The organism is Dehalogenimonas alkenigignens, assembly GCF_001466665.1.
In the GTDB taxonomy this organism is placed as follows: domain Bacteria; phylum Chloroflexota; class Dehalococcoidia; order Dehalococcoidales; family Dehalococcoidaceae; genus Dehalogenimonas; species Dehalogenimonas alkenigignens.
Map to the genome: position 1 here is coordinate 57,672 of NZ_KQ758903.1, position 54,453 is coordinate 112,124.

Below are 54,453 nucleotides of genomic sequence, written 5' to 3' on the forward strand. Positions count from 1 at the left end.
ACCAGGCTCCGGCCACTTCAATCGGCTTGATTTTGAATCCGTCGCCGGCGCTGTCAGGGCAATTCAATCCTTTTTCGGTCAAGGCTATCCGGTATGCCATCAACCAGGTCCTCGACCGGAACTATATCGCCCAGCAGATATATCAGGGTTCGGCGCTGCCGATGTATTCCCACCTCTCCTCCGGAGATTACGATTACCGGGTCATCAGTTCGATGGTCTATGAGATGAACCTGGGTTACCAGCCGGAACAGGCGAAGACCACCGTCACCGCAGAGATGCAGAAGGCCGGGTGCACCCTGGTCAGTAACAAGTGGCAGTACCAGGGCAAGCCTGTCGAGTTGAAATTCATCGTCCGCACCGAAGACGAGCGGCGGGTTGTCGGCGACACCATCGCCGCTGAACTCGACAAACTCGGTTTCACCACCCGCATCATCTATCAGCAGTTCGCTCAAGCGATCAACATGGTCTACGCCCAGGATCCGGCATTGCTGCAGTGGCACCTCTACACCGAAGGTTGGAGCAAGGGCGGCGCCGATAAATACGATTCCGGTTTGATCAACCAGATGTACGCTCCCTGGCTGGGCAACATGCCCGGCTGGCAGGAGCAGGGCTTCTGGCAATACCAGAACGCCACCCTCGACGACCTGGGCAAAAAGGTCTATATGGGAACCTTCGCCTCCACTTCCCAGCGCGACGACCTTTACCGACAGATGACCAAGCTGGCGATGGAGGAAGCGGTCAGGCTGTGGGTGGTGACCGCCGTCAACAACTTCGCGGCTAAAAGCACCATGGACGGCGTCACTCAGGACATCGCCGCCGGGCCGAGATCCCTGCTGACGCTGAGAGACGCTTATGTACCCAACCAATCCACGCTGACTATCGGCAACCAGTGGGTGTGGACGGAACGCTCCACCTGGAATCCGGTGGGCGGTTTCGGCGATGTCTACTCATCAGATATCTGGCGCAACATGGTCGACCCGCCGCTGTACAGCCACCCGTTCACCGGACTCCCGGCGGCCTACCGGGCGTCATACACTGTGGAGACCGCCGGTCCGTCAAGCACGCTGGCGGTGCCGGCCGACGCCTTCCGCTGGGACGCCGACAAGGGCAAATTCGCGACCGTGGCCGGCGCCACCCGGGCAACGTCCAAGGTCACCTTTGACTACTCAAAATATTTCCAGTCCAAGTGGCACAACGGCCAGCAGATAGAGATGGCTGACCTGATCTATGCCATCTATCAGTCCTTCGACATGGTCTATAACAAAAACAAGTCGGCCATTGAATTCGCCGCGGCCACGACGACCAAACCGGTACTCGATACTTTCAAAGGGTTTAAGATACTGGATGCCAACCGCATCGAGGTCTACGTAGACTACTGGCATTTCGTACCGGATTACATCGCCTCCTACGCGGTGCCGGCTTCGCTAACCACCCCCTGGGAAATCCTGGCAGCCATGGATAACATCGTCTTCGATAAGCGGCAGGGCGCCTACTCGGACACCGCGGCGGCGCGGTTCAATGTGGACTGGCTGTCCACGGTCAATAAAAGCCACGCGCTCCGCATCAGGACCGTGCTGTCCGGTTTCAAGGATGCCGGGACAGTACCCAACCTGATCTTCGACACCCCACAAACCAGGGTCAGCTTTTCAAGCGCCCCGGCCAGGTATCAGGCTTCAATGGATTTTTACGACAGCTATTCCCACCTGGCGATATCCAACGGGCCTTTCAAACTGGTCAGGTTCGACTCAGCGGCGCAGTATGCCGAGCTGGATGCCTTCCGCGATCCCGGTTATCCTTTCAAACCCGGGGACAAGTACCTCGGGGCGGCGCAACTGGTGGATATCAAGAACGTCACCTCCGGCAAACTGGAGCCGGGCAAAGCGGCGGAAATCACCGTTGAATTGACCGGGACCGGAACGCTGGCGGTGGATTATTCATTAGTGGATCCGGCGACGAGCAAAGTACTTAAGAGCGGCCAGGCGCAGGGCAGCGGCACCAGGTTCACCGTAGCGCTCAGCGCCGCCGATACCCAGAACCTGAAGCAGGGCATCTATTACCTCTATTTGCTGGGATCCAGCGACGCCGTGTCCCAGGTGACAGAACGCCGGGTGGATGTCGACATGGCAGGCGGCGGCGTCATCACCGTACCGGGTGATAACGGCGGCAACAGCGGCGGAGGAGGCGGCGGCGGCATTTCGCCGATGCTGATCGTCATCCCGATCGCCCTGCTGGTCGGCGGCGGGCTGGTGTTCATGATACTCAAAGGCGCCAAGACTAAGAAATAAGGCGGGTGGTGGACCGATAGCCGATGGTATTGAAGCTGCTGGGCCGCGGCCTGACACTGTTCGGCGTCCTGGTTATCGTGCTGCTCATGGTGGTGGTGTCGCTCGGAGCCACCGGCTTCTCCGACCGCATGCTGGAGTCCACCGTCTCCGAGGAGATCCGCGCTTACCGCACCACGCTGTCGCAGACAATCCGTGACCCGGAGGTCCTCGAGGCTACCGTGGCCCAGCGCCGCGCCGAACTTGAGGCCTTTTATCACCTGGACCAGCCGTGGTACACCCGCCTGCCGGACACCATCAAACGGGTGGTCACCTTCGACCTGGGCGAAGCCCGGACGCTAAGGACGACCGAAGGGTCACCGCGCGTCGCCGACCTTTTAGCCGAGCGCCTGGGCAACACCATCCTGCTCATCACCACCGCTTCGGTCATCACTTCCATTCTGGGACTATTAATCGGGCCGCGCCTGGCCGCCCGCGCCGGCACGAGACTCGACCGCGCCGCCTGCCTGGCGCTGGCGGTGTCATATGCCCTGCCCGCCTGGTGGGTCGGCATCTTCTTCGTCCTCTTCTTCGCCTTCGAATGGGGCATCTTCCCCTACGGCGGGCTGCTGTCGGCGCCGCCGCCGGACGGCGCCCTGGCCCGGTTGGGCGATATGGCCTGGCACGCCGCGCTGCCGGTGGCCGCTCTGGTGGTGGTCTCCTTCGGCTCCTGGGCTTATGCCGTGCGGACGATGGTCCTTAATACCGCCCAGGAACCTTTCGTCACCGTAGGCAAGGCCAAGGGCTTGCCCCAGAACCTCATCGAGCGCCGCTATATCCTCCGAGCGGCGGCGCCGCCGATAGTCACCTCCCTCATCCTCGGCCTGGCGGGTTCGCTGGGCGGCGCCATCCTGACCGAGACAGTGTTCAACTGGCCGGGCATGGGCCGCCTATACTATGACGCCATCATCGCCGCCGACGAGACGGTCATCGTCGCGTTGACCTTCGTCTTCACGCTGATCTACCTGGCCGCCCGATTCGTCCTGGAAGTCCTTTACCTCTGGCTGGACCCGCGCATCCGGTATACCTAAATGAAACCCAAAGACATATTACGGACGCTGCTCTCGAGCTGGGTGGGGCGTATCGGCGCCGCCTTCCTGGCGCTGATGCTTCTAGTTTCCGTGTTCGTCTTGGCCACCTACCCGCTGGACTTCGGCAAGAAGGTCTGGAACAATCCGGTTTATTGGGCGGACTACCCCCAGAGCGCGCCGCCGGCCTGGACCAATACCTTTTCCTCCGGCGCCAGGGTGTCCCATACCATCTTCACCGCCGATGAACCGTACGACGTCGTCACCGACAGCACCGGCCGATACTTGATCTACCGCTTCAATCTCGGTTATGACTACGATGAATTCCCGGCTTTCACCTCATTTTCCCTGTCCGGGGTGACCTTCAGCGACCGCCCGCCGATATTGTCGCTGTCCATCCTCCGCCCCGACGGCAAAGAGGTGCTGCTGCTCCGCCACATCGTACCCGGAGCGGCGGCCGGCGAGACCGCGCCTTACAGCCGCTACTCCGAAACGCCCTTCCGCGTCTACTTGACCGGCGACCAGGCGGTGGCCTACAACGTTCGGGACTTTGCCGCCGGCGAACTGGGCCTGTCGCTGTCCCTGGCGGAGGTCCAGGCCAAACCGGAGGCGATCGTCTTCGGCCAGCCGGACGGCGCCGGCGGTTTCATGCCGCTGCCGGGTGAATACCGCATCAACGTCACCGCCCTGACTTACGCCGACGCTGATACCATCGCCGAGGTGAAATACGTCCTGGGCGGCACCGTCTACGGTCTGATGGGTACCGATTCTTTAGGCCGCGATCTGGCGAGGGGCTTGCTCTTCGGCTTTCCAGTGGCTCTTCTAATCGGTGTGGTCACCAGTGTTTTCATCACCGTCATCGGCACGGCGACGGGCATCGTCTCCGGCTACGTCGGGGGCAAGACCGACACCTTCATCCAGCGGCTGTGCGACGTTTTAGCCAACGTTCCGCTCCTGCCGATCCTCATCTTCCTGGCCTTCATCATCGGCCAGAAGCTCTGGCTGGTCATCCTTATCATGGTCGTCTTCGGCTGGCCGGGCCTGACTATCATCACCCGCAGCATGGTGATGCAGCACGCCGCCTCGCAACTCGTCGAGGCTACTCGGGCGCTGGGCGCCAGCCCATCGCGCATCATGTTCCGCCACGTCCTGTTCCAGATCGGACCGTTCGTCCTGTCGCAGATGATCTTCTCGACACCCGGAGCGATACTGGCCGAAGCGGGACTTTCCTTTCTTGGTCTGGGCGACCCGTCGATACCCACCTGGGGCCAAATTCTCGAGAGCGGCTTTTCGACCGGCGCCGTCTACGTCGGCTACTGGTGGTGGGTGCTGCCGCCAGGTCTTCTGGTGGTCTTTGCCGCCATGACCTTCGTGCTATTGGCCCTGGGTTTAGAGCCTGTAGTCAATCCCAGATTGAGGCAACATGGCACTGCTTGAAGTTAAAGATCTCAGGATCAGCTACGAGACCGGCGGCGGGCGCCTGGCGGCCGTCGGCGGTGTCTCCTTCGAGGTCAGCGAGGGCGAGACGCTGGCAGTTGTCGGCGAATCCGGCGCCGGCAAATCCTCGCTGTCGCTGGGGCTGATGCGCCTCTTGCCCCGTAACGCCTTATCGCCCGAAGGCCGTGTATTCCTCGACGGTGTCGAGTGCCTCAGTCTGTCAGAGGAGGAGTTCAGGAAACAGGTGCGCTGGAAGAAGCTGTCGATGGTCTTCCAGGGGGCGATGGACTCGCTACACCCGGTCAGGCGCGTGGGCGACCAGATTGCCGAACCGCTGCTCCTGGACGGGCGAACCGATAAAACGGCGGCCTTTGGGCGGGTCGCCGAGCTTTTAAGCCTCGCCCGGCTGCCAACGGATATCTCCCGCCGCTACCCCCACGAGCTGTCCGGCGGCATGAAGCAGCGGGTGATGATCGCCATGGCCCTGGCCTGTTCACCTAAGCTGGTCATCCTCGATGAGCCGACCTCGGCCCTGGACGTCATCATCCAGGCGCAGATAATGAATCTGCTGAAACAGTTGAAGCGCGACTTGAAGCTCGGCAGCCTGTTTGTTACCCACGACCTGGCGCTGGCCTCGGACCTGGCTGACCGCATCGCCGTGATGTACGCCGGGGAGTTCGTCGAGATCGGGACGGCGGAGCAGGTGCTCGGGTCGCCCAGGCATCCCTACACCAAAAAGCTGCTGGGCAGCATCCCCAGCCTCTACGACGACCGACGCCCGGAGTTCATCCCGGGCACACCGCCCAAAATGACTTCGCCGCCCGCCGGCTGCTACTTCTCGCCGCGGTGCCCGGAGGCCTGCGAGCTCTGCTCAACCCATCCCGAACTAATCGTCTGTGGCACCGGACAGCACGCCCGCTGCCACCTGGTGATAGAATCATGACCTCGATGCTGGAACTTAGAAACGTGACCATGGACTTCAAGACTAAAAAGTCGATGTTCAAGACATCGACGGTGCGCGCGGTCGATGAAGCATCGATCTCGGTGGCGCCCGGCGAGACGCTGGGCATCGTCGGCGAGTCCGGCTCCGGCAAGACAACGCTGGCCCGCATCGCCCTGCGGCTGCTGCGGCCGACAGCCGGCGCCGTCATGTTCGACGGCAGCGACATTACCAATCAGCCGGAAAAGCAACTCAAAGATCTGCGCCGCCGAGTCCAGGGCGTTTTCCAGGATCCCTTCGCCTCGCTCGACCCGTTCATGACCATCGGCCAGATTCTGGAGGAGCCCATGGTCATCCATAAAATCGGCGACAGCGCCGGGCGGAAGGACGCCGCGGCGAGGGTCCTCGATGAGGTAAAATTGCGGCCGGCCAAAGACTACCTCGGCGGCTTCACCCACCTGCTTTCAGGCGGCCAGCGGCAGCGGGTAGCCATCGCCCGGGCGCTCCTTCTGAAGCCGGAGTATATCGTCGCCGACGAGCCGGTATCGATGATCGACGCGTCGTCCCGGGCGGAAATCCTGTCGCTCTTCTCCGAACTTCAGCGGAGCCACAACCTGGGCTTTTTGTATATCACCCATGATATCGCCACCGCGGGCTACTTCTGCCACCGCATCGCGGTGATGTATCTCGGGCGAATCGTCGAGACCGGACCGGCGCGCGAACTCATCCGCCGTCCGCAGCACCCCTACACTCAAGCCCTGATCGCCGCAATACCGACACCAGACCCCCAGAACCGCTTCCGGGAGCGGGCGGTCATACCGCTGGAAACGGCATCGTCGAGGGTCAATGCAGGCTGCGCCTTCTTCCCGCGCTGCCCGAAGGCGGAAAAAGGGCGCTGCGATGCTATCAAGCCGGTGGCGGTGGAGGTGGCGGCGGGGCACCGGGTGGAGTGCCTGCGGCAATAATCTTCCGCGGTGGCGGACGATTTTGCCGGTCCAACCGCCACCTGAAGACCCGGCCATCATCGGGGTGGCGATACTCCCCGTCCAAGACCATGCCTATTTTCTTCAACACCGCCTGAGAGGCAAGGCCGTCAGGCAGCGTCTCGGCGCGGACGGCGGTTACATCCGGCTGATGGAAAGCCCAATCGGCGAGCGCCCCGGCTGCCTCGGTGGCGTAGCCCTGGCCCCGATAGGCTTCAATCAGGGAATATCCCAGTTCGACCTCTCCATATTGGTTCGGACGGCCTTTGAAGCCGCCGTCGCCGATAAGCATCCGGTCAGCCCGGTGGATGATGAAGTAAGCGCCGAAACCCCCGAGCTCAGGATCCGATTTCAGCCAGTCAATGACGTAAGCGATGACATCGGCACCGCAAACCGGCCACTGCGGCGGCACCTGGGCGCCCAGCAAAGAAGCGAGTTTGGCCGGCGATTCAGAGAAGGCTTCCAGGGCGGCGATATCTTCCAGGATAAGGTCCAGCCGGGAAGTGGCTATTCTGAAAGTCATGTCTTGAGTTCGGTGCCGATGGAAAAGGCTTTGCCCAGAAACTGCCCCAGCGCCTGGTACTGCGCCTGGCCGGTGGTGTAGACGATGGGGTTGATTTTATTGACATCGGCGCGGCCGTTGGTCAGACACTCCTCCGAAATATGGCACTCGGTGATTCGGCCGATGACCAGCAGGTGGGAGCCGAGGTTGACCGTGGTATGCAGTTCGCATTCCAGGTTAAGAGGGCACTGCTCTATCAGCGGCGCGCCAGGCTGTTTACCGTAGAAGACTTTAAACCGGCAGGCGGCGGCCTTGTCGGTCTTGGCGCCGGAGACGATGCCGCAGTAGTCGGTCTCCCTGACCAGGGAAGCATCCGGGATATTCACCGAAAAGGCCTTGTTCTCCATGATGCCCTTCAGGCTGTGGCGGGTGTGGCGGATGGCGATGGAAACCATCGGCGGGTCGCCGCAGGCGATGCCGCCCCAGGCCACGGTGATGAAATTGGCTTTGCCGGCCGTCAGGCTGCCGACCAGGAAGGCCGGCATGGGATAGAGCAGTGCCTGGGGGCCGAGTTTCAGTTTGGTCATAATGGTACTTTTTACCTCAGGGTTATTCTACCAGCTTGCGGCCGGCTTCGAAAGCCTTTGGCAGGGCGCCTTCGATATTATTGACGGCGCCGGCGCCGTCTACGCCGGAGAAGAACAGCTCGCCGGCGTATTCGATGTCCAGCACGATAAATAACGCCTTGACCGTTGCCCGGGCCGGCTCGAAAAGGGTCTGCCCTTTGCGGCCGCCGGCGGCGATGAACAGGCCTTTACGAGTCTTTTTCGGCTCAATGGGCGGCCGGCCGAGCAGGTATTTGCGCGCCCACAGGCACTGGCAGCGGTCGATGGCGGCTTTGAGCTGGGCGGTGACCGACATGAAGTGCAGCGGCGAGGCGATGATCACCCGGTCGGCGTCAGAGAGGGCTTCGTAGATCAGCCGCATGTCGTCATTCAGCTTGCAGTCGCCGGTGCGGGAACAATAATCGCAGTGGAGGCAGCCGGAGATCTGTAAGGAAGCGACGTCGATGAAGCGGGTAAGCGCGCCGGCGGACTCAGCGCCGCGCAAGGCTTCGTGCAGGAGCTGGCTGGTGTTGCCGCCGAGGCGGGGGCTGCCTGACAGGCCGAGGACGTTCACGAAAGCGAAGGCTCCAGCTCCTTCAGAATCTGCAGCTCACGGTCTTCCATGATTTCGGCATCGTAATCCTTTTCGTGGTCGAAACCCAGGAGGTGCATAATACCGTGGATCAGCAGACGCCCGAGCTCCTTCTTTAGCGGGTGGCCGAACTCAGCCGCCTGCAGCTGCGCCTGGGGCAGGGATATGACTACCTCGCCCAGGTTAATGCCGCCGTTCATCTGGACCGGAAAGTCCGGGTGAGTGGTGGCGTCGGCGGCGGCTTCCCTGACGAAAAAGGAGAACGACAGCACGTCGGTGGGATGGTCTTTATGGCGATAGATACGGTTAAGTTCCCGGATGCGTTCCTGCCCGGTTATATAGATGCCCATTTCAGAGGACGATTCAGCGCATTGGGCGACGAGAATCTGCCGGGCGACGCCGCGGAGCCACGGTACCGACAGGTCCTTTTTGAACTCTTTATCTATGGTTATGTCAATTCTCATAGTCAGGTTTCATTATAGCGTAACAGAAAGCAAGTGTCAGCCGCCGGTGGTTCAGGTCTCAATCCCGCTTTCGTTTGCTATGACCCGCCCTCCATCAACCTCGCGATGGTCCAGACAGGTGTTTGTCCCTTCACCCCTTTTCCACCTATAATGTCCGCCAATGAGTTCTCCCAAAATCATCGCTATGGTGGGCATGGCCGGGGCCGGCAAGACCGAGGCCAGCCGCGTCATGGAGCAGCACGGCTACAGCCGCATCCGCTTCGGCGATGTCACCGACGAAGAGGTGAAACGCCGCGGTCTGCCGCTATCCGAAGCCAACGAGCGCTCCGTCCGCGAGGCGCTGCGCCAGGAGTTGGGCATGGCGGCCTACGCCAAACTCAACCTGGCGCGTATCGACGCCGCCCTGGAAAAGGGACTTGCGGTCATTGACGGCATGTACTCCTGGGAGGAGTATCTGTTCCTCAAGGAGCGCTACGGCGACAAGCTGGCGGTGGCGGCGGTATGGGCTTCGCCGGGGACGAGAGCTAAAAGGCTTTCGACGCGCGCGGTGCGCCCGCTGACCCGTGAGGAAACCTTCTCTCGCGACAAAGCCGAGATCGAGAAGGTGTCCAAAGCCGGTCCCATCGCCGTGGCCGACTACATGATCCTGAACGAGGGCGGCATCGGGGAGCTGAAGGCGCAGGTTGAACAACTCATTCATCAACTGGAAAACATGGACTGTTAACTGTTTATTATCCTAGACTGAAAGCTGACCGCTGATGGCTGATAGCTCTCAACACTTCAAACGACCCGAAACCGACGACTACTTCCTGAAGATCGCCGCCGTGGTCGCGGAGAGATCTACCTGCCGCCGCCACCATGTCGGGGCGGTGGCGGTGAAGTCCAAGCACATACTGACGACAGGCTACAACGGCGCCCCGGCCGGCACCCGCGACTGCCTGGAGCTGGGCTGCCTGCGCGACCAGAACAATATCCCCTCCGGCACCCGCCACGAGATCTGCCGCGCCGTCCACGCCGAACAGAACGTCATCATCCAGGCGGCGCAGCATGGCGTCAATCTGGAAGGCGCCACCGTCTACTGCACCCACACCCCCTGCATCCTGTGCGCCAAGATGCTGGCCAACGCCCGGGTGAAGCGGTTTGTGAGCTTCGGCAAGTACGCCGACGACGCTTTCATTGACCTGTTCAAAGAGGTCGGCATCGAGGTGGAGATCCGGCCGCGGCCGCCGGGGGCGATCGAGTTTCTGGACTAGATCGGGAATCATCTTATCACTCTGACCCACTGCGCCCCCGGCTAGAACTTGATCCGCCATATTACAGCCCAAAACAAAACTACGGCGATTGATCCAAAATACACCAGAATCTGATTCGTTTCATAAAAACCGATGTAGGCCAATACCGCCAGCGTCAAAACTACGCTCAGTATGAAACCCATTATCTTTAATTTAGTGTTATTCTTCTCGTTTCGCTCTTTCATTTCGCGACGGCGTCCATAGCCAATATTATTACCCAGGCGCGACCACTTCAAGAGGTCATCGGAGGTTTATTTTAGAGGTATCCCCACCGCCGCCCGCGGCTCGTACCTGTTCGCCGCCTCTACAACGAGGGCCAGTGACATCACGTAATCATCGTGGCCTTTGGCGGGATCTACGTAGAAGTTGACGGCGCGGTTGGGCCGGTAGTCCGCCGCGGCGTTCTCGAGTTCGGTCCGGCACACCAGGCACTCCGGCGAGTTATCGGGTTTGTAGAGGTGGAGTCTCCCGGTGCCCGCCGCCGCCAGCAGGTTGAAGCCCAGGTCGCTTTTAGAGGCTTGCGTGAAAACGAAAGGAACGATCCGGTGGCCCAGCGACTGCTTCAGGGAGGCGCACAGCGGCCCGCCCAGGCCGGTGGCGTCGGCGGCAAGGCGGCGCAGGCCCCAGCCCCTGGTTATGTCAACAATCTTCGGCAGCAGCAGGCTGAACGGCAGGCCGCTCCAGGCGTAGTGCTGAACGACGCGGATGCCGCGCGCCGTACCAACGGGATTGCCATCGGTCGGGGGAGTTATTAAATCCCCCTCTATCCCCCTTTTTCTAAGGGGGAGGCTTGCCTCGGAGACTTCGGCGATGGTCAGGACGGTCGAGTCGCCGGCGGATTTACCCTCCCCGCCGAAGTCCAGGCCGCCGACATAAGCCGCCCCCGGCCGCGGCGAGCGCTGTCGCGGGTGATCGCCCAGCATCATGATAAGCTGCTCGTCGGTGAAGAAGCCGCCGCCGCCCGCAGCCGGCAGCAGGGCGTACTGCGAGCGGAACGCCGGGTGGTTTTCGCCCAGCCGGAGCCTCTCTCCTTCGACGTAGGCGCGGTAGGCCGGGTTATGTTCGGCGACGGCCTGCCAGTCGTAGCGGAAATGCCGCTTCACCCCGTCAGCCGCCTCCAGTTCCAGATTGCGGCGGCCGACTGTCGAAAGCAGGTCGGTATCGCGCCAGGGCGTGCCGTAGAGCACCGTCGTGGCGTTCATGGCGGCGGCCATCGGCCGGAAGTCCCGGTCGAACTTCTCTATGGCGACGTCCTGGGCTTCGTCAACCTCGAGCAGCAGGTGGGCGGTGTTGCCGACGACGCTGGCCGAAGGCTCGGCCGACAGAAAGACGACCCGCGCCTGGTGAAGCCTGACGATGTGGCCGGACTCAATGGCGTAGTCACCGGCATAGCCCATGGCGTCCAGAAGACCCCGGAGGCGCCTCATGGAGATCATGGCCTGCGGCTCAAAAGTGGGGGCGCATTTGATGATGTTCAGCGGCTCGGCGACGAATTCGTTCAAAAGCCGGGCCTCCAGACAGGCCGAAAGCTCATTCTTGCCGCCCTGACGGGCGATCTCGACGGTAAAGGTCAGACCCCTGCCGCCCCTGACCGAGGCCAGCACCGCCCGCCCGATTTCGAGCTGGTAGGGCCGAAGATCGTCGATGAGGCCGGTGACGGGATTCACTCCTGGAAGGCCTCCACCACCGAAGCGACATCGCCGGCGACGGCCGCAGCGCCCGAAAGCTTGCCGAGAAGGCGACGGGCTTTCTCGATGACGGCGTTATGGCCGGAATACTTGCGGCGGACCATAACCAGCGACAGGGTGCGCATCAGTTCCGACACCAGTTTGGGATCCGGGTCCTCCTTTTCCGCCAGACGCTCGATGATGGAACGCAGGAAAGCGATCTCCTGCTCCAGGCCTTCCATCAACGCCGCTTCGTCAATGACCACCTGGCGGTCAAGGGGCGCCTTTTTGGCGTAGAAGCCGTGGACGAGGGCGTTCTGGTTGCCCGGCTGGCCGCCGACGCGGCGGGGCGGGGCGGCGGAGCCGGATGACCCGGCGACGGATGGCGGGTTCACCGCCGCGTCAAGGGGACCTTGTGGTACAGGTGTGCTGTTTTCTTTATTCATGGCGGGCATTATAGCACAGGCGTTCCTCATGGCCGTCAAGCGACTTTTGTCGTTTTTGGTGCCATCTGGAAAAAATATATTTTGGGAAGCCAGATTGCCGAGGGGGACAAGAAAGATTGCCGCGTCGCTGCGCTCCTCGCAATGACAGGTGGGGATAAACGAAGGAGGCTCTTCTTTCGAAGAGCCTCCTTCCCTATTCAGTTAGCCGCCGCTAGTGGCAGGTTTTACAGCTAGCGTATTCCGGCAGGGTCTTGTGGGTCTTGATCAGCGTGCCGGTAGGCATCGGCGGAATGGCCGGGGCCGGCGGCGGGGCGACAGTGACCGGAGGCGGCGCCACAGTCACCGGAGGAGGAGTTACGGTTACCGGCGGGGGAGCGACGGTGACCGGCGGAGGCTCAACTACCACCGGAGGGGGAAGGGTGACGGCAGGCGGAGGAGGCACTGCCGTCACCGGAGGAGCAACTGTTGCCGCCGGAGGAGCGACCACCGCGGGCTGCTGCGGTTGGGCGGTCGCCGGGGCGGGGGGCGGGGTGGTTATAACGGCGATGAGGGACCCCTGGCCTTCACCCGAGGGATCGCCGATCAAAACCGGCGACTGCGGCAGGGCGTCGGCGTTTATCAAAAGGGTCATCGGATCAACCGCCCTTTCGGGCGCCAGGCTGCCGGCAGCGGCGCCGGTGGCCAGACCGATCCAGATCACCGACCCGGCCAGAGCCAGGTTCATCAAAGTGTGATTCTTCATTCATCTCTCCTTGTCTTCAGATGCGGCGCATCTCTGCGCCTCACCTGTCCAGTGTACACCCTGAAGATTAACCTGAGATGAAATGAAAATTAATTTTTGTTCATAATCCGGCGGTTACGAACGCAACCCGGCAGACGGATAGAGCGGGAGACGCCGGGGTGGGAGGTCAGTCCATGGCCGAGGCGTCGATGAAGGTCTGGCCGAGGAACTGGCCGTTGACCCAGAACTGGAAATCAAAACGGCCTTCGCCGGGGAGGGGCAGCGGGGGGAACTGCAGGTTGAGTTCGATGGTGCCGAGCTTGTTCGGCGAGTTGAATTCGCCCTTGGCTTCGGCCAGGGTCTCGCCGGTGGAGGCGTAGACATACTTGCACTGGAACTGGTACTGGCCTTCGGCCTCGGTCAGCTTGGCGTAGACCGAAACCGGGCGCTTGGCGGGGAACTGCTTGACGTGGATTTTATCGAAGATGCCAAGCAGCGAAATCTTGCCGGTGGTCGGATCCTTGGCGGAGACGTCGCAGACCAGGGCAGCGATAAGGACAGGTTTGGCGTGGCTGAGGGGCTTGGCTTCGTCCATGGCGGCATTGTAGGCGCGTCCGGCGGCGGTGTCAATGAACTATGACGGCTCGTCATGAGTCCAGAAATACTTCACACCCGATACCACGCCGCCGATACAAAGGACGGAGCCGAGCAGCGCGGCAAGGGAGATCCCGGTCATAAACCCTGCCGCGATAAGGACCACGCCGGCGGCGATGACAATAATCCTGGGCCACATCTGGGTGGGGATAACTTTAGGTTCTGTACCCATCAAATGCCGCCGTTGTCCCAGAAGAACCTGACCCCCAGAAACACGCCCAGGGCGACGGACAGCCCGCCGAGGATGGCGAAAATGAAGATATCCGCGGCATGGGCAAGGGAAATGAGCAGCAGGCCGATGGCGATGGGGCTAACCTGACGAAGCAAACCGGGCGGCAGGCCGCGGCGTTCAGCGGCGGCGGTGTAGCGGAAGATGATGCCGATGATGAGCGCCAGCACGGCGAGAAATCCAACGAGATAGAGTATTTCCATCGCGGTTCAATTGTAACACACCGGTCAAAAATAATCGTTGACTTGGGGGTAAAAGCGCCTATAATCTGGACAAAGGAAGGCGATGCCCGACTACTTCTTCCCGGACTACGTCAAGCAGGCCACCCATCGCCGCGTTGACGGCCGGTGCGAATGCACTACCTGCGGCAGCCATGCCGGCAAACGCTGCGATACGCTTTACTGGTCATACCACGACGCTTACTACGTGCCGATCAACCCCAAAGAGCCGCCGGAAATGCACAACTGCAAATTATTGTGCAAAAGGTGCTGGCGGCAGGCGGAAGCCGCCCGGTAGCCGGACGCGACCGAAGAGCCGTCCGGGAGGATGGCACCAATCAGCGAAATGACAGAATTTGTTTGCTATTGCCACCAACATACCAAAGCGGACATCGAAGCCGACCTGATTAAACATCACGGCAGGTCTTCAATCATGGAGAAGATCATGTACCACCGAAAGCAAGGTCTTTGCGAATGCGATACCAAGCATCCGGAGAAGCGGTGATGCCTGCCCGATGTCCGCCGTGTCGTGGACGAGGCCAGGAAATCTATTAAAAAGCCGCGTTCTTGAGGCGATTAGGCTTAACCCACCGCCTTCTTCACCAGAGCGCTGATCCTCGCCTCCTCGGCGGGGGTGAGTTCCTTCAGGGCGAAGGAGGTCAGATGGAGGAATTCTTGGAGCTAATCACAAAAAGTGCGACCGCCACGACTAGTCCGACAAGTGGGTAAAATGGATTTGTTAAACCAAGAAGGAAGTGTGCAAGTGCATTTCCACCGGTACTAACTGGACCTACAATGAAATTGAATATGAACGAAAAAACCAGCCAAACCAAGAAGAATACAATAATCTTCTTCATGTGAAGATTATATCATCGGCGTCAATAATTAAACTCGAACCGAACCGCCAAAATCAAAGAGTGAATAATATTCACTACCGCCAAATACCAGCTTTGTCAGCTTACCGCCTTCTTCACCAGAGCGCTGATCCTCGCCTCCTCGGCGGGGGTGAGTTCCTTCAGGGCGAAGGAGGCCGGCCACATATTGCCATCATCCAGTTTGGCCGAATCGTTGAAGCCGAAGGTGGAATAGCGGGCGCTGAACTTGGCCGCACCCTGGAAGAAGCAGACGACCTTGCCGTCTTTGGCAGCCCAGGCCGGCATGCCGTACCAGGTCCGCGGTTTGAGGCCGGGGGCGGCGGCCTTGACGATCTCGTGGATGCGCCGGGCCGTTGACCTGTCCGGCTCCGGCATCTCACTAATCTTGGCGAGGACGGCGCCTTCCCCCTCCGCCGCTTTGCCGGCCTTCAGTTCATCGAGGCGCTCTTTCATTGCTGCCTTTTCATCTTCAGATAACTGCACGACCTTCTTTTCAGCCATATAATCTCCGCTCGGCGAGGATGCCCCTTCATTGCGGGAAGGGACTCTAATTCACTCTAGCCCGAGCGACGGGTTGTGTCAATTTGGATTCCGGTTTTCCTTTGCCGGGCGGCGTGGTAGATTATGCGAAACTGCACCGAGGAATATGCCGTGGCCAGACACAAGATCTATACGATGAGCGTCGGGCGCGTCTATCCGCTTTATATCGCCAAGGCGGAGAAAAAAGGGCGCACCAAAGCTGAGGTAGATGAAATTATCCGCTGGCTGACCGGCTACAGCCAGTCCGAGTTGGAAGCGCGCCTGAGAGACCAGACCGATTTTGAGACCTTCTTCGCCGAAGCCCCTCTGCTTAACCCGTCCCGGAGCCTGATCACAGGCCTGATTTGCGGCGTCCGGGTGGAGGAAATCGAAGAGCCGACGATGCGGGAAATCCGCTACCTGGACAAGCTGGTGGATGAGCTGGCAAAGGGCAGGGCGATGGAGAAGATTTTACGGAAGTAAGAGCCGCGGGTTGAGGCCCGGGAAAGCCTAGAACACCGCCACCGCCAGCGTGATGACAACTCCAGCGGCTATTACAGCCACCACCAGCAATCTCAGAAGCGAGTTAGTCACATCCAGTTTGTCTAAAAGTTCCTGGATTTTCGATTCATCAGTCATGTCACGGCTCCGCTCTTGGTTCCAGAGTTTTTCTTATAGTACCGCATAATATTTGAACTTACCACACCGCCGCCACCACCGCGTCCGCCGCCGCATCAAGTCGAAAAACATTACCGCCACCTCGCGGCCGGCGGTCAATTCTGCCGCCGGGATTTCGATGACTGTGATACAATGAGCGTATGAAATCCCCGAGTATGGAAGCAGAAAACAAGCTGTATGACAAGGTTAGGAAACCATTTAAGGTTGTTTTCATGGTAATGCTGGGTGTCTTCATCCTCGGGGCAACTCTCCGCCTGATCTATGCGATCTTTGTTCTGTTAACCAACCTATAAATCGCAACCCCGAAGATTTAATACCTACCACACCGCCGCCACCACCGCGTCCGCCGCCCGCATCAGGTCAAAAAACATGACCGCCACCTCGCGGCCGGCGGTCATCTCCGATGCCGGGATGTTGCGGGCGACCGTCAGGTTCTCCAGGTAGGCCTGCGACGAGCCGACAAGCTGCACCGTGGCGGTGTAATTCGTGCCGTTGAAGCTTTTCAGAATCGCTTGCCTGGTGTACATTTTTCCCTCCACTACCGTTCACCCTTCGACAGGCTCAGGGCGAACGGTTCTTTTTAGATTTTCGCTCTCAAGGGGGAATGACTGAACGATTACACGCCCCCGAGTTTCAGTTTCATCTCGTATTTGCCCGCGTCCGGCTGGCAGGCAAGCTCTATGGCATTGACCCGGTAGCGGGCGGCGGACAGGCCGGTAGCCTCGTCGGTGACCTCAACCACGTCGTAAATCTGCTGGCCGCAGTTGGGCGGGACGACGATCTCGCAGCCGGAAGCGGCGGAAGCGGCTTCACGCAGCAGGGTGCCGGCCCAGTTATGGAGCGACGGCGCCGTTGACAGGCCGCGGTCATAACGGCTGCGGCTGCGGGCGCCGGAAGAAACCAGCGACGGCCAGTCGAAGGCCTCCACCACCAGGCCGCCGGCTCCGGCCAGCCGCAGGTGGTTGAATTCAATGGCGGCTTCGGCGGCGCGGCAGGCATGCACCTGATGTCCCCCGCTTTCGCCGGAGGCGCCGAAGGCATACGATGCCGCCTCATCTTCCGCCGGATGCTTCAGGTAGACTGCCCCGGCCTCGACGAACAGCCGGTCAGGCACGAAAGACAGCAGGCGGCGGACGGCCGAAAGGGCGTCGGCGCCGGGGTTGAGACAGAAGTCAGGGTAGAGCGAGGTCAGGGACGATGAGGCCGAGATGGTCTCCAGCCTCAGGCCGCAGCGGGCCGCCAGCCAGGCGATGATGTCCCGGACGCTGTGGGTCGAGGCCGAGGCGTTCCAGCGCAGCAGGTTGCGGGAGCGCCAGTCCCTGAGCGCCTGCCAGCCGTCCGATGCCTCGATGATGATTTTGCCGCCGCGGCGTTCAATGCGGCGCACGGTAAACGACAGGCTGCCGCCGGTCTCGGCGCCGCTTTCGGTGATATAGCCGGGGCTGACCCGGATCTCATCGCCGGGGGCGGCGGGCGGCGGGCCGAGGGCTGAATTATCGAGTTCGATGACCGCCTTGCCTTCGGTCTCGGCCAGGTCGAGGCTGACGCCGGCGGCCGAGGCGGTCAGGTCAGCCTCGTCATTATCGGAGACCGCCCGCCGCACCGAGCTGGCCGAAGACAGCCAGAGGGCGCCGGCCGAGTGAATGATCGAAACGCCGTAGTCGCCGCTGATTTCGAGGGGTTCAGGCTCGGTCCATAGTCCGGAATTGAAGGCGGAACCGGGGACGGTCGAGGCGAGGTAAACGCGGGAACAGGCCTCCGTGCCGGTGAACTTCTCCACGTAAGCGCAGCGGTAAACATCATCACGGTCGAGAAACGCGGCGCGGAACTCGAAACCCTCGGCGGCGGGCGAAGCGGCCAGTTCCGTAAGCTCGCCCCAGGCGCCGGCCGGCAGGGCTCCGCCGTCACCGCAGACCAGCGACCACAATCGGAAGTTGCCGGACGAGTCGCGGCCGGTGATGACCAGGTTCCAGTCGCCGTCATAGGCGCAAGCCACGCCGGACAGGGCGCCGGTCGACTTGTTCCAGGCGGCCTTGGCCTGCCACGCCCCGCCAACCCGCTTCTTGACGTAGAGGGTGGCCTGGTCGGCGAAGAAGAGCGCCAGGTCGCCATTGGGTTTATAGGCCGCGGCGATGCCGCCGCAGGCGGTGGTCGGCGAGTAATCTATGAGTTCCGGCGCGCCGAAGCTTGCGCCATAGTTCACCGATTTGAAGCGGCGGATGCTGCGGTCGCTCTTGATCCAGCAGATGGAGGCCTCCGCGGCAAGCGCAGCGCAGGCGACGGCCACGGCGTTGTACTCATTGGCGTAGGTCCACTGGGAAAAATCGCTCGACTCGTCCGGAGAAACAACCCGCTGGCGGTAGAGCTTGCGGGAATCGGCGGCGGTGCCGAGGCGGGCGCGGATGAGCGAGCCGTCGCCGGCCAGCGCTGCGGCGTGGCAGTTTTCCGGCTCGGCGCCGGAATAGAGCGCCCGCCAGGCGGGGCGGGTCTTGCGTAAAACGACTGAAACGACTGCCTGGCGCGACGGCGAGGACTGCGCGGCTAACAGCGGCGGCGAAAGTTCACGCATCGGCGTCACCCTGCTGGCCGGGAACGTAATCCTTGCCCCAGAAAAGGTGCCCCGCCACGTAGCCGATGGTGAAACTGAACAGCCGGCCCAGGAGATAGTCGAAGCCGTTCTTGCCGATGAAGTAGCCGCCCAGCATCAGCCCGGCGATCCACAGCCACTCGTAGCGGTGCCACAGGTCGCGCAGGATGTAGGTCCACGGCCGCCCGCCGAGGCGCGACCATAACATTCGATACAAATCCATCTTTCTCTCCTTCGTCGAGGGAAATTCCAAATCCGAATATCGAAATCCGAAACGGGCAACCCTGGAAGTTTCGTATTTCGTGCTTCGGATTTACTTCTTTACCCCCAAAAGTGCGTATCGTCCGGGCAGGAGTAGTCCTCCACCGGCCGGAAGAACTTGCCGGCGCGGAATTCGCTCCGGCGGGACAGGCGGCGCAGCTCGTCGCGGAAGACGCTCATGCGCTCCCTGCCCCAGCGGAGGTAGTCCGCCGCGGCGTTTGAGCCGGAGTTGACGCGGTTGACGGCGTAGGCCGCCCACTCGATGGCAGCATAGGCCGCCGCGCCGGTGGCGATGAGGTCGTGGTGCTGCGACGGGATGGTCGTCGAAGAGGCATCCAGGGTATGCAGGCAGCCCCAGTAGACCGCCAGGTCGCCGCCATCCGGGGCGGGGCAGTTTTCCAGCGTCAGCCGGTCCGCCCAGACGGTGAACGGGCGGAACTTCCGCGGCTTCAGATCGACGGGGTACTCCACGCCCAGGACGGCGGTACGGTCGGCCAGCGACGAGATGTCCAGCTCCATGCAGCCGAAGACGGAGACGAACGCCGTCTTCATCTGCCGCGGCGCCGCCGCTGAGTATTCCGCCACCGCCCGCCGCAGGTGGCGGTCAAGGGTGTCATCCGTCCAGCGGTAGGTGGCAGGGATGGTGTCTTTGAGGTCGGTACGGACCAGGCTGCGCATTTCGGTCAGGTTCATCGCGTGCTCCTTTATTGTTGTGTCACCCTCACCCTGCCCTCTCCCGTCAGGCGACGGGAGAGGGGTTGGAGAAGAGGCGGTTTCCGTCCACCCTTCGACAGGCTCAGGATGATCGGAAATCGCGTTTGCTTAGTCCTTCACCCCGATGAGCGCCGCCGCTTTGACCGCGGAGAAGAGCGCCAGCGAGGCGTACCACTTGACCCGGGTGCGGACGGCGTCCTTGTCCTCCAGCGAGCCCAGGTTTTCCACCTGGATAAAGCCAGGGGCGGACAGGCCGGACAGCGCCCCTTCGCCGAACTGGACGGCGTACACCGTCGAGCAATCCCCGCCGACCGCGGCCGTCTCGACGGACCCGGCGACGATGTGGCTATCCAGAATCCAGTCGTTGACGCCGATAGCGACGCCGTCCCAGTACTGGACGGAGTTGCCGAAGCTGTCGCGGTCGGTCTCGATGACACCGCCGGAAACGCGCATCAGGGCGTTCAGCTTGCGGCGGGTGCGCCGGCTCATGAGCAGCAGGTCCGGCTTGCCGCCCTTGACGGCGTCAATGAGTTCATCGAGCTTTTCCAGTGTCAGCGCCGCCCCGGCGGCGCCCATGGCGATGAGCTGCGGCCCGGGGGTTGCGGTATCGATAAGTTTTCTCAAGCCGTCGAACTCCTTCGGACTCTCCGCCTCATCGCCGTAGATGAAGACCTGCTCGAACCTGTCCTTCAAGGCTTTGGCCTTCTGCTGGATGACGGCGGCCTGCAGGTCCTGGATGTTGGAGCGCGTCGTCTTCAGGAAGTTATCCACGTCGGCGTCGCCGCCCATGATCTTCAAGTGCGCCGTCTTCTGCTCAAACTCCGGCGCGCTCTCGGTCCACTCTTCGCCGACGTCGTAGAAGGCGATGTCCGGCAGGGTTTTTTCCTGGTTGTAGGTCAGCCCGTTGCCGACGATCTCTATAAACGGCAGGCGGCGGAGAACGGGCGATTCCTTGATCATCGTCTCCACCACGCCCTGCATCAGGAGGTCATTGGACATCTTGGATGCTTCTGTTAGTGTCAGTGCCATATTCGGTTTTCTCCTTTTCTCTTATTCCCTCTCCCGCTGTCGGCGGGAGAGGGCCAGGGTGAGGGTGCAAACGTCTCGCCCTCACCCCATTCCTCTTCCATCAGGCGATGGGAGAGGAGGTCACTGCGCCAACCCGCGGCGGATTTTATCCTCCGACGACAGGCCGCCGGCGGCGGGGCGGGAGCGAGAGGCGGCGACCAGGGGCGGGGCAGCCTGCGCCAGCGCCGATTTGACCCGCGCCACCAGGTCCATAGCCTTGCGGAGCGATTCATCTACGGCGGAAACGCTGTCACCCTCTATAAGCTCCTCCGGCAGGTCGCGGTGCAGCGCGGCGGTTGAGCCGCGGTAGGCGCCGACGGCGGCGTTCAGGTTTTTATTCAGCCGCTTTATAAGGTCGTCCTTATCCGCCAGTTCCCGCGACAGGCGGGCGAGTTCGGCCTCCCGCGAGATGAGCCTTGCCGTCAGTTCGGCGGCGGATTCGGGCACAGCCGTCTCTGTTTCGGATAGTTCCGCTTCTTCTTCTATTGTGGTCTCCAATTCGGTTTCCATGTTTCTCCTTGATTTTTGCTGCCCTCGCCTCTATCCTCTCCCGCGAGGCCGCGGGCGAGGAGGTTAAGTATTACCGTCGCCCTCACCTACACCGCGCTCTCTCCCGCTTTCAGGTTATTGCTCCGGTTCATCTTCAAAATAGATTCACGCTCGGCCAGCCAGTCTGAAAACTCCCGGTCCGGGTCATCCACGCCGAGGCCGGTCATGGCTCGTTTGCGGGAATGAATGCCGGACTGGACCAGCGCCTGTTCGGCGGCCACGGCGGCGGCCATGTCCCGCGGCAGTACCGGCGACCAAATGACCTCGATGCCGACGCCGTCGAAGTTCTCGCCGAGGTATTTCGAGTACAGGGCCAGCATCAACTCGGCGCGCTTGCGGTAAACGCCGGTGCGGATGAGCCGCTTGCGCCAGACGCGTTGCAGCAGAGGCTGCAGCTCAAGCTCCAGGGCGACGCCGGAGACGTCCCGCCCCAGGCCGCCGAAGGCCGCCCGCGGCATCTCGGACAGGTCATGCAGGACGCGGAACAGCAGCTCGATGTAATTTATGTGAAGCTGGGCGCCGCCGCCCTGTAAAAGATCCAGCAGGTAAGCCTTGGCTTCCTCGGGAACGTGCCATACGGCGCCGGGCGACACGGCGATGTCCTGCGACGACTCGACGTTCTCCAGGACGGCGATGGGATTGCCCGACAGTTCGAGGATACGCGACAATTGGCTGGTCGATCGGTTCAGTTCCCGCTGCACCTCGATCAAAGGCTCCAGATCGGAGGCGCCCCACGGCGATTTGGACCGCGGCAGGTTGGGGAAAACGATGAAGGGAATGAAGCCGTAGGGATTCAGGCCGCCGGCGACAACCTCGCCGCCGCAGGCGACCTGATATTCGGCGGCGGTCCAGGTCTCAAGGACATCAACCGTTCGGTTAAGGCAGTCGAAACCCCAGGCACGGCGCGCCGTCTCTTTATCTACGGCGTAGGCATGGGTCACCCGCTCGGCGGTCACGCCGTCAAAGTTATAGCTTACCTCGATGCCGGCAACATCCGGCGAGGTGACGCGCACCGACGCCGAGACGGCGTCCCAGCCAAGCCGGTAGCAGCCGTCGCCCAAAACCGCGGCATCGATCTCTGTCTCATAGTCCAGGCGGTCGAGAAAATTGTCACTGCGGGTCTTGTCGAGGAGGCACTGCGCCCGCCCGGCGCGGACTCCGGACTCTGCCGATTCATCGGCCGCGGCGGCCCGGACAGATATGCCGTTCAGGAGGTAGGCGGTCAGCTTGTCCACCACCGTCGCGGCGTAGTTGAAGGTCAGCCGCTTGTCCTCCCTCCTGGCGGCAGGCCAGTGTTGGCCGCGGTAAAAGTCCAGCAGGCCGCGGTAGCGCCGCCCGCGGCCATCCAATTCATCATTCGCCGAAGGGCTCAAATTATTCATCCCAGACCTCCCTTTGATTCTCATCTATCTCAAGCTGGGTCCGGCGCTTGAACTCCCGGATGACCCGCTGGACAGAACGCAGGCTTTCACCCAGCAGCCGGGCGATCTGCTTGGCGGACAGCCCGCGGCCGTGCTGGAAGACGATCTCCCGCGCTTTCTTGTCCTGCCGGTAGCGCTGCAGGCCGCCCGGCACCTCATAAATGCAGCGGGGAAAGGGGCAGTTGAGACAGGAATTGGACAGCTCGCAGCCCTCATCCCGGTAGCGGACATATTCCGGCAGCGGGTCTGCCATCCAGTCATGGCTCGTTCCTTCTTTCAAAATGCACCTTTAACGCACGGCGGCGCCGTATAACGCTCATTTGTTCTACTACCAGGCAACAGGCCGGCAACTCAGTACGCCGGGGAATTTTTCGGGCTGGACCCGCCCTGCTGTCGCCCAACCATGATAGCACGCGCGTTCTGCGTTCTGTCAAGCGACTTTTGTCGTTTTTGGCCGGCCCGGCAAAAAATAATTTTCCGGCGGGCGGCGGGCCGCTATCCGGGGGCAGATGACATCGTTGTATCAGGTATAGCCGGGAACAGCCCGGAGGCGCGGCGGTGGTACAATCGTAATACGGGCAATAAAACAGGATACAGAGCCAAATCCGTGTGCTATAATTGCGCCTGAATGTAAAACCAGTCTAAAAAACCATGAGGAGGAATGAAGGCCGGACCATGAGACTTAAAATTTTCCTGCGGACTCTTCCCATCATGCTCATCACCGCCCTGCTGGGCATCGGCGCGCTGGCGGCGCCGGTGGGGGCGGCAGCCGGGACGTGGACCATTTCCACCGCTACGGCAGCCCCGGGATCAATCATCACCGCCGCGGGCAGCGGTTTCACGGCGAACAATCCTTATACGATAAAATGGTCGGGGACTGTAGTCGCATCAGGCAACGCCACAGTATCCGGTACATTTTCAACGTCGTTTACCGTGCCATCGGTAGCCCGAGGCGTCTATACCGATGTATTGACGATTGAAAGCGTCGGAGACACAGCCACTGCCAAATCTTTCACCGTCACTTCGGCTATTACTTTATCGGTGCTTTCAGGTCCTATCGGGGCTTCGGTCACCGTCAACGGCTACGGCTTTGCGGCCTCTCAGGCGGCAAATGTCTATTTCGGCGCTCTAACAACTCCGGTTGCTCAGGTGCCGACAACCGATGCCAACGGCTATTTCTTCGCTTCGTTCCTGGTGCCGACGCAGTCGCCGCGGGCGGCGTATACAATCACCGCCAGAGACGCATCGCTCAACCAGGCGACGGCGACTTTTTCGATCATCCCCCGCATCACCACCATCTCGGCTGAAGCCGGCGGCGTCGGCGACTCCGTGACCATCAACGGCGACGGCTTCACAGCCCTGGGTTCAGTCAGCTTCTTCTTCGACAGCGACACCACCACCGCCCTGACCACGGTCACCGCCAACGCCTCCGGGATCCTTCCGACGACTACGATCACGATCCCCACCGCGGCCAGGGGCGTTCACACCATCATCGTCAGGGACAACACCGCCACCGCCATCTCAACCACCAAGTTATATACAATCAATGTGTCCAAGATCACCGTCAGCCCCAATTCAGGGCAGGTGGGAACATCGGTAACCATTTCAGGCAACGGCTTTACCTCCGGCGGGGTGATTGACTTCGAGTTCGACGGCGCCGCCTTCACCGGCGTCACCTCGATAACCGCGGCGGCCAACGGCACGTTCACCAAGACGGCGGTGATCATCCCGACGACGTCGGCCGGGGCGCATACCATCACCGCCAGGGTGACTTCGGACACCACCGTGTTTGCCAACGCCACATTTACGGTGAATTCAAGAATCGTCATCACCCCTACTGAAGGCACCGCCGGAACTACGGTAACCATCACCGGCTCCGGCTTCTCACCGGCCGGGGTCCTGAGCTTCACCTATGACGCTACGCCGCTGGCAAGTTCCCCGGCGACACCGGTCATTCAGGCCAACGGCACCTTCAGCGCCCAGGTGGTCATCCCCGGCGCCGCGGCCGGCACCCACACCATTTACGCCGCCGACGGGCTGGGCAACGTAGCCACCGCAAGTTTTATTTCCAGGATTACTGCAACTCTTACACCCCTGACGAATACCGCAGAACCAGGCTATGTCGGCCAGGAAATCACAGCGACTGGTACTGGCTTCATGCCAAATTCGACTATCACGGTAAGATTGGGCAATTCCCCAATGGGTTCAATTACAGCAAACGCCACCGGGACTTTCAGTATTAAGTTCAAGATCGACGCTATACCAGCTGGAGCACACGTTATCACCATTTCAGACGGCACCACTACTATGCAATTTGACTATATCATGGAAGGCAACGCCCCGGCGGCGCCGACGCTGGTGACCCCGGCCAGGGATACCAAAGCGGAGCAGCCGGTAGTCTTTGACTGGAACGATGTTTCCGACCCCTCTGGCGTTACCTATACCCTGGAAGTGGCGCTGGATTCCAGCTTCACCAAACTGGCGCTCAAGAAAGACGGCCTGACTTCATCCAGCTATACGATGACCGAGGCTGAAAAACTGGAAACGGTGCCCAAGAAAGCCCCGTATTACTGGCGGGTCATCGCCAAGGACGGCGCAGGCAATGTCGGCGCCGCGGGATCGGCCTTCACTTTCACCGTCGGCTTCTCCCTGGAGGACATCCCGATGTGGGCCTGGATCACCGGCGGCTTCTTTGTCGTGGTGATCGTCGGCGGCCTGCTGTACTACTTCACCCGCCGCAGGTCAATGTACTAACGCGAACCTGGCAGCCCCTTAGAGAAGCGCCCCCGGAACCGGGGGCGTTTCTTTTTGTAATCGATAAGTATAAAGACAAGTAAAAATTAGGGGCTAAATCATCAAATACCAAGTAGTAGTACTAATGCACAATTACCGCCGAGGGGGCGAAAATAATATTAACGAATTTATCGGAAGGGGAAACATTCCCTTAACCGGAACAAGGAGAATTATGGAAAACCAGAAAACCGGCATCAGCCGGCGCGAGTTCATGAAGCGGGCCGGGCTGACCGCGGCGGGAGCCGGCGGCGTCCTGCTGGCGGAAAGCGCCCTGGTGCGCGGCCTAACCATGTTTGCGGCTAAGCCGCCGCCGGCAGGCCAGGTACCGCTGCCCGGCAACAAGATACCGCAGTTCATTGACCCGCTGCCGGTGCTGGACTTGAACCCGGCATCGACCACCGGGATACCCACGGTGGTCGCGGGCGCGAATGAGCTGGTGCTCAACATGCACACCTTCAAGGCCAACATCATGCCCTCGACCTGGGCGGCGGCCAACCCGGGCTATACCGGGACGTGGACTTTCGGCTACCGCGTGGGACCGGCGGCGGCGCCCGGGCTGGTGGAAACCAACGTCGGGCCGGTCATCGTGGCCAGCCGCGGCACGCCGACCCGGATCCGCTACGTCAACAACCTCGAAGCCAGCGCGAACACCATTCACTGGCGGGACTGGACGGATCAGACGCTCCATTCCGCCTTCCACCAGGCTAAGGGCGAGATGATGCCGATAGCAAGCGACGCCCAACTCCATTACGACGGGCCGGTGCTGGCGGTGCCGCACCTGCACGGCGGCGAGGTCCCGGCGGTGGTGGACGGCGGGCCGGAAGCCTGGTTTGCCAGCGATGTGCCCGGAACCGCCCCGATATCTATGGATAAAGGGCCGGCCTATTATTCCATGGCCGGGGCGGCGGCCAACGAATGTATTTACACCTACCCCAACAGCCAGGAAGCGGCGCCGCTGTGGTTCCACGACCACCTGCTGGGCGGCACCCGGCTGAACGCCACCTTCGGCGGGCTGGCCGGGGCTTACGCCTTGATCGATCCTGATCTTGACCTGCCCGACGGCCTGCACCCGGTCGGCCTGCAGCGGGGCGGCACTACGGACTACCTCATCCCGTTAGTCATCCAGGACCGGATGTTCGATACCAACGGGCAGCTGCTCATGCCAAACGCCGGCGTCAACCCGGAACACCCCTACTGGGTGCCTGAGTTCGTCGGCGACACCATCATCGTCAACGGCAAGGTCTGGCCGTACCTGACGGTGGAACAGAAGCGGTACCGCTTCTTCCTGATCAACGGCTCCAACTCCAGGGCTTACGATATGTTCCTCCAGGACACCGCCTCCGGGATCAAGGGGCCGCGGATGTGGGTCATCGCCACCGACGGCGGCTACCTCGACGCGCCGGTGTTGATCGATCCCAACGCCAACGGCCAGCAGATCAAGGCGGGGCAGCAGACCAGCCTGATGATGATGCCCGGCGAACGCTACGAGATCATCGTCGACTTCGCCGACCCGGTGTGGCGCACTCTGCTGGCGGCCCGGAGAGTGAGGTTCCCGCTCAACCTGACGCTGCGGAACACCGCCCCGACGGTCAACGGCAACCCCAAGGCCTCGACCGAAGGCCGGATCATGCAGTTCAGGGTATCCACCGCCGCTCCCGCCGAGGATACCAGCTACAACCCGGCTTCAGGCATACCGCTGCGGCCGCCGATGGTGCGCCTGGCTGGAGTCACACCGGCTAAAACCCGCTTCCTGACCTTGAACGAAGTTGTCGGGGCCGGCGGGCCGCTGGAAGCGCTGGTCAACAACACCAAATGGAGCGGGCTGCGGCATGGCATGAATCCAGGTGACCCGCCCATACCCATCCCTGGATCGGTCGAAGTGCCGCCCAACTGGCTGACGGAACTGCCCGAAGAAGGCGACACCGAAATCTGGGAGATCGCCAACATGACCATGGACTCCCACCCTATCCACCTCCATGCTGTCCAGTTCCAGCTGCTCAGCCGGCAGCCTTTCGATATGAAGGCGTTCATGGCCGCTTACGACATGGCCTTCCCCGACGGTATGTTCATGCCGGGCCACGGCCCGCCAAACGATTACTTCACTCCAAACGCCGCGGGCGCCATCGGCGGAAACCCGGACTACACTCCTTTCCTGCTGGGGCAAGCGACGCCGCCCCTGGCTTACGAAGCCGGCTGGAAAGACACGGTCATCATGCGGATGGGCGAGATTTCGCGCATCGCCGTCCGCTGGGCGCCGCAGGACGTGCCGGCCGGGACTTCCGGCAGCTTCCCGTTCGATCCCGCGGCGGGCGACGGGGTGTACGTCTGGCACTGCCACATCACCGACCACGAGGACAACGAAATGATGCGGCCGGACCAGATCCAGCCCAAGGCCGGGGCAGTCCGGGACTTTGAGATGGGCACCGATTTCTAGCCCGGTAACCGGGCAGTCGATAAAAAGCGAGGCCGCTTTGGCGGCCTCGCTTTTTATTTGATGCCGGCGGGACTCGCCGTAAAACCGCCCGGACACGGGTGTTATCGAACTCGTCCGCGCGCCGCGGTTTCAGGCAATTTGTTTACCCTTATCCTGGGGCGCCTGAGAAAAGACCGCGTCAACTTTAACTGTGCCGACGCCGCTGATGACGACGCCCATCGCCGCTTTCAACGCGCCGGCGAATTGCTCAAACACCGGCCCCGAGGTCAGGTACTCTCGGTAAGTTCCTTTAACCTGAAAAGTGGTGAAAGGCGGAGCGACCGGCACTTTCATGGCGACGATGGCTACCTTCCCGGTTTCCTCCAGGTTCTTGAAGGTCCTGGTGGTTCGCCCGTAGAGATCGGCAAAGGCAAGAGTCTCGTCGTCGACCGCGGTCATGCTCGTTTTGGGAGTGACGTTCAATTCGCCATCGCGGCTTACCGTCGCTACCATTTTAGGCACCGCGGGATCCTGAAACAGCGCGATAACCTCCGGCGGCAATTTAGCCATAGCAAGCCTCCTTAATTTAATCTAGAAGCGAAATCACGGCCAGGGTCATCGCCGTGACGCCGAGAAGCAGGTGGACCCAGAACAATTTGGCGGTGATAAAACCTTTCAGCGGGTTGTGAGCCGTTTTCAACGTGAAGCCGCAGACGCCGGCCGCCAGGATGAACACGAATGCTAATGTCGCCATGCTTACCTCCAATTTTTTCTTTATTGTGGCACCGCCGCGGCGGGAAGTCTGTAAAATACTTTACCAACAAACCCGGCGGCGTGATGTAGAATAAAGCGTGGTTCCGGAGGATTGAAATGACATCGCTTAGCTGTATGGCGGACATGTGGTTATTCGACGCGCTGGACGAAAAGGAAAAAGCCGATGTCCGCCGGCTGTTTCAGCGCCCCGAATACCTGAAGAATGAATATCTCTTCAACGAGGGCGAGCCCGCCAGTTCCGTCTTCATCGTCACCAAAGGCCGGGTTAAGCTGATCAAGACCTCCGAAGACGGCCGGGAAATCGTGCTGGGATACCTCACCGCCAATCAGCTGTTCGGTGAGGAAGTCCTTTTCGATGAAAGCCGCAGGTCATTTGCCGCGGTCGCCGCGGAGGATACCCGGCTATGCGCCTGTTACAAGAGCAGTTTTGAGACCCTGCTTGCCCAGAACAGCCAGTTATCGCTGAAAGTGATCAAGAGCCTGGGCGATAAAATCAGGCGGATAACCGAACAACTGGCAGACGTGGCCATCTACGACACCCGTTCCAGCCTGTGCCGGACGCTGGCCAGGCTGGCTAAAGAACACGGGCGCGAGACGTCCGATGGGATGAAGCTGAATTTCCGGCTGACCCATGACGACCTCGGCGCGCTGGTCGGGGCTTCCAGGGTCATGATCACCAATGTGATGCGGTCACTCAAGCTGGCCGGCATAGTGAAAGACGACATAGACCACCGGCTGGTGATCAGCCGGTGGTTTTTGAACGAACCGCTGCCTGAAGAGACTCCTGTAACTCCTGGTTCGCCAGGCAACTGCGAATGCTTCCAGCTCAGGTAAGCAGGCAGTTACCCCCTCAATCTGGAGGCGGTTATTCCAACCTGGATCGGTTGATTTCTTTCACCAATTTGGCTATCGGTCTCCATTTCTCTTTCTCATAACAGCGGGCGCTCTGCGCCTCCCTAGCAGCCAGGTAATGTATCTCATTCCCCAGCTTGCGGTAGCTTGCCAGCCTGGCGGGATCAAGTTCTCCCTGGTCGATGGCCGCCCTGACGGCGCAACCCGGCTCCCCGTCATGGCCGCAATCGGCGTAGCGGCATTCCCGGGCGTACATCTCGACGTCTGAAAATGTACCGTGGAGATCATCTTCTCCCGCCCACATCTGGATTTCCCGCATCCCCGGCGTGTCGATCACAATGCCGCCGGCGGGCAGGAGAAGGAGCTGGCGCATGGTCGTGGTATGACGGCCCAGGCGGTCATCCGATCGGACCGCCCCGGTCTGCTGGCGCTCATGGCCCAGCATCGCATTGATCAGAGCCGATTTACCGACGCCGGAAGACCCCAGAAAAGCGACGGTGCTGCCTTCGGTCAGGTACGGCGCCAGCGCCTCCAGGCCGGCGCGCTCCCGGGCGCTGACGGCGTGAACCGGTACGCCGGGGGCGATAGCTTTAACCTTAAGGATGAAATTTTCAACGCCTGGGCACACATCGGCTTTATTAAGCACCATGACCGGCGCGGCGCCGCTGCTCCATGCGAGGGTCAGGTAACGCTCGATACGCCGAAGGTTGAAGCTCCTGCCGCCGTCCAGGCCGCTGACGATAAAAACGGTATCGACATTGGCGGCGACAATCTGTTCCACGGTACGTTCGCCGGCTGCTTTTCTGGAAAACTTGCTTTTCCTCGGCAGCACCGCCTGGATAACGGCTTTCTTTTCACCGGCCAACGGCTTGACCGCTACCCAGTCACCTGCCGCCGGGTACAGGCCTTCGGCCTTGAGCCGATGCCGCATCCTGCCGGCGATGGCCGCCGCAAGCACGCCACCGGCGCTTTGCACCTGGAACAGGTCTTTAGACTCTGATATGACCCTGGCAGGCACCGTGTCAGGGATATTCAATTGTTGAAAGTGCTCCTTAAAAAAAGGACTCCAGCCAAGAACTCGAAGGTCCTGTGGCCGCGAATCGGTCGGTTGGTCGTTCACTGGTTTTACTCCTGAATTTTTGGTAAAGCGATAGGATAAATCCATTAAAATAGAAAACCGCGGTTCACACCCCGCGGCCGTTCTGCTTTCTCAAGACAAGAAGAAACAATAAAGCCGTTCCCGGTGGAACGGCTATCAACCTGCTCGATCAGACGAGGAATTTCTGGTTAGCCTAAACACGCCGGGGCGTGACATCCGGAACTATCAACATGACAGGCATCAACACCCCTCCTTTTTTCCGTAATCCTGGGGAATACTAGCACCGCGTCCGGCGGGAGTCAAGACCGGTTGAACGAAGTATCGAATTGAGAACTGGGCAGTACAGGATTCGAACCTGTGACACCCTGCGTGTAAAGCAGGTGCTCTAACCAGCTGAGCTAACCGCCCGTGAAGACCTATTGTAGACTAACTTTCGGGTGATGTAAAAAGCTGTCAGGGATTGGCGGAGATGTATTCGGCGACCAGCTTATGGGCTTTTTCATCGGCGCAGAGCGATTCCAGCTCCCGGCTTGAATCCCGGTAAAGGGTGATGCCCTTGACTCCCTCGCGGTAGCCGAAGAGAAAGATATCCGCCTGCTGCTGAGGCGTCGTTAAATTGGGCACGTTGGTCATCTTGGACACCGCGCCGTCGGTGTGGCGCTGAAAAGCGGCCTGGATGCGGACATGCCACTCCGGTTTGATGCGGTTGGAGGTGACGTAAACGCGCTTGATGCGCTCCGGCACGCCGTCAATCTGCGTCAGATCGATGCAGGACACCAACTTCTGTAAAAGCTCGCCGGAGTAGAAGCCTTCGCGGCGGGCGGCGGACTCGAAGTAGGGATTGATCTCGAGCAAATTCTCGCCGTCCAGGACGTTCCTGACGAAAACGGTGGCATAGAACGGCTCGATGCCGACGTTGCAGCCGGCGATGAGCGAGATGGTGCCGGTGGGGGCTACCGTGGTGCAGGAGGCGTGTCGCTGCCTGCGGCCGCCGGGGGCGTCGTGGACGCTGCCCTTGAAAGCCGGGAAGACGCCTCGTTTTTCGGCCAGCTCCTCCGAGGCGTCCCGCGCCTTTTCGGTGACGAAGCCCATGACATACTCGGCGATCTTGACCGCCTCGAATGAATCGTAGGGGACGCCCAAAAGAACCAGCATGTCGGCAAAGCCCATGACCCCCAGGCCGATCTTGCGCGTCTGTTTAGTCACTTCCTCGACCTGCAGCAGCGGGTAGCAGTTGACGTCGATGACGTTGTCAAGGAGATTCACGCCGGTCTTGACCGCCGCGGCCAGTTTATCGTAGTCGACCACCATCTTTTCGCCGGCCTGTTTGACCATTTTAGCCAGATTGACCGAGCCCAGGTTGCAGGATTCGTAGGGCAACAGGGCCTGCTCGGCGCAGCCGGTGACTGTCTCGACGGGGCCGAGGTTGGGGGTGGGATTGCCGCGGTTGACGCGATCGATAAAGACCAGGCCGGGGTCCCCGGTCTTCCAGGACTGGGCGACAATCTTCTTAAAGACCTCGACGGCGTTGAGGCGCCCGGTCAGCTTGCCTGTCCGAGGGTTGATGAGATCGTAATCGCTCCCCGATTCCAGGGCGTCCATGAAGTCATCGGTCACGGCGACCGAGATGCAGAAATTGGTCAGCGCCAGCGGGTCGTCTTTGGCGACAATGAATTTTAAAATGTCCGGATGATGCACCGACAACAGGCCGATGCTGCAGCCCCGGCGCACCCCCCCCTGGCGGATGACGTCAGAGGCGGCCGACAGCGCCGAGAGGAAGCTGACCGGCCCGCCGGCGATGCCGGAGACGCCGTCAACCATGTCGCCCGCCGGCCGCAGTCGGGACAGGGAGTAGCCGGTACCTCCGCCGCTCTTGTGGATCAGGGCGGTGTACTTCATGGCATCGAAAATGCCCTCGACGGAGTCTTCCACCGGCAGGGCGAAGCAGGCGGCCAGCTGGCCGTTCTTTTTACCGGCGTTTAAAAGCGTCGGCGAATTGGGCAGGAATTCCAGGCGCGACATGACGCCGTAGAATTCGGCTTCTTTGGCGGCGACGTCGGCGCGGGCATCGTACTGACGCTCGGCGGCGGCCAGCGTCCCGGCGACGCGGCGAAACATCTCCGCCGGCGTCTCGATGACCCGGCCCGCGGCGTCCTTACGCAGGTAACGCTTTTCCAGGACGCGCCGGGCATTGGCGGTGAGTTCTATCTCCGGCTGCGGCGCCGCTTTAGAACCGGCATCGAGAGGCATGGTAATCTACTCGACCTTCAGGATGTTAAGGTACCAGAAGCCGTCCTGAAGCACTTTGTTGCTTTCGACGATCTCCAGGTTTTTCTTGAAAGCAGGCCCGCCCAGGACGGTGGTGTGATAGGCCCCGGCCTCGGCGGCGCGGGAGATTTTCTTTTCGCGGCGGATTTCGTCCCAGTCACGGAGGAAAGCGGCGTCCAGCTTGCGGCCCAGCCATTCTTCGCCCATGACATCGGCCCGGGTGGTGACGATGATGGCTTCAAAGCCGCGGCTGATGAACTCCCGGAGGATGCGGTCCTTGGTCATGCCTTCCAGCGGCAGGTGGGCGGCGATGCCGACCTCGCGGCAGACCGAGTCAATCCACTGGCGTTCCACGTCGCCGTTGCCGAAAATGCCGCCCTCCACGCCCTGCTTGTGAAGCTCTTCGAGGCATTTCTTGAAATCGGCTTCGTAGCGGAAGCCGTTGGTCACCAGCTGGATCAGCGGTATGCCCATGCTTCGGGCCTGAGCCTGCATCAGGTCTGATGACAGGCCGTGAGTGCAGGAGGTGCGGCCGTCCTCGTTGAGGATATTCAGGAGATGGGTAACCTTCATGCCGGATTCACGGGCCATGGCCAGGGCCAGGCAGCTGTCCTTGCCGCCGCTCTACGAAGTCACAACCTGAGTCAAGATGCCCTCCCGAAAGTTAACGCGGATAAAGATTCATGTAAGGATAACAAACATTCAATATTAGCAAGAACGAGTATTTTTCGCAACGGAAAAAACGTTCCGGCTGCTTTGCGGCGGCACTGACGTGGGGATTAGGGTACAGGCGGGGAAGCGGCGGCGGTTCAACCGGATGAAACCCTGACGATGGCGCGCTTGGCGGGGCTCGAACCCACGACCTCAGCCTTCGCAGGGCTGCGCTCTATCCAACTGAGCTACAAGCGCCCGAACCAAGAAAGTAAATGGTGCCGAAGGAGAGATTTGAACTCTCATGCCCTTACGGACACTACGCCCTGAACGTAGCGCGTCTGCCGTTCCGCCACTTCGGCGCGGTTGTGATTACAGGCAAGTGTCAATTATACTTACCTTAAAGACAGGCTGTCAATCGGAGGTCCCGCATGCGGGTCATCCTTTTTACCGGCAAGGGCGGCGTCGGCAAGACCTCGCTGGCCGCGGCCACCGCCGTCCGCGCCGCGGACATGGGCAAGCGCACCCTGGTGCTTTCAACCGACATCGCCCACAGCCTGGCCGATTCCTTCGATGTCGAACTGGCCAACGAGCCGCGGCAGATAATCGCCAATCTGTGGGGCCAGGAGACCGAGATCTATAAAACGCTGGAAACCTACTGGGGCGCCATCCAGCGGTATATCGCCGCGCTCATGTCCTGGCGCGGCATGAGCGGCATCGTGGCCGACGAGGTAGCCGTCCTGCCCGGCATGGAAGAGCTGGCCAACCTGCTCTACATCGAGAGATACCGGCGCGAAGGGAACTACGACCTGGTGATCGTTGATTCGGCGCCGACCGGGGAAACGCTCAGGCTGCTGTCTTTCCCGGATATGCTGCACTGGTGGATGAACCGGCTGTTCCCCATCCAGCGGAAAGTGGCCGCGGTGATGCGGCCGGTGGTGGGCGCCCTCTCCGACATCCCGCTACCGTCCAACTCGGTGCTGGACGCGGTGGCCGAACTCTATGCCGAACTGGAGGATGTCCACAAACTCCTGCTGGATGCCGAACAGTCTTCCATCAGGCTGGTGGTCAATCCGGAGAAGATGGTCATCAAGGAAGCCCAGCGCACCCTGACCTATTTGAACCTGTTCGGCTACTCGACCGACGCCGTTATCGTCAACCGCATCCTGCCCCAGTCAGTCAGCGATGACTACTTCGCCGGCTGGAAAGAAAGCCAGCGCAAATACCTGAAGTACATCAAGGAAGCGTTCTCGCCGCTGCCGATTCTCAACATGCCGCTTCTAGACCAGGAGGTTGTCGGGGTGGAGATGCTGCGGCGGATGGCGGCGGCGGTTTACGGCGAGGCTGACCCGTCGGCTTTCTTTTTCCGGGGCCAGGTTCAAACGATCGACAAAACAAGCGACGGCTACCTGCTCAACCTGAAGCTGCCGTTCGCCAGCAAGGAGCAGGTCTCCTTAATCCACAGCCGCGACGAACTGAATATTAAGGTCGGCAGCTACCGCCGTACCGTGGCCCTGCCGCACGTATTGACCAGTCTCAAGGTCGGCGACGCCAAAATGGACGGCCAGACGCTGCGCATTCATTTCTTGCAGCCGTCCGCGGCCGGAGAGCCGGCGGTTAAAAAACACGGGCATAAAGAGGAGGCCAGCCAATGAGCGACAGCATGTTCGAGATTTCTTTTCAGCCCGGCGAGGAAGTGGTTATCAAGCTCCGGGCGCCGGACCTTAAAATGTTCAAAGGCGAAACGGTTCAGCACCTGATGGGCGCCAGGAAAGAGATGCTGCTGGCCCTCCGCAGCCTGCTTGACGAAGCTATTTCCCGTACCGACGCCCATGCCGCGCCGGCCGAAGACCGGACGCGGATCAAGGTGGAGTGAGCGCCGCCTAGATTTCCTTTTGCTTAAGGATGCCCGTCGCCAGCCAGCCCGACGCGGCGATCAGCGCCAGAGTCACCCCAAGCGCCAGCCATTCCTCACCCCCGGCTTCGCCGGCGGTGAGGTGGTTGCCCCAGCTGGTGATGGCGCCCGGCAGCACCCGGCCGAGATACGGCACGGCCGTCAGAGCCGTGCCGGCGATGAGGGCGCCGATAGCTACGCCGCCGGCGGCCAGCGAGTTGCGGAAAACGGCTGAAAAGACCAGGGTCACGGCGACGCAGAAGGTCATATAGACCGCCAGCAACCCGGTCTGGGCGATGAAGCCGCCGAGGTTGCCGTCCTCAAACAGCAGCCAGGTGTAGCCGAAAGCGCCCAGGCCGCCGAGGGCGAGGCCAATGGCGAAAGTGGCGCTGATAGCGATGAGTTTGGAGGTGACAAAGGCCCCGGCGGAGACCGGCTTGGACAGGGTCATCAGCGCCGTGCCGCTCTTGCGTTCCCCGGCGATGGCGCCCATGGTCACCAGCACGGCGATCAGCAGCCCGATCTGGAGCGCCGTGGCCGAGTATTCGGCAAGAGCCTGCAGCGCCGTCGGCGGCGGCAGTTCGATGGGCACGGCGTTCTCGCCGCCGGCCAGTTTGATAATCTCCGGCAGGTACCGGATCATCAGCGGCGTGCTCAGGCCGAAAAAGAGGAACACCCCGCCGACGATAAGCAGGCGGAAGGTCTTGAACTGCTCCCGCAGCTCCTTGAACAGCAGCGTCTTAAATCCGGTCATGAGGTTTTCACCACCTCCATGAAGATGTCCTCCAGGCTGGGCTGCGCCAATTCGTAACGCAGCAGCGTCAGGCCGCTGGCGGCGACAAGGGCCGGTAATTCCCTGCGCGCCGCGGCCACATCCCCGGCGGTGACCCGGAGCGACGGGCTGCCGTTGACCGCCCGTTCCGCTTTGGCAAACCACGGCTTGGCCTCGATGGTCCGCAGGAAACCCGAATCGTCCTCGTCAAATTCGATTTCGAAGACTGAGCGGGTATATTTATTACGCAGTTCTTCCACAGTGGCGGTCACCACCAGCCGCCCCTTGTTGATGATGCCCACGGAATCGCAAACCCGTTCCACGTCGGAAAGAATGTGGGTTGACATGAAAACGGTGGCTTCTTCCTTGAGCCGGGAGATAAGATCCAGCACGTCGCGCCGGCCGATGGGGTCCAGCGCCGAAGTCGGTTCGTCCAGGAAGAGCACCTTCGGGTGGTTGAGCATAGCCTGGGCGATGCCGAGGCGCTGCTTCATGCCGCGGGAGTAGCCGCCGACCTTGCGCCGGGCGGCTTTTTTTAATTCAACCAGGTCCAGCAGTTCCGCCGCCCGCCGGTCAGTAGCCGCATCATCCATGCCGTAAAGCCGGCCGGCGAATTTGAGATATTCCTCGCCGGTCATCCATTCGTAAAAAGCCGGCACGTCCGGCAAAAAGCCGAAATGACGGCGCACCGTTACCGAGTCCGGGACAACTTCCTCGCCGCAGATGAAGGCCCGTCCCCCGGTCGGCCGCGACAGCCCGGTCAGCATCTTGACCGTGGTTGTCTTGCCGGCGCCGTTGGGGCCGAGAAAGCCGAAGACGGCGCGCTCCGGCACCGCCAGGTCAAGATTCTCCACGGCGGCGATATCGCCGAAGCGTTTGGTCAGCTTTTCAGTTCTTATAGCCGGAGTCATTCGTATTCTCCTCCTGCCCGGGGTCGGCGTGGCGGCCCCAGACCAGGTAGACGATAGGGCCGATGATATTTAGGAAGATGATCACCAAGGCCCAGACGACCTTGCTTTCGCCTTTGACCCGCTGTCGTTTGGAAAGGTCAACGAGCGAAACGACAATCAGTATCAGTTCGACGATCATCACCGGGATGAGGAACGGCAGCAGGTCTTTGAGCAGCTGGATGTCGGCGTCGGTCATTTGAAGTACTCCTTTAATCTATCGTAGATTTCTTCAAGCGACTGGTTGATGACCCTGGTATCCGAGAGCACCGGCATGAAGTTGGTGTCCCCCACCCACCGCGGCACGATGTGGCAGTGCAGGTGCGCCTCCACCCCGGCGCCGGCCGCTTTGCCCAGGTTGAAGCCGGCGTTGAAGCCTTCCGGCTTCATGGCCGCGGTCAGCGCCGCTTCGCACCGGGCGGCCAGGTCCATGACCTCGGCGCGTTCGCTGCGGCTGAGGTCGGCCAGCCGGGCGGCGTGGCGGAACGGCGCCACCATCAGATGCCCGGCGGCGTAAGGATAGGCGTTCATAATGACGAAGGCCTCGGCGCCGCGGTAGAGAATCAGCGTTTTTTTATCATCTCCGGCACGCGGCAGGTCGCAGAAGATGCAGCCTTGTGTTTTCGACCCTTCGATGAACTTGCCCCGCCAGGGGGCCCAGAGCTGGTCCATGTGTATCTCTCACGCTATATTTTTCGGTATTTCGCCAACCACCGAAATATTATCGTCCAAACGGAGGCCTGTCAACTTCAGCCGATACTATAGCGCCGTTGTCCGCAAGGCATAACCGCCGGATGGCCGGATTTGAGCTGGCCGAAGGGACAGGTTTACCAAAGAAAGGCAGCCATCCGTATGAATGGCTGCCTTTCTAATCCCGATGACAATAACGCTAGGTTGCCGGCGGCGGCGCCGGCGCGGCCACGACGCGCAGGAGGAACGCCTGAGAGTCAGTCAGCGGCGTCGGCGCGGTAGTGTCGGTGACGGTCACCGCGATCGCCGCTTCTCCGGCGGCGGACGGCGTGCCGGAGATGAGGCCGGTAGCCGCATCAAGTGTCAAACCGGACGGCAGCGTGCCGGCGGTGACCGCCCAGGTCCGGGTGGCAGTGCCGCCGAGGGCGGTCAGCGGCGCGCTGTAAGCGGTCCCGGCGGTGCCTTCAGGCAGGCTGGTCTCCACAATTTGAATGGTCCCGGCCGCGGCGATGTCTATGGTAAAGACCTTTTCAGCCGCTTTTTTGGCATCGGCCGAACTGTCTGCGACCCTGACCCTGAAGGTCGAGAGGCCGGCCGCCGACGGCGTGCCGGTGATGGCGCCGGTGGCGGCATCAATAGCAAGGCCGGCCGGCAGAGCGCCGGTGGCGATACTCCAGGCATAAGGCGCGGTGCCGCCCATGGCAGCCATCGGAGCGGTATAAGGCTGCCCCGTCATGCCGTTAGGCAGGCCGGGGGTGGTGATTTCCATGGCGCCGGGAATCTGGGTCACCGAAAGCTTGATGACCGGCTGGAAGATTACCTGGCCGGAATTGCCGGCGGTATGGATGGATTCAGAGGCGATGAAATCAAACAGCAGCACCGTGGTCTGCCCGGCGGCGATCTCAAAACCCTTGATGAACTTGAGCTTGCCGCTGGGTAATTTAGCTTCCACAGGCTGGGACTCGCCTTCAAAGCTCACGGTGACCCTGGTGACTTCAAGGCGGATCTGGCCGTATTTGCCCGGCTCAAGCTGATCTTTGACTGCCAGCAGCTGCTCCCGGTCCTGGACCTTGAGCAGGTCGAAGGTCGCCGGGCCGGCGAAGTCCAGGGCCATCCAGCCGCCTTCAGCCTCCGCGGTGCCTGATTTATTGATCTCCACCGAAGCTACGGTCACATTGACCGCGGTAATGACTTTCTGCGGCGGGGCGTCGGTGACGCGGACTTCCAGTTTGCCAGTGGTCGGCTGGCTGCCGAGAACATCGCCCGGGGTGGGAATGCCGAGCTGGGCGCAGCCGGCGAGGACGACCGCCAGAGTGGCCAGAACGCCGGCTGCTTTAGCGATAATGCCTTTTTTCATATTGTTGTCTCCTTTGGCTGATGCTTACATCTGGAATAACGCCCGGACGGAAAAAGCGTCAGGGAAAGCATCATAAAACGATAGTACCGGGCCTGATCCGGGTTCAGGGCATCTTTTCGTAGGCGGCGCCGCTTTCGGCGGCCTGCGGGCTGAGGATGTATTTGCCGGAACCCTGCCCGGTCTTGTTGACGGTGATATCGAAGGTGAATGAGGTTACGGTGCCGGCGCCGACGGTAAACGGAATGCCGATCTGCAGCTTGTTGCTCGGCAGTTTAATATCAATCGTTTCGCCGGACTTCAGCGTTCCCTTCACGCTGCTGGCGATAAGCTCAACCTTGGTGTATTCCCCTTCCGGGACCTCGCCCTGCCACAACTGCCGTGAAGCGGCGCCGATGAGCTGGGTGAGGTCAAACTGTTTCACTTCCGGGGTGAAGGCGACCCAGGCTTCGCCGTCAGCGCCCTTCTTGAGCAGCGCCACCCGGTCAACCGTCACCACCAGGCTGCTGAAGTCCCCGATATCGTTGGGGGCATCGGAAACCAGGAAGCGGAAATTAACAGCGTCGCCCGAAGCCGGGGCGGAGACGATGATGGTCGGCGGGTCGTCACCCGGCGGGTTGATGACATTCAGCCCGGCCAGCCCGGCGACCGCCAGGAGCACCACTCCAACCGCCGCGGCGGCCCAGGCCGGCACCCGCGCCCAGAATGGTTTCCGCCGCCGCCGGTCAAGCGCCTGGTAAAAACGCAGCCTGGCCTGCCGCCTGGAATCAGCAGAAGGCGTAAACCGGGTGGACTGTAAACCCGCCGCGGCTTCCAGCAGCGGCCTGAGTTCGGCGGCTTGCTCAGGGTAATCGGCGATACAGGCCTCAATGCCCTCGCCCCGGATTACCCGGTCGAGGCATTCATCAAGTATGCGGTTGAAATCTCTCTCGTTGTTCATATCTATATCAATCTAGCCCGCAGCTTCTTGAGCGCCGCGGACTGGCCTTCGCGCACCGCGCCGTCGCTCTTGCCCAAAAGCGCGCCGACTTCTGCTGAGGATAAGCCGGCGAAGAACCGCAGCCGGATGATCTCCCGCTGCTCCTCGGTCAGGTTTTCCATGGCGCGCTGCACCCGTTCCATCTCCAGTTTTCTCTCGGCTTGCTCCGCCGGGCTGTCGTCCGATTCAATCTCCACATCTTCGACATCGACCGTCTTCCGCTCCGCCCGCCGCCGGTGGAAATCCACCACCAGGTTATGGGCGATCTTGAACAGCCAGGCGCCCATCGGCAGGCCGCGCTCCTCAAAGCTGTCCAGGGATTTCAGCGCCCGGGCGAAGACTTCCGAGGCCAGGTCTTCAGCCTCCTGCCGGTGTCCGACGCGGGTATAGGCGTACCGGGCGATGCGGTCATAATATTCATCGAACAGACCGGCCAGCTTATTCTCTTTTTGCCTTAAGGAGTCGGACTTCTGCATCAGCCTCTCGGGATTGGGCGACACTTTTAGATAATATACCACAGCCCCGGGCAGGCTTTTCACTCGTAATAACGGGCCGGCTGATATTATGTCAGGCCCCGGGACACCGATTTGTCGGTGTGCCGTCAGCTGTCTCCCCAACCCAAACCGCCGCCGCTCGACACGTTATGGTAGAATAGTTCAGTCTTTTCTGGCTGAGGAGCGGCATGACCCACCAGGCTGTCGCCAAGGTAATCGTCAATCCCGCCGCCGGCGCGGGCAAGTCCATCAAGCACTGGCCGCAAATTAAACGGCAAATGGACCGGCTAGGCATCAAATACGATGTCGTTTTCACCGAACGGGTCGGCCACGGCATCGAACTGGCGCGTGAAACCGCGGCGCAGCATTACCGGTATATCGTAGCTGTCGGCGGCGACGGCACCATCAACGAGGTGGTCAACGGCCTGCTGTCCGTGCCCGGCCAACAGCTCTCCCTGGGGGTGGTCAACACCGGCTCCGGCTCCGATTTCGTGCGGTCGCTGGGCATACCCAGGAACCCTGACCGTGCCTGCCACCACCTGCTCTCCGACAAACGGCTGCTGGTGGACGTGGGCGTCATCGAGTGGGGTGGCATCGCCGCCGGCCGCCGCTATTTTGTGAACGCCGCCGGAGTCGGCTTCGACGCCGAGGCGGTGGAAACCAGGCGCAGGCTGCCCGGGATCTTCCGCGGTCCCGTATCTTACGTGGTCGGCATGTTTAAGACGCTGGCAAGCTATCGCAACAAGTCCATCAACCTCAAGCTGGACGACTCCGCGGAAATCAGCCGTAAAGCCCTCTCTGTTATCGTGGCCAACGGCTGCTACTTCGGCGGCGGCATGAAAGTGGCTCCCGGCGCCGAACTGGCCGATCAGCTTTTCGAGGTGCTGACCATCGGCGATATCGGCAAGTTCGAACTGATCCAGGCTTTCCCCCGCGTTTACAAAGGCACCCACATCACCCACCGCAAGGTAAGGGTGGATCAGGCCTCCATGATATCATTGTCCTCCGATGAACGGCTGCTGCTTCAGGCCGACGGCGAGATTATCGGCGAGGGGGCGTTCAGGTTTTCGCTGCTGCCGGGGGCGCTGAGCGTGATCGTTTAACCGCGTATCGCTGCGATCTCGATTTTTCGCACCGCCTCTTCTAAGACACTTCTGGGGCAGGCGATGTTCATCCGCATGAAGCCCTCGCCCGCCGCGCCGAACCGGTGACCCTCATCCAAACCCAACCCCGCCCTGTGGATAAAGAATTCGCGCAGATCCTTCCGGTCCAGCCCCAGGCCGCGGCAGTCCAGCCATACCAGGTACGTCCCCTGCGGCCGTATCGCTTTAATCCGCGGGATGCGCCTTTCAAAGAAATCAGCCAGGAAATCAAGGTTGCCCTGGAGGTAGGCGAGCAACTGCTCAAGCCACTCGTCGCCGTCGCGGAAAGCGGCCTCAAGGGCGGTCATGGACAGGATGTCCGGGTTGGGCAGTATGCCGGATCTGGCCGCCTGGAAATCGGCGCGGAGGCGCGGATTGGGAATAATGATGACCGATGCCGCCAGCCCGGCCAGGTTGAATGTTTTGCTGGCCGACATGCAGACCACCGAGTTCTGGGCGAATTCCTCGGAAATGGAGGCGAAGGGCGTATGCTTCAGGCCGTCGAAGAGCAGTTCGCAATGCACCTCGTCGGAGATAACGACGGCGCCGGCGTCTATGACGGCTCGGCCGACATCGGTTAGCTCGTCCTTTGTCCAGACGCGGCCGACCGGATTGTGCGGGCTGCACAGGATCAGCGCCTTCGGCTGGGGCGCGGCCATGAAACCGGACCATGGCGGGGCGAAGCGCCTCTTCAGATCTTCAAGGTCAAAGCGGTACCGGCCGCCCTCGAACCGGAGCGGGCTGGCGGCGATGCGGCAGCCGGCGCCGGGCACCAGGCTCCAGAAGGGGTGATAGACCGGGTCGTTGATGACCACGGCATCGCCGGGATGGGTGAAAGCCTTAAGCGCCGCGCCCAGGGCGGAAATGACGCCGGGAGTGAACACCAGCCATTCCGGCTCGACTCTCCAGGCGTATTTGCGCCAAAGACGGGCGACGACAGCGTCAACCAGCGACTGGCTGACGGCGGCGTAGCCGTAGACCGGGTGGGCGATGCGCTTTTCAAGGGCGGCGGTGATCGGATCGGCGATGGCAAAATCCATATCGGCCACCCACATCGGCAGTACATCGGCGCGGCCGAACAGTTGCTGCCTCATATCCCATTTGACGGCCCCGGTGCCGCGCCGGTCGATCAGGCGGCCGAAATCGTATTTCACGATGTTTATTATACGCCGATGCGCTGTTAAATAGAACCGTTGTTCCTTGACAATAAAACAGGCAAGGAATAGGATTCTGCCATCGGCTTGCTCTCCACTTGCCTGCCGCCCGGGAGGTGTTATGAAGGGCAACTGGGAATTCGATTTTTCCGTCCGCGCCGGCAGTCCGGTAGTCACCGTCGCCCCCGGCGGCTCGGCTTCAGTCCCCATCACCGTCGGAATCAAAGGCCAGCCGCAGCCGGTACAGCTTGCAGTCGCTACGGACTGGGGCAGCGCCGGAGTCGCTGCCCAGGTGGCGCCCGGCGTAATGGCGTCGGGCGGGGCGGCGACGCTCCATGTCGTTGTCTCGGCGGCGACACCTCCCGGCAGCTATATGATCGGCGTGCAGGGGACAGCCTCCGGCACCTTCAAGACATCAGAAGCGGTAGTGACGGTGGTAGTCACATCAAAGCCGGAAAAGCGGGAGCAATCCGATCGAGATGACGGCGGGCACAACCCGGATGTTCAACAGGCGGCGGCAGGGAAAAAGACACCGGCGGTCAAGCCAGCGCCCGGCAAGTTGGGCGCGCCGCCGGCGCCGCGGGGTCCCGGCGGTTTCATCATCACGCTGGTGCTGTTCACCGCGCTGGCTTTGGGATTCTACTACATGGACCAGCAGTACGGCTTGATAGACTCTTTTCTTGGTTCACCGTCGGCGACGGCCAAAAACGCCGTATCTACCTACGAGGGTACCCAAACATTCACCATATTTTCCGCCATGGGCGGCAGCCCAAACACGGCTACCGGCCCCGCCAGTGTCAATATCGACGCCGCGGGCAATGTCCTGGGTCCGGTGCTTTTCGGCAAGATCAGCAACGGCGCCTTCACCGGCGAAGCTCACACCCAGGATGGCGCCTCGTACCCGATGGCCGGGACATTCTCGGGCGGCGTTCTCCGGGCGGAATACAGGTCAGCTTCGGTTAGCTGGGTTTGGAACTTGCAACAAAAGTAACGGATGTAAATTTTATCGTGGAATGGAGGCAAACTTGCCTCCAAATTCTTTCTACCGATACTCTGAACTACGGTCCGTACCTTCACCCTGGTAGATACCGCCGTACCCATCGGTCAGGGAGTCGAGCCTGAAAAACACCAGCTGCATCACCTTGGCGTTTCTTTCAACGACAATGCCTTCAGGATGGTAAACGACGACCAGCGACTGCGACCGCCCGGAATAGCCGGCGTCCCAGACGGCGGTGTGGATGGCGGCTCCGCAGCGCAGCAGGCTGGAGCGCGTCCTGCCCAATGCCATCACGTCTTTAGGCAGGCTGACGATCTCGTTATAGGTGATGAGGTAGTTTCCGGCGGCCAGATGGATGCGGCCTGATGAATCGAAAGGCGCGGGGACGAGTGTCGATAATTTCCGGCCGGCATTATCGGCAGGGATGACGCCCGCCCCTTCCAGAGTGAAAACCTCTTTCAGCGTCAGGTCTATGCCGTTGGGCTGCACCTGGTCGCCGAGGTCAATATATCCGGTCAATAGCGGCGGCTCGCTGCCGATGAGGCGTAGTAGTTCAGCTTTGGCGAGGGCGGTCACGGCGGCAAGTCTATCACGGGCGGCGGGCGAGAGGCAATGGAGTAATCTATTCTCCCCGCCGCCATTTGCCGCGGGAGAACAGCCTGGGGAAAAAGATTTTCCGCAACTCCTCGACGGCAAAAATGGAGAAGCCCGCGCCCACGGCGATGGCCCACATCTGCGGTGTCGGCGGCACGGTGCGGAAGGCTGCCTGCAGGAAGGGCAGGTATACCGCCGCCAATTGCAGCAGGACGGCGATGCCAATAGCCAGCAGCAGCCAGCGGTTAGAGAAAAAGCCGATTTTAATAGCTGGCAGTTCATCGCTGCGGGCGATAAAGCCCTTCCAGAGTTCGAAGCTGACAACGGTACAAAAAACGAGTGTCCGCGCTTCTTCCACGGTGAAGCGCTGTTCAGCCCAGTAGAAAATGCCGAAAACCACCGCCGCCATGATAAGCGCGGTATAACCGACCCGCCACATCAGACCAGGATAGATAATGCTTACTTCGGGCGACCGCGGCGGGCTCTTGAGTTCATCGCCGCGCCGGGGTTCCATCGCCAACGGCACGGTAATGGTGGCATCGGTAACCACGTTGATCCAGAGTATCTGGGCGGCCAGCAGGGGGGCATCGCCGAGGATGGCAATGGCCGCCGCCAGCGCCATCAGTTCCCCGATGTTGCTGGCCAGAAGGAAATAAATGACGGCGCGGAGGCGGTTGAAGATGCCGCGGCCTTCTTCAACGGCGGCAACCACCGAAGCGAAGTTGTCGTCAGCCAGGACCATGTCGGCGGCTTCACGGGCAACGTCGGTGCCGGACTTGCCCATGGCCACGCCGATATCGGCTGCCTTGAGCGCCGGGGCGTCATTGACGCCGTCGCCGGTGACGGCCACCACTTCGCCGTGGGACTTCCAGGCGCGGACAATGCGCAGTTTCTGCAGCGGTTCGATGCGGGCGAAGACCGAAACGCCTTTGACCGCAGCGGCCAGTTCGGCGTCCGACAGCGCGGCGACATCGGCGCCGGTCATCGCCCGACCGCCGCCGATGCCCACTTCCCGGGCGATCGCCTGGGCGGTGGCGGCGTGATCGCCGGTGATCATAACCACCCGGATTCCGGCTCCCAGGGCGGCCGCCACCGCTTCCCGGGCTTCCGGCCGCGGCGGATCGGCAATGCCGGCTAACCCGGCCAGCACCAGCTTGCCGGAGATATGTTCCTCTTCAAGCCTGGTAACAGTCGTGGGTAATTCGGCGTAAGCCAGGGCGAGGACGCGCATCGCCTGGCCGGCCATTGTTTCTATCTGTCGCCTGACCCCGTGGCGGGCGGCCTCATCGAGCGCCGCCGGCCGGCCGCCGTTATAGATATGAGAACACATGCCCAGCAGTTTTTCGGCGGCGCCCTTGGCATGGGTTATGTGAACCTTGCCGGCGTCGTTTAAAGTTGCCATGTACTGCCGCTCGGAGGAGAATGGTATCTCATCCAAGCGCCGATATTGTTTATCCAGATCTTCTTTAAAAAGCCCGGCCTTAGCCGCGGCCACCAGCAGCGCGCCCTCGGTGGGGTCGCCGAAGAGGGAACAGCACTCCTGGCCGGTAGTCACCGTGGCGTTATTACACAGCGCGCCGATGCGCAGCGCCAACCGCAGCGTTTCGTCATCGGCGGCAATAACCTTGCCGTCCTCCTGGAACTCGCCATCCGGCCGGTAGCCCTCGCCGGTGATGTCCACGCTGCGGCCGTCAGCGTAGAGCTGGCGCGTGGTCATCTGGTTCAAGGTCAGCGTACCGGTCTTGTCAGAGCAGATGACCGTTGCCGAACCAAGGGTCTCGACGGCAACGAGTTTGCGGATAATGGCGTTGCGCTGAGCCATCATACGCATGCCGATGGCCAGCACAACAGTGACCACGGCAGGCAAGCCTTCCGGGATAGCCGATACCGCGGCGGCTACCGCCAGCAGGAACATTTCCACCGGCTCCAGGCCGCGGATTAACCCGACTCCCAGGATGAGGCCGCATACCGCCAGCAAAATGATGACCAGGTAATTGGACAGCCGGGCGATGCCCTTTTGAAGGGGCGTCTTTTCCTCGGTGATGCCGGAAAGGCTGCCGGCGATGCGCCCCAGTTCGGTATTCATGCCGGTGGCGGCAACGACGGCAACTGCTTTGCCCTGGGTGGCGGCGGTGCTCTGAAAGACCATGTTGGTCCGGTCGCCGACGGTGACCTCGGCCCGGAGCGCGCCAAGGGCTTTTTCGACAGGCTCGGATTCCCCGGTGAGGGAGGACTCATTGACCCGCAGGCCGGCCAGTTCCAGCAGCCGGGCGTCGGCTGGCACCCGGTCGCCCTCTTCGATAATGATGACATCTCCCGGCACCAGGTCAGCCGCGGTGATATCCCTCAATTTGCCGGCCCGGCGCACTTTAGCCCGCGGCGCCGCCATCTCCCGCAGCGCGGCCATGGCTTTCTCCGCCTTACTCTCCTGGATATAGCCGATAACAGCATTGGCCAGCAGCACGCCGAGGATGGTCAGTGTGTCCACAGGATGACCGGTGAATGCGGAAACGGCCGCCGCCGCCAAAAGGACGTAGACCAGCGGGCTGGCGAACTGAGAGAGAAACCTGAGAACCGGCGACTTGCCGGCCTTCTCTTCCAGGGTATTGGCGCCGAATTTGGACAAGCGCTCTTTAGCCTCGGCCTCGGTCAGGCCGGAAGCGCGGCTTTCCAGCCTGGTCAGAGTGTCTGTGGAAGAAAGGGCGTGCCAGTTTTCAGCCATAACAGGCATATTTTAACACGGCGGGCGGTCATATCTATATGCCTTCCGCCGGCAGCGAGCGGCCACTACCCCGCCCGGCCCAGTACGGGGGGGGGTACGAAATCAGCGCTACGTCTTGAAATCAGGCCTTGTCAATGAAATTGGCGGTGAATAACTGCCCTTTGAAAGGCAGCGGCACGACCGTCAGCCGGCGGCGGAAGGCGCGGTGGGTTTTCACGTTGTGGAACCTGACGCTCAAGGTGGTAGTCTTGAATTTCTGAACCGCCGCCCGGTAAGCTCTGACTACCATGGATTGGTCTTCGGCGACGACGTCGGCCAGCGGGGCTTCCATCTCAGCCCACTCATCCGGCGATTCATACCCGAAGACATCGGCAAACTTTTTGTTGCAGACTTTGTGAGTGTCGTCAAGGTAAAGGTAAACCGCCTGAGACGACTTCTCCAGCACAGGTGCAAATTGCGCTGCAAGATCGGCAATCAGCTTCCGGTGATCCAATTCGTTCATACGCCCTCCTTTTACCCGCTAATCCTATTGTCTCACCGAAAAAGCCGGCCTCCAAACAATTGACAGTAGTTGTATAATTGTAGTGTATAACTATATTTATACAAATATTTAGACCGGTTTTGCGAGGCGCGGATGAGACCCGATGTGATCCAGATTGACCACCTGACCAAGATGTACGGCAAGAACCGGGGTATTACCGATGTCTCGTTCAATGTTCAGGAAGGGGAAATCTACGGCTTTATCGGCCCCAACGGCGCCGGCAAGACGACAACGCTGCGGCTGTTAGTCGGCCTTATCTTCCCTACCGGCGGCAGCGCCCGAATCTTCGGCAAAGACGTGGTCAGGCAAGGCGACGTCATCCGGGCTGATATCGGCTACCTGCCGTCCGAAGTCTTTTACTACGAAAACATGAAGGTAATCGACCTTCTAAGGTACTCCGCCAGCTTCTACCGCAAGGACAGCTCAAAGCGGATGCGGGAACTTGCCGAACGCCTGGAGCTCGACACCTCGCGCAAGATCGATGAATTGTCTTACGGCAACAAAAAGAAAGTCGGCATCGTCCAGGGATTGCTGCATTCGCCGAAACTCATCATCCTCGATGAGCCCACCTCCGGCCTGGACCCTCTGATGCAGCGGGAGTTTTTCGACATCATCCGGGAAGAAAACCAGCGTGGAGCGACAGTCCTTTTTTCATCCCACATCCTTTCAGAGGTACAGCGCCTGTGTCACCGGGTGGCGATCATCAAAGAAGGTTCGATTATCAGGATCGATGAGGTAGCCGCCATCAACCGCCAGGCCTACAAGCAGTTCCGGATAACCTCGACCGATCTGAATGTCGACGACCTGCCGGCGGCTGAGGTCAGCGACATCCATCAGGACGGCAGCGAACTGTCATTCCTATTCCGCGGCGATATCGATACCGTATTGAAGCTGATCGCCCGGCACCACGTCACCGATATCCAGATCCTGGAGCCGACGCTGGAAGAGATCTTCATGCATTACTACGAGTAGCCTGAACTAGACTGGGACACGATGAACATTTTCCGCTACGAGTTCCGTAAAAGGCTGATTCCGACCCTCATCTGGGTGGTCTCGCTGGGTGTTTATGTCTACTTCACCTTTGCCTTCTTCGAATCGTTCTCGGGGACCGGAATGCTGGACCTCCTGGACAGCTTCCCCGACGCCCTGAAAAAAGCCTTCGGCCTGGATCAGGACCTGACAACCATCCTGGGTTATTTTGCCTTTGTCGGCATCTACCTCTTCCTGGCTGGAGCCATTTTCTCATCGCACCTGGGCTTCAATGCCGTATCGGTCGAAGAAAGAGACCTCACAGCTGATTTTTTAATCGCCAAACCGGTGACCCGGAACCGCATCGTGACCGCCAAAATCCTGGCCGGGCTCGGCCATATTGTAATATTCACCTCGGCTATGGGAGTGGTCTCGTTCCTGGGAATGGAGTCTTTCAAAGGCGGCCAGGAGTATTCGATGACGACTTTCCTCCTCATCATCGCCGGCCTGTTTATTTTCCAGGTCCTGTTTTTCAGCTTCAGCTTCCTGCTCTCGGTTGCGCTTAAACGGATGGACTCGCCCCTGCCGTTTTCACTGGGCCTGTCTATCGGCCTCTTCATCCTGTATTCATTCGATAGTCTATTGCGAGACACGCCCCTCAAGTATCTGGTGCCTTACGACTATTTTGATCTGGGTTACATTATTGAGAACGGCGCCTTCAAGGCATCCGGGCTGGTTTTAAGCCTGGGCATCATCGCCGCGAGCCTCATTGCCGGCTACGCCCTTTACAACCGGCGGAACATCGCCACCGCAATGTGACCGGGAGCGTCAATGAACATCTTCAAACGGGAATTCAGCTCGAACTTAAAGTCCCTGCTCATCTGGTGCGTCAGCTATCTGGCGATGATGGCGCTGGCGTCCTCCGAATTCGCGGTTTATAACGGTCAGGCAGACGAAGTCAATGCCTTCTTGAATTCATTGCCGGAGGCTTTGAAACAGGCTTTTTCCCTCGATACGGTGCGCCTGGACATCCCGGAGGGTTACTTCAGCTATATCGGCGGCTTCCTGGTGCTGGCTTCCGTCATTTTTGCCGGCCTGGCTGGAGCTCAGATATTATCCAAAGAGATCAATAAAAAAACCTCAGAAACCACCTTCGCCCTGCCGGTGACCCGGCAGAGGATTGTCTCCGCGAAGCTGGCAGCGGCCGCCCTCAGTTGCGTCATCCTGACGGCGGTGACTTTTGCCGGTTCCCTGGGCGCCTTCGCCCGCTTCGGTATCGGGGCTGACTTCATCACCGGGGTTGGAAAGTTCATGCTGGTCGTCCTGGCGCTGCAGATGCTTTTTCTACTTTTCGGCTTTTTTGTCTCGTCGCTGTCCAGGCGGCACAAGCGGACCGGGATGATCGTTGCCGCGGTTATTATCGGGGTGTATTTGTTGTCTTTCTTCTCCAAGCTAAATGAGGATGTCGAGTTCCTAAAGTATTTTTCGCCGTTTGAATATTTCCCCGCTGCCGCGGTGGTCCAGGGGACGGACCTCGAACTCTTCGGCTTTATCGCCGTGCCGCTGCTTGCCATCGGCTTCTTCGCCGGGGCTTACCGGCTGGTAGCGGTGAAAGATCTTTAGGCGGATGGAGGCGATGCGACGGGGGGAGCGATGAAGGTGAACAAGACCGGAAGAAAATTGAGCGCCGCCGGCCGCCGGCCCAAGCGGGAGCTTATCATCGAGACCACGGTCGAGCTTTTCCGCCAGGCTCACGATGTACGCAAAGTGTCCATCGGGGATATCGCCCAGGCCGCCAGCGTCTCGCCGACAACGGTCTACAACCAGTTCGGCAGCCGTGACGCGCTGATCGGCGAAGCCGCCAGAAGTCTGATCCTGGACACTGTCGCCTTTGCCCGGGGCGTCCTTAAGTCGGACCTGCCTTTCGCCCGGAAGTTGACCGGGCTGATCTCGGGTAAAATCAGCCGGGCTTCTCAAGCCCCGGATGAAGTGGTTGCCAAGATCATCAGCCAGGACAGGGACATTGCCCCGTTTATTGAAGAATTGTTCCGGCGGGAGGTAAAACCTCTCTGGATCGAACTGCTGGAAGAGGGGAAACGCCAGGGATACATAGATGCCTCCGTTGATCCTGATGCCTTCACCGTTTATCTGGATGTGCTCCGGGCGGGCTACGCCGCGCTGCCCGAACTGGCCCGCGACTGGAAATCCAACATGGATTTGATCGAGCAGCTGACCCGCCTGACTTTTTACGGTTTTCTGACAAAAGAAATCGATCTTTTCGGGAAAAAGGAGAGCGCATGAGCGTCACCGCCAGGTCCATTGTCGTTGAAAACCTGACCTACAGTTACGGCGATCTGATTGCCGTGGATCACGTGAACTTCACGGTCGGCAAGGGTGAGATCCTGGGATTTCTGGGCCCGAACGGCGCCGGCAAGACAACCACCCAGAAGATGCTCACCGGCCAGCTTCTGCCCAAAGAGGGCCGCGCCAGCCTGCTCGGTTTCGACGTGGCTACGCAGACGCTGGAAGTGCAGTCCCGGATCGGGGTGTGTTTTGAACAGACCAATCTTTACGAGCAGATGACCGCCATCGATAACTTGAGGCTGTTCGCCGATCTTTTCGGCGTACCGAACTTTGACGGATATGCCCTGTTAAAGCGTGTCGGGCTGCCCGGCCGGGAGAAGGATAAGGTCTCCAGCTACTCCAAAGGCATGAAACAGCGCCTGATGGTAGCCAGAAGTATGGTTAACCGGCCGGAAATCCTTTTTATGGACGAACCGACCAGCGGGTTGGACCCGGTGTCCTCCGAAGCCATCCGCCAAATTATCCTGGAGGAGCGGGACCGCGGCGCCACCGTGTTTTTAACGACCCATGACATGTGGGAAGCGGACAAGCTGTGCGACCGCGTCGCTTTCATGGACGGCGGTAAGATCGCCGCCCTCGATACGCCCCGTAATCTAAAACAAAAATACGGCAAGCGCTCGCTGGTGGCTGAAATCGCCGCCGCTGGCGGGCGCCTCGATAAACGGGAGATCACCCTGGACGCGGAAGGCACCGCCGAAGAGGTACGGGATCTTTTCGCCGGAGGCAAAGTAGTCACCATCCACTCCGAAGAAGCCACCCTGGAGGACATCTTCATCAAGGTCACGGGGCGGAGGCTGACCGTATGAACCCCCGGACGATCAAGGCGTTATTGAAGAAGGATATCGCCCTGTTCACCGGCAACCGTTTCTACCTGCTCATCACGGTGCTGGGTCTGATTTTTTATATCGCCATTTATCTGATCCTGCCCTCGAAGGTAGATGAAAAACTGTCACTGGGAATGTACGCCCCGGTGGTGCCGCCCGCCTTTGAACAACTCACCGCCCAGGGCGCCGAAATTGAATTTTTCGAAACAGAGGCGGCGCTCAAACAGGCCGTTCTTGACGGCGGCCACCAAGTGGGCGTGTCGCTGCCGGCCGACATCATGGAGGTCTGGAATGCCGGCGGTAAACCCGGCATCACCGTTTACTACTCCGCCACAGCTCCCCCGGAGACCGCCGAGGCCATCGTCACGTTAATCAAGGAACTTTCCTACATCCAGACCGGCCAGGCACTGCAATTCGATACCACCGAAGAGATTCTGGGCCCCGATCTCCTCGGCGCCCAGATAGCGCTGCGAGACCGCATGCGCCCGATGCTGGCGGTATTGATCCTGCTCACCGAGGTAATGACCCTGGCCGCCCTGATCGCCGTGGAGATTGAACAGGGCACCGCTCGGGCGCTCCTGGTCACGCCGATGCGTACCTCGGACCTTTTCGCCGCCAAGGGCATTTTGGGTGTCGGTCTGGCTCTGGGGCAGGCGGTCATTTTCATGGGCCTGGTCGGCGGTTTCAGCCACCAGCCGCTGCTTATACTTGCCACGCTGATCATCGCCAGCATCTTCGTGGTCGGCGCCGGCTTCCTGCTGGCTTCGCTGGCGCGGGATACCAACGCCGTCACCGGCTGGGGCATCATGGTCCTGATCCTGCTGGCGGTACCCGGCTTCGGCGCCGTCGTGCCGGGACTCCTGGCTGATTGGGCGAAGGTCATCCCCTCTTATTATCTCATCGACACGGTCAACCGGGTGGTCAACTACGGCGCCGGCTGGAGCGACACAGCCGGAAACCTGCTGGTGATGAGCGGGATTTCCGCCGTCCTGCTTGGCGCCGGGCTGTTGGTGTTAAGGAGGCGATTCCAGTGAAACTTAACCGGGTGGGCATACTGGTCAGAAACGAAGTCCTGCACGGGCCCAAAGACGTCATGCTGGTAATCGCGGTAGTCTTCCCCATCCTGGCTGCCCTTTTCATTAACCTGGCCTTCGGCAATATCTTCACAGACAAGGCTAAACTTGGTGTTTACGACCAGGGTAATTCCCGGGTGGTGCCAGTCCTCGAATCATCCGATACCATAATATACAAATCTTTCAGCAGCGAACTAGCCCTGCGCGCCGCCGCCGCCGACGGGTCCATCGACATGGGGATTGTCCTGCCGGGCGATTTCGACACTGTCCTCGGCACGGGGACCGTCAGCCTGAAGGCTTTCATCTGGGGCGAAAGCCAGGCCAAAAACCGGGCGCTCATTCCGATTGCCCTGGCCGACGCGGTACGCGCCGCCGCAGGTTCGGAACTGCCGGTCACCATTGACACCGTCGCCCTCGGCGACGAGGCTTCATTGCCATGGAGCGACCGGCTGCTGCCGCTCATCGTCCTGATGGGCGTCTTCTACTCCGGCCTGATGATACCGTCATCAGCCCTGATCAATGAGAAGCAGCACCGGACGCTGGAAGCCCTGTATGTTACGCCGGCGACCCTGGGCGATATCTTCCTGTCCAAAGGGGTCATCGCAGTCGCCCTGGCGACCATCATGGGCGTACTGACCCTGGTTCTGTCAGGTTCATTCAACGGCCCGGCGCCTCTTATCGTCCTTGTTCTTTTCCTGGGCGCGATGATGGCTACCGAGATCGGCCTTCTTACCGGCGCCTGGGTGAGCGACATGAATTCGCTCTTCGCCGTCTTGAAGGCTGGCGGTATCCTGCTCTTCGGCCCGGCCATCGTTTTTATGTTCCCGCAAATCCCTTCATGGGTGGGTTATGTTTTCCCGACCTATTACGTTATCCGCCCGGTGGTCGATCTGGCGGTTAACGGCGCCTCCTTTGGCGATGTGGCCGTGTTCATCGGAGTGTTGGCGGCCATCGTTGCCCTGGGAGGGTTAGCCGTCGCCTCCGTCGTCCGCAGGCTGTCGACGCAGGCGCTGCGGCTGAACGCTTAGAAAATCGAGAATCGAGGTACATGAAAATGGATGCTTCTACCTGGTGGGGCATCGGCCTGATCGCCTATGCGGTCCTGGTCCTGGCTATCGCTTTCTTCAAACCCGGCCCCATCTGGCGCACCGGCAAGATCCAAGGTTTCGTGAAGCTCTTAGGCGAGAAGGGGACGGTTATCTTTTTCGTTATCTTCGCCTTGATTGCGGCGGGCGTCGGTATCGCGCTATTAGTGTAAACCGATGCTATTCTGACTCCGGCCCGTGGTCATCGTTCCCAGTTGGTAATTGACCGGTACTACG

At 60.7% G+C, this 54,453-nt stretch carries 60 protein-coding genes, 3 tRNA genes and 1 pseudogene (1 of these 64 cut by a window edge); 25 read left to right on the plus strand and 39 right to left on the minus strand.

Going from position 1 to position 54,453, the window contains the following annotated elements; genetic code table 11:
• The 5 genes in view from DEALK_RS00280 to DEALK_RS00300 are tightly spaced (at most 23 nt apart) and all read left to right on the plus strand, a layout consistent with a single transcriptional unit that may run on beyond the window.
• A protein-coding gene (locus DEALK_RS00280; protein ID WP_144437039.1) for an ABC transporter substrate-binding protein crosses the window boundary here: on the plus strand, positions 1–2,285 show its 3' portion. 265 nt of this gene lie to the left of the window's left edge; only the last 2,285 of its 2,550 coding nucleotides appear in the window; its start codon lies off the left edge, out of view; the stop codon is at positions 2,283–2,285.
• 23 nt (positions 2,286–2,308) lie between these two features.
• Positions 2,309–3,352: an ABC transporter permease gene (locus tag DEALK_RS00285; RefSeq protein WP_058437622.1), complete on the plus strand. Its 1,044-nt coding sequence runs from the start codon at positions 2,309–2,311 to the stop codon at positions 3,350–3,352.
• Positions 3,353–4,786: an ABC transporter permease gene (locus DEALK_RS00290; protein WP_058437624.1), complete on the plus strand. Its 1,434-nt coding sequence runs from the start codon at positions 3,353–3,355 to the stop codon at positions 4,784–4,786. It abuts the gene before it with no gap.
• Positions 4,773–5,729 (plus strand): ABC transporter ATP-binding protein, encoded by a 957-nt coding sequence (locus DEALK_RS00295; RefSeq protein ID WP_058437626.1) that lies wholly within the window; start codon positions 4,773–4,775, stop codon positions 5,727–5,729. Before DEALK_RS00290 ends, DEALK_RS00295 begins: the two co-directional genes overlap by 14 nt.
• On the plus strand, positions 5,726–6,691 hold the full coding sequence (locus DEALK_RS00300) for an oligopeptide/dipeptide ABC transporter ATP-binding protein (protein WP_058437628.1): 966 nt from the start codon (positions 5,726–5,728) through the stop codon (positions 6,689–6,691). Before DEALK_RS00295 ends, DEALK_RS00300 begins: the two co-directional genes overlap by 4 nt.
• Here the strand turns inward: DEALK_RS00300 and DEALK_RS00305 are convergent.
• Genes DEALK_RS00305 through ybeY form a run of 4 tightly spaced genes read right to left on the minus strand, consistent with a single transcriptional unit; the run spans position 6,633 to position 8,872 of the window.
• Complete coding sequence (locus DEALK_RS00305; RefSeq protein WP_058437630.1) at positions 6,633–7,232, minus strand: GNAT family N-acetyltransferase; 600 nt, start codon at positions 7,230–7,232, stop codon at positions 6,633–6,635. The genes DEALK_RS00300 and DEALK_RS00305 overlap by 59 nt on opposite strands.
• Positions 7,229–7,798: a flavin reductase family protein gene (locus DEALK_RS00310; RefSeq protein WP_058437632.1), complete on the minus strand. Its 570-nt coding sequence runs from the start codon at positions 7,796–7,798 to the stop codon at positions 7,229–7,231. Before DEALK_RS00310 ends, DEALK_RS00305 begins: the two co-directional genes overlap by 4 nt.
• Before the next feature lie 22 nt (positions 7,799–7,820).
• Positions 7,821–8,390, minus strand: coding sequence for a flavodoxin family protein (locus tag DEALK_RS00315; protein ID WP_058437634.1), 570 nt, complete (start codon positions 8,388–8,390; stop codon positions 7,821–7,823).
• Positions 8,387–8,872: an rRNA maturation RNase YbeY gene (gene ybeY, locus DEALK_RS00320; protein WP_058437637.1), complete on the minus strand. Its 486-nt coding sequence runs from the start codon at positions 8,870–8,872 to the stop codon at positions 8,387–8,389. The genes DEALK_RS00315 and ybeY overlap by 4 nt, the downstream gene beginning before the upstream one ends.
• Positions 8,873–9,032: 160 nt before the next feature.
• Between ybeY and DEALK_RS00325 the strand changes: the two genes are divergently transcribed.
• Complete coding sequence (locus tag DEALK_RS00325) at positions 9,033–9,596, plus strand: AAA family ATPase (protein ID WP_058437638.1); 564 nt, start codon at positions 9,033–9,035, stop codon at positions 9,594–9,596.
• Positions 9,597–9,630: 34 nt separating this feature from the next.
• Positions 9,631–10,125: a deoxycytidylate deaminase gene (locus DEALK_RS00330; RefSeq protein ID WP_058437640.1), complete on the plus strand. Its 495-nt coding sequence runs from the start codon at positions 9,631–9,633 to the stop codon at positions 10,123–10,125.
• 290 nt (positions 10,126–10,415) lie between these two features.
• Here the strand turns inward: DEALK_RS00330 and DEALK_RS00340 are convergent, their stop codons facing one another.
• From DEALK_RS00340 to DEALK_RS00365, 6 genes are all read right to left on the minus strand, one after another.
• Entirely contained in the window at positions 10,416–11,831 is a 1,416-nt protein-coding gene (locus tag DEALK_RS00340) for a hypothetical protein (RefSeq protein ID WP_058437644.1), read from the minus strand.
• Complete coding sequence (locus DEALK_RS00345; RefSeq protein WP_144437040.1) at positions 11,828–12,277, minus strand: hypothetical protein; 450 nt, start codon at positions 12,275–12,277, stop codon at positions 11,828–11,830. Before DEALK_RS00345 ends, DEALK_RS00340 begins: the two co-directional genes overlap by 4 nt.
• Before the next feature lie 211 nt (positions 12,278–12,488).
• Positions 12,489–13,019 carry a hypothetical protein gene (locus DEALK_RS00350; RefSeq protein WP_058437646.1) on the minus strand — a complete coding sequence of 177 codons (531 nt, stop codon included), beginning with the start codon at positions 13,017–13,019 and terminating at the stop codon, positions 12,489–12,491.
• 166 nt (positions 13,020–13,185) lie between these two features.
• The gene (locus DEALK_RS00355) at positions 13,186–13,593 is read right to left on the minus strand and encodes a DUF6941 family protein (RefSeq protein ID WP_058437647.1); all 408 of its coding nucleotides are present in this window, start codon (positions 13,591–13,593) and stop codon (positions 13,186–13,188) included.
• Between the two features lie 39 nt (positions 13,594–13,632).
• Entirely contained in the window at positions 13,633–13,824 is a 192-nt protein-coding gene (locus DEALK_RS00360) for a DUF308 domain-containing protein (RefSeq protein WP_058437648.1), read from the minus strand.
• Entirely contained in the window at positions 13,824–14,084 is a 261-nt protein-coding gene (locus DEALK_RS00365; protein ID WP_058437649.1) for a hypothetical protein, read from the minus strand. The genes DEALK_RS00360 and DEALK_RS00365 overlap by 1 nt, the downstream gene beginning before the upstream one ends.
• An 82-nt stretch (positions 14,085–14,166) precedes the next feature.
• Here DEALK_RS00365 and DEALK_RS00370 point away from each other — a divergent pair, with 82 nt between their 5' ends.
• Both DEALK_RS00370 and DEALK_RS09890 read left to right on the plus strand, forming a co-directional pair.
• A complete protein-coding gene (locus DEALK_RS00370; RefSeq protein WP_058437651.1) occupies positions 14,167–14,397 on the plus strand; it encodes a hypothetical protein in 231 nt (76 codons plus the stop codon).
• Between the two features lie 30 nt (positions 14,398–14,427).
• Positions 14,428–14,604 (plus strand): bacterioferritin-associated ferredoxin, encoded by a 177-nt coding sequence (locus DEALK_RS09890; protein WP_144437041.1) that lies wholly within the window; start codon positions 14,428–14,430, stop codon positions 14,602–14,604.
• Positions 14,605–15,052: 448 nt separating this feature from the next.
• Here the strand turns inward: DEALK_RS09890 and DEALK_RS00375 are convergent, their stop codons facing one another.
• The gene (locus tag DEALK_RS00375) at positions 15,053–15,475 is read right to left on the minus strand and encodes an iron chaperone (RefSeq protein WP_058437653.1); all 423 of its coding nucleotides are present in this window, start codon (positions 15,473–15,475) and stop codon (positions 15,053–15,055) included.
• A 150-nt stretch (positions 15,476–15,625) separates the two neighbouring features.
• Between DEALK_RS00375 and DEALK_RS00380 the strand changes: the two genes are divergently transcribed.
• Positions 15,626–15,976, plus strand: coding sequence for a DUF2200 domain-containing protein (locus tag DEALK_RS00380; RefSeq protein ID WP_058439989.1), 351 nt, complete (start codon positions 15,626–15,628; stop codon positions 15,974–15,976).
• Between the two features lie 27 nt (positions 15,977–16,003).
• Here DEALK_RS00380 and DEALK_RS10315 read toward each other — a convergent pair whose 3' ends face one another.
• From DEALK_RS10315 to DEALK_RS00420, 9 genes are all read right to left on the minus strand, one after another.
• A complete protein-coding gene (locus DEALK_RS10315) occupies positions 16,004–16,132 on the minus strand; it encodes a hypothetical protein (RefSeq protein ID WP_275477469.1) in 129 nt (42 codons plus the stop codon).
• Between the two features lie 356 nt (positions 16,133–16,488).
• The gene (locus tag DEALK_RS00385; protein WP_058437655.1) at positions 16,489–16,698 is read right to left on the minus strand and encodes a hypothetical protein; all 210 of its coding nucleotides are present in this window, start codon (positions 16,696–16,698) and stop codon (positions 16,489–16,491) included.
• A gap of 89 nt (positions 16,699–16,787) precedes the next feature.
• Positions 16,788–18,740 (minus strand): hypothetical protein, encoded by a 1,953-nt coding sequence (locus DEALK_RS00390; protein WP_058437657.1) that lies wholly within the window; start codon positions 18,738–18,740, stop codon positions 16,788–16,790.
• Entirely contained in the window at positions 18,733–18,981 is a 249-nt protein-coding gene (locus tag DEALK_RS00395; protein ID WP_058437659.1) for a hypothetical protein, read from the minus strand. The genes DEALK_RS00390 and DEALK_RS00395 overlap by 8 nt, the downstream gene beginning before the upstream one ends.
• A gap of 98 nt (positions 18,982–19,079) precedes the next feature.
• The gene (locus tag DEALK_RS00400) at positions 19,080–19,712 is read right to left on the minus strand and encodes a hypothetical protein (protein ID WP_058437662.1); all 633 of its coding nucleotides are present in this window, start codon (positions 19,710–19,712) and stop codon (positions 19,080–19,082) included.
• A gap of 129 nt (positions 19,713–19,841) precedes the next feature.
• Positions 19,842–20,762, minus strand: coding sequence for a major capsid protein (locus tag DEALK_RS00405; RefSeq protein WP_058437663.1), 921 nt, complete (start codon positions 20,760–20,762; stop codon positions 19,842–19,844).
• Positions 20,763–20,882: 120 nt separating this feature from the next.
• Positions 20,883–21,311, minus strand: a complete 429-nt coding sequence (locus tag DEALK_RS00410; RefSeq protein ID WP_058437666.1) for a hypothetical protein — start codon at positions 21,309–21,311, stop codon at positions 20,883–20,885.
• 86 nt (positions 21,312–21,397) lie between these two features.
• Positions 21,398–22,732: a phage portal protein gene (locus DEALK_RS00415; protein ID WP_058437668.1), complete on the minus strand. Its 1,335-nt coding sequence runs from the start codon at positions 22,730–22,732 to the stop codon at positions 21,398–21,400.
• On the minus strand, positions 22,725–23,051 hold the full coding sequence (locus tag DEALK_RS00420; protein WP_144437042.1) for a hypothetical protein: 327 nt from the start codon (positions 23,049–23,051) through the stop codon (positions 22,725–22,727). Before DEALK_RS00420 ends, DEALK_RS00415 begins: the two co-directional genes overlap by 8 nt.
• Positions 23,052–23,446: 395 nt before the next feature.
• Between DEALK_RS00420 and DEALK_RS00425 the strand changes: the two genes are divergently transcribed.
• Both DEALK_RS00425 and DEALK_RS00430 read left to right on the plus strand, forming a co-directional pair.
• Positions 23,447–25,525, plus strand: coding sequence for a hypothetical protein (locus tag DEALK_RS00425; RefSeq protein ID WP_058437672.1), 2,079 nt, complete (start codon positions 23,447–23,449; stop codon positions 25,523–25,525).
• A 211-nt stretch (positions 25,526–25,736) separates the two neighbouring features.
• Complete coding sequence (locus DEALK_RS00430) at positions 25,737–27,998, plus strand: multicopper oxidase family protein (RefSeq protein ID WP_058437674.1); 2,262 nt, start codon at positions 25,737–25,739, stop codon at positions 27,996–27,998.
• A gap of 129 nt (positions 27,999–28,127) precedes the next feature.
• Here DEALK_RS00430 and DEALK_RS00435 read toward each other — a convergent pair whose 3' ends face one another.
• Positions 28,128–28,547, minus strand: coding sequence for a pyridoxamine 5'-phosphate oxidase family protein (locus tag DEALK_RS00435; RefSeq protein ID WP_058437676.1), 420 nt, complete (start codon positions 28,545–28,547; stop codon positions 28,128–28,130).
• 16 nt (positions 28,548–28,563) lie between these two features.
• The gene (locus DEALK_RS10035; RefSeq protein WP_165802761.1) at positions 28,564–28,731 is read right to left on the minus strand and encodes a hypothetical protein; all 168 of its coding nucleotides are present in this window, start codon (positions 28,729–28,731) and stop codon (positions 28,564–28,566) included.
• 116 nt (positions 28,732–28,847) lie between these two features.
• Here DEALK_RS10035 and DEALK_RS00440 point away from each other — a divergent pair, with 116 nt between their 5' ends.
• Positions 28,848–29,585: a Crp/Fnr family transcriptional regulator gene (locus DEALK_RS00440; protein WP_058437679.1), complete on the plus strand. Its 738-nt coding sequence runs from the start codon at positions 28,848–28,850 to the stop codon at positions 29,583–29,585.
• A 31-nt stretch (positions 29,586–29,616) separates the two neighbouring features.
• On the opposite strand, the gene rsgA is transcribed toward DEALK_RS00440, so the two are convergent.
• The 6 genes and pseudogenes from rsgA to DEALK_RS00470 all read right to left on the minus strand — a co-directional run bounded on the left by rsgA (position 29,617) and on the right by DEALK_RS00470 (position 33,983).
• Positions 29,617–30,723, minus strand: a complete 1,107-nt coding sequence (gene rsgA, locus DEALK_RS00445; RefSeq protein ID WP_058437682.1) for a ribosome small subunit-dependent GTPase A — start codon at positions 30,721–30,723, stop codon at positions 29,617–29,619.
• A 313-nt stretch (positions 30,724–31,036) separates the two neighbouring features.
• Positions 31,037–31,110: transfer RNA gene (locus DEALK_RS00450), tRNA-Val, on the minus strand.
• Between the two features lie 45 nt (positions 31,111–31,155).
• A complete protein-coding gene (locus DEALK_RS00455; protein ID WP_058437684.1) occupies positions 31,156–32,952 on the minus strand; it encodes an adenosylcobalamin-dependent ribonucleoside-diphosphate reductase in 1,797 nt (598 codons plus the stop codon).
• Positions 32,953–32,958: 6 nt separating this feature from the next.
• Positions 32,959–33,582 (minus strand): annotated as a pseudogene (locus tag DEALK_RS00460) (Dph6-related ATP pyrophosphatase); the annotation flags it as partial.
• Positions 33,583–33,802: 220 nt separating this feature from the next.
• Positions 33,803–33,879: transfer RNA gene (locus DEALK_RS00465), tRNA-Arg, on the minus strand.
• Positions 33,880–33,897: 18 nt separating this feature from the next.
• Positions 33,898–33,983: transfer RNA gene (locus DEALK_RS00470), tRNA-Leu, on the minus strand.
• Between the two features lie 69 nt (positions 33,984–34,052).
• On the opposite strand from DEALK_RS00470, the gene DEALK_RS00475 reads away from it, so the two are divergent.
• Together DEALK_RS00475 and DEALK_RS00480 are read left to right on the plus strand one after the other, a co-directional pair.
• A complete protein-coding gene (locus DEALK_RS00475; protein WP_058437687.1) occupies positions 34,053–35,276 on the plus strand; it encodes an ArsA family ATPase in 1,224 nt (407 codons plus the stop codon).
• The gene (locus tag DEALK_RS00480) at positions 35,273–35,497 is read left to right on the plus strand and encodes a hypothetical protein (protein ID WP_058437689.1); all 225 of its coding nucleotides are present in this window, start codon (positions 35,273–35,275) and stop codon (positions 35,495–35,497) included. The genes DEALK_RS00475 and DEALK_RS00480 overlap by 4 nt, the downstream gene beginning before the upstream one ends.
• Positions 35,498–35,504: 7 nt before the next feature.
• Here the strand turns inward: DEALK_RS00480 and DEALK_RS00485 are convergent, their stop codons facing one another.
• The 7 genes from DEALK_RS00485 to DEALK_RS00515 all read right to left on the minus strand — a co-directional run bounded on the left by DEALK_RS00485 (position 35,505) and on the right by DEALK_RS00515 (position 40,733).
• Positions 35,505–36,269 (minus strand): ABC transporter permease, encoded by a 765-nt coding sequence (locus DEALK_RS00485; RefSeq protein ID WP_058437691.1) that lies wholly within the window; start codon positions 36,267–36,269, stop codon positions 35,505–35,507.
• On the minus strand, positions 36,266–37,198 hold the full coding sequence (locus DEALK_RS00490) for an ABC transporter ATP-binding protein (protein WP_058437693.1): 933 nt from the start codon (positions 37,196–37,198) through the stop codon (positions 36,266–36,268). The genes DEALK_RS00485 and DEALK_RS00490 overlap by 4 nt, the downstream gene beginning before the upstream one ends.
• Complete coding sequence (locus DEALK_RS00495; RefSeq protein WP_058437695.1) at positions 37,176–37,433, minus strand: PLD nuclease N-terminal domain-containing protein; 258 nt, start codon at positions 37,431–37,433, stop codon at positions 37,176–37,178. The genes DEALK_RS00490 and DEALK_RS00495 overlap by 23 nt, the downstream gene beginning before the upstream one ends.
• Entirely contained in the window at positions 37,430–37,906 is a 477-nt protein-coding gene (locus tag DEALK_RS00500; protein WP_058437698.1) for an HIT family protein, read from the minus strand. Before DEALK_RS00500 ends, DEALK_RS00495 begins: the two co-directional genes overlap by 4 nt.
• A 217-nt stretch (positions 37,907–38,123) precedes the next feature.
• A complete protein-coding gene (locus DEALK_RS00505; RefSeq protein ID WP_058437700.1) occupies positions 38,124–39,281 on the minus strand; it encodes a putative Ig domain-containing protein in 1,158 nt (385 codons plus the stop codon).
• 103 nt (positions 39,282–39,384) lie between these two features.
• Positions 39,385–40,218: a DUF4382 domain-containing protein gene (locus DEALK_RS00510; protein WP_058437703.1), complete on the minus strand. Its 834-nt coding sequence runs from the start codon at positions 40,216–40,218 to the stop codon at positions 39,385–39,387.
• A 2-nt stretch (positions 40,219–40,220) separates the two neighbouring features.
• Entirely contained in the window at positions 40,221–40,733 is a 513-nt protein-coding gene (locus DEALK_RS00515; protein ID WP_144437044.1) for a sigma-70 family RNA polymerase sigma factor, read from the minus strand.
• Between the two features lie 206 nt (positions 40,734–40,939).
• Here DEALK_RS00515 and DEALK_RS00520 point away from each other — a divergent pair, with 206 nt between their 5' ends.
• Positions 40,940–41,854 (plus strand): diacylglycerol/lipid kinase family protein, encoded by a 915-nt coding sequence (locus DEALK_RS00520; RefSeq protein WP_058437707.1) that lies wholly within the window; start codon positions 40,940–40,942, stop codon positions 41,852–41,854.
• Here the strand turns inward: DEALK_RS00520 and DEALK_RS00525 are convergent.
• Positions 41,851–43,047, minus strand: coding sequence for a MalY/PatB family protein (locus DEALK_RS00525; protein WP_058437709.1), 1,197 nt, complete (start codon positions 43,045–43,047; stop codon positions 41,851–41,853). The two genes, DEALK_RS00520 and DEALK_RS00525, sit on opposite strands and share 4 nt — an antisense overlap.
• A gap of 121 nt (positions 43,048–43,168) precedes the next feature.
• Between DEALK_RS00525 and DEALK_RS00530 the strand changes: the two genes are divergently transcribed.
• The gene (locus tag DEALK_RS00530; protein WP_058437711.1) at positions 43,169–44,038 is read left to right on the plus strand and encodes a hypothetical protein; all 870 of its coding nucleotides are present in this window, start codon (positions 43,169–43,171) and stop codon (positions 44,036–44,038) included.
• Between the two features lie 51 nt (positions 44,039–44,089).
• On the opposite strand, the gene DEALK_RS00535 is transcribed toward DEALK_RS00530, so the two are convergent.
• The 3 genes from DEALK_RS00535 to DEALK_RS00545 form a co-directional block, all read right to left on the minus strand.
• Positions 44,090–44,620 (minus strand): deoxyuridine 5'-triphosphate nucleotidohydrolase, encoded by a 531-nt coding sequence (locus tag DEALK_RS00535; protein ID WP_058437713.1) that lies wholly within the window; start codon positions 44,618–44,620, stop codon positions 44,090–44,092.
• 46 nt (positions 44,621–44,666) lie between these two features.
• Positions 44,667–47,360: a cation-translocating P-type ATPase gene (locus DEALK_RS00540; RefSeq protein WP_065128772.1), complete on the minus strand. Its 2,694-nt coding sequence runs from the start codon at positions 47,358–47,360 to the stop codon at positions 44,667–44,669.
• Positions 47,361–47,481: 121 nt separating this feature from the next.
• Positions 47,482–47,862, minus strand: coding sequence for a hypothetical protein (locus tag DEALK_RS00545; protein ID WP_058437717.1), 381 nt, complete (start codon positions 47,860–47,862; stop codon positions 47,482–47,484).
• A 132-nt stretch (positions 47,863–47,994) separates the two neighbouring features.
• Here DEALK_RS00545 and DEALK_RS00550 point away from each other — a divergent pair, with 132 nt between their 5' ends.
• Genes DEALK_RS00550 through DEALK_RS00585 form a run of 8 tightly spaced genes read left to right on the plus strand, consistent with a single transcriptional unit; the run spans position 47,995 to position 54,389 of the window.
• A complete protein-coding gene (locus DEALK_RS00550) occupies positions 47,995–48,873 on the plus strand; it encodes an ABC transporter ATP-binding protein (RefSeq protein ID WP_058437719.1) in 879 nt (292 codons plus the stop codon).
• Positions 48,874–48,894: 21 nt separating this feature from the next.
• Positions 48,895–49,689 carry an ABC transporter permease subunit gene (locus DEALK_RS00555; RefSeq protein ID WP_058437720.1) on the plus strand — a complete coding sequence of 265 codons (795 nt, stop codon included), beginning with the start codon at positions 48,895–48,897 and terminating at the stop codon, positions 49,687–49,689.
• A 12-nt stretch (positions 49,690–49,701) separates the two neighbouring features.
• The gene (locus tag DEALK_RS00560; protein ID WP_058437722.1) at positions 49,702–50,493 is read left to right on the plus strand and encodes an ABC transporter permease subunit; all 792 of its coding nucleotides are present in this window, start codon (positions 49,702–49,704) and stop codon (positions 50,491–50,493) included.
• 36 nt (positions 50,494–50,529) lie between these two features.
• Positions 50,530–51,171 (plus strand): TetR/AcrR family transcriptional regulator, encoded by a 642-nt coding sequence (locus DEALK_RS00565; protein ID WP_186007562.1) that lies wholly within the window; start codon positions 50,530–50,532, stop codon positions 51,169–51,171.
• The gene (locus DEALK_RS00570) at positions 51,168–52,040 is read left to right on the plus strand and encodes an ABC transporter ATP-binding protein (RefSeq protein ID WP_058437725.1); all 873 of its coding nucleotides are present in this window, start codon (positions 51,168–51,170) and stop codon (positions 52,038–52,040) included. Before DEALK_RS00565 ends, DEALK_RS00570 begins: the two co-directional genes overlap by 4 nt.
• Complete coding sequence (locus tag DEALK_RS00575; protein WP_058437728.1) at positions 52,037–53,092, plus strand: ABC transporter permease; 1,056 nt, start codon at positions 52,037–52,039, stop codon at positions 53,090–53,092. The genes DEALK_RS00570 and DEALK_RS00575 overlap by 4 nt, the downstream gene beginning before the upstream one ends.
• Positions 53,089–54,159: an ABC transporter permease gene (locus DEALK_RS00580; RefSeq protein ID WP_058437729.1), complete on the plus strand. Its 1,071-nt coding sequence runs from the start codon at positions 53,089–53,091 to the stop codon at positions 54,157–54,159. The genes DEALK_RS00575 and DEALK_RS00580 overlap by 4 nt, the downstream gene beginning before the upstream one ends.
• A 20-nt stretch (positions 54,160–54,179) precedes the next feature.
• Entirely contained in the window at positions 54,180–54,389 is a 210-nt protein-coding gene (locus DEALK_RS00585; RefSeq protein WP_244881561.1) for a hypothetical protein, read from the plus strand.
• The last annotated feature ends 64 nt before the right edge of the window (positions 54,390–54,453 follow it).

What these genes read in the sequence shown, in the direction of transcription:
- DEALK_RS00400 (WP_058437662.1), bottom strand. Translation starts at nt 19,712, where the DNA reads ATGAACCTGACCGAAATGCGCAGCCTGGTCCGTACCGACCTCAAAGAC.
- DEALK_RS00330 (WP_058437640.1), top strand. Translation starts at nt 9,631, where the DNA reads ATGGCTGATAGCTCTCAACACTTCAAACGACCCGAAACCGACGACTAC.
- DEALK_RS00550 (WP_058437719.1), top strand. Translation starts at nt 47,995, where the DNA reads ATGAGACCCGATGTGATCCAGATTGACCACCTGACCAAGATGTACGGC.
- DEALK_RS00570 (WP_058437725.1), top strand. Translation starts at nt 51,168, where the DNA reads ATGAGCGTCACCGCCAGGTCCATTGTCGTTGAAAACCTGACCTACAGT.
- DEALK_RS00545 (WP_058437717.1), bottom strand. Translation starts at nt 47,862, where the DNA reads ATGAACGAATTGGATCACCGGAAGCTGATTGCCGATCTTGCAGCGCAA.
- DEALK_RS00490 (WP_058437693.1), bottom strand. Translation starts at nt 37,198, where the DNA reads ATGACTCCGGCTATAAGAACTGAAAAGCTGACCAAACGCTTCGGCGAT.
- DEALK_RS00515 (WP_144437044.1), bottom strand. Translation starts at nt 40,733, where the DNA reads ATGCAGAAGTCCGACTCCTTAAGGCAAAAAGAGAATAAGCTGGCCGGT.
- DEALK_RS00285 (WP_058437622.1), top strand. Translation starts at nt 2,309, where the DNA reads ATGGTATTGAAGCTGCTGGGCCGCGGCCTGACACTGTTCGGCGTCCTG.
- DEALK_RS00475 (WP_058437687.1), top strand. Translation starts at nt 34,053, where the DNA reads ATGCGGGTCATCCTTTTTACCGGCAAGGGCGGCGTCGGCAAGACCTCG.
- DEALK_RS00345 (WP_144437040.1), bottom strand. Translation starts at nt 12,277, where the DNA reads ATGAATAAAGAAAACAGCACACCTGTACCACAAGGTCCCCTTGACGCG.
- ybeY (WP_058437637.1), bottom strand. Translation starts at nt 8,872, where the DNA reads ATGAGAATTGACATAACCATAGATAAAGAGTTCAAAAAGGACCTGTCG.
- DEALK_RS00505 (WP_058437700.1), bottom strand. Translation starts at nt 39,281, where the DNA reads ATGAAAAAAGGCATTATCGCTAAAGCAGCCGGCGTTCTGGCCACTCTG.
- DEALK_RS00575 (WP_058437728.1), top strand. Translation starts at nt 52,037, where the DNA reads ATGAACCCCCGGACGATCAAGGCGTTATTGAAGAAGGATATCGCCCTG.
- DEALK_RS00530 (WP_058437711.1), top strand. Translation starts at nt 43,169, where the DNA reads ATGAAGGGCAACTGGGAATTCGATTTTTCCGTCCGCGCCGGCAGTCCG.
- DEALK_RS00370 (WP_058437651.1), top strand. Translation starts at nt 14,167, where the DNA reads ATGCCCGACTACTTCTTCCCGGACTACGTCAAGCAGGCCACCCATCGC.
- DEALK_RS00365 (WP_058437649.1), bottom strand. Translation starts at nt 14,084, where the DNA reads ATGGAAATACTCTATCTCGTTGGATTTCTCGCCGTGCTGGCGCTCATC.
- DEALK_RS00360 (WP_058437648.1), bottom strand. Translation starts at nt 13,824, where the DNA reads ATGGGTACAGAACCTAAAGTTATCCCCACCCAGATGTGGCCCAGGATT.
- DEALK_RS00495 (WP_058437695.1), bottom strand. Translation starts at nt 37,433, where the DNA reads ATGACCGACGCCGACATCCAGCTGCTCAAAGACCTGCTGCCGTTCCTC.
- DEALK_RS00430 (WP_058437674.1), top strand. Translation starts at nt 25,737, where the DNA reads ATGGAAAACCAGAAAACCGGCATCAGCCGGCGCGAGTTCATGAAGCGG.
- DEALK_RS00560 (WP_058437722.1), top strand. Translation starts at nt 49,702, where the DNA reads ATGAACATCTTCAAACGGGAATTCAGCTCGAACTTAAAGTCCCTGCTC.
- DEALK_RS00290 (WP_058437624.1), top strand. Translation starts at nt 3,353, where the DNA reads ATGAAACCCAAAGACATATTACGGACGCTGCTCTCGAGCTGGGTGGGG.
- DEALK_RS00375 (WP_058437653.1), bottom strand. Translation starts at nt 15,475, where the DNA reads ATGGCTGAAAAGAAGGTCGTGCAGTTATCTGAAGATGAAAAGGCAGCA.
- DEALK_RS00415 (WP_058437668.1), bottom strand. Translation starts at nt 22,732, where the DNA reads ATGAATAATTTGAGCCCTTCGGCGAATGATGAATTGGATGGCCGCGGG.
- DEALK_RS00585 (WP_244881561.1), top strand. Translation starts at nt 54,180, where the DNA reads ATGAAAATGGATGCTTCTACCTGGTGGGGCATCGGCCTGATCGCCTAT.
- DEALK_RS00510 (WP_058437703.1), bottom strand. Translation starts at nt 40,218, where the DNA reads ATGAACAACGAGAGAGATTTCAACCGCATACTTGATGAATGCCTCGAC.
- DEALK_RS00435 (WP_058437676.1), bottom strand. Translation starts at nt 28,547, where the DNA reads ATGGCTAAATTGCCGCCGGAGGTTATCGCGCTGTTTCAGGATCCCGCG.
- DEALK_RS00325 (WP_058437638.1), top strand. Translation starts at nt 9,033, where the DNA reads ATGAGTTCTCCCAAAATCATCGCTATGGTGGGCATGGCCGGGGCCGGC.
- DEALK_RS00485 (WP_058437691.1), bottom strand. Translation starts at nt 36,269, where the DNA reads ATGACCGGATTTAAGACGCTGCTGTTCAAGGAGCTGCGGGAGCAGTTC.
- DEALK_RS00540 (WP_065128772.1), bottom strand. Translation starts at nt 47,360, where the DNA reads ATGGCTGAAAACTGGCACGCCCTTTCTTCCACAGACACTCTGACCAGG.
- DEALK_RS00390 (WP_058437657.1), bottom strand. Translation starts at nt 18,740, where the DNA reads ATGCGTGAACTTTCGCCGCCGCTGTTAGCCGCGCAGTCCTCGCCGTCG.
- DEALK_RS00440 (WP_058437679.1), top strand. Translation starts at nt 28,848, where the DNA reads ATGACATCGCTTAGCTGTATGGCGGACATGTGGTTATTCGACGCGCTG.
- DEALK_RS00385 (WP_058437655.1), bottom strand. Translation starts at nt 16,698, where the DNA reads ATGTACACCAGGCAAGCGATTCTGAAAAGCTTCAACGGCACGAATTAC.
- DEALK_RS00405 (WP_058437663.1), bottom strand. Translation starts at nt 20,762, where the DNA reads ATGGCACTGACACTAACAGAAGCATCCAAGATGTCCAATGACCTCCTG.
- DEALK_RS00555 (WP_058437720.1), top strand. Translation starts at nt 48,895, where the DNA reads ATGAACATTTTCCGCTACGAGTTCCGTAAAAGGCTGATTCCGACCCTC.
- DEALK_RS00350 (WP_058437646.1), bottom strand. Translation starts at nt 13,019, where the DNA reads ATGAAGAATCACACTTTGATGAACCTGGCTCTGGCCGGGTCGGTGATC.
- DEALK_RS00455 (WP_058437684.1), bottom strand. Translation starts at nt 32,952, where the DNA reads ATGCCTCTCGATGCCGGTTCTAAAGCGGCGCCGCAGCCGGAGATAGAA.
- DEALK_RS00300 (WP_058437628.1), top strand. Translation starts at nt 5,726, where the DNA reads ATGACCTCGATGCTGGAACTTAGAAACGTGACCATGGACTTCAAGACT.
- DEALK_RS00305 (WP_058437630.1), bottom strand. Translation starts at nt 7,232, where the DNA reads ATGACTTTCAGAATAGCCACTTCCCGGCTGGACCTTATCCTGGAAGAT.
- DEALK_RS00425 (WP_058437672.1), top strand. Translation starts at nt 23,447, where the DNA reads ATGAGACTTAAAATTTTCCTGCGGACTCTTCCCATCATGCTCATCACC.
- DEALK_RS00355 (WP_058437647.1), bottom strand. Translation starts at nt 13,593, where the DNA reads ATGGACGAAGCCAAGCCCCTCAGCCACGCCAAACCTGTCCTTATCGCT.
- DEALK_RS00410 (WP_058437666.1), bottom strand. Translation starts at nt 21,311, where the DNA reads ATGGAAACCGAATTGGAGACCACAATAGAAGAAGAAGCGGAACTATCC.
- DEALK_RS00295 (WP_058437626.1), top strand. Translation starts at nt 4,773, where the DNA reads ATGGCACTGCTTGAAGTTAAAGATCTCAGGATCAGCTACGAGACCGGC.
- DEALK_RS00520 (WP_058437707.1), top strand. Translation starts at nt 40,940, where the DNA reads ATGACCCACCAGGCTGTCGCCAAGGTAATCGTCAATCCCGCCGCCGGC.
- DEALK_RS00310 (WP_058437632.1), bottom strand. Translation starts at nt 7,798, where the DNA reads ATGACCAAACTGAAACTCGGCCCCCAGGCACTGCTCTATCCCATGCCG.
- DEALK_RS09890 (WP_144437041.1), top strand. Translation starts at nt 14,428, where the DNA reads ATGGCACCAATCAGCGAAATGACAGAATTTGTTTGCTATTGCCACCAA.
- DEALK_RS10315 (WP_275477469.1), bottom strand. Translation starts at nt 16,132, where the DNA reads ATGACTGATGAATCGAAAATCCAGGAACTTTTAGACAAACTGGATGTG.
- DEALK_RS00500 (WP_058437698.1), bottom strand. Translation starts at nt 37,906, where the DNA reads ATGGACCAGCTCTGGGCCCCCTGGCGGGGCAAGTTCATCGAAGGGTCG.
- DEALK_RS00480 (WP_058437689.1), top strand. Translation starts at nt 35,273, where the DNA reads ATGAGCGACAGCATGTTCGAGATTTCTTTTCAGCCCGGCGAGGAAGTG.
- DEALK_RS10035 (WP_165802761.1), bottom strand. Translation starts at nt 28,731, where the DNA reads ATGGCGACATTAGCATTCGTGTTCATCCTGGCGGCCGGCGTCTGCGGC.
- DEALK_RS00395 (WP_058437659.1), bottom strand. Translation starts at nt 18,981, where the DNA reads ATGGATTTGTATCGAATGTTATGGTCGCGCCTCGGCGGGCGGCCGTGG.